Genomic DNA, 56,076 nt, shown 5'->3' with positions numbered 1-56,076 from the left:
CTTTACGAAGTCCAGGGCAGTGGCCTTGTTCTTTGAGTACACACTGACTGCTGCACTGTGTCCGCCCAGCGACGATGCACCGGGTCCGTCCTTGCCCGGAAGTGCCGTCATACCCAGCTTGTCCTTGACGACGGACGAGCCTTCAGTGGTGGCAAGGTTGTAAACGTAGGGCCAGTTGCGCAGGAAGAGCAGGTTACCGCTCTGGAAGGCCCGGCGGCTTTCCTCTTCCTGGTAAGTGATGGCTTCCTGCGGGATGTTCCCGTCGGCGTAGGCCTTGACCAGGTTTTCCAGGCCCGCCTTTGCCGCGGCGGTGTTCAGGCTGGGCTTGCCATCCTTATCCAGGACCGAGCCACCGAAGGAGTTGATGGCTTCGGACGCGTTGACCGTAAGGCCTTCATACTGCTTGAACTGGCCCGAGTAGCAGCCGATGTTGTTCGCCTTGGCAATCGAGCACATCTCCATCATTTCTGCCCATGTCTTCGGGGCAGTGGGTACCAGGTCCTTGCGGTAGTAGAGGATGCCGCCGTCGGACGATACCGGTGCAGCGTAGAGCGTTCCCTTGTACGAACCCGCTTCCACGGTGGGCTTAAGCATGCCCGCGGTGTCAACGGCCATCTTGTCCTTGAGCGGCTGCAGCCAGCCCTTGGCCGCGAATTCAGCGGTCCACACCACGTCAACGCTGGCGACGTCGTAGTTGGCATCCTTGGCCTGGTAGTGCTGGACGAGGTCATCGTGCTGCTGGTCGGCCTGATCGGTCTGTTCCTTGAACGTGACCTTCTCGTTGGGGTGAGCGGCATTCCACTTTTCAACCAAGGGACGGACAACGTTGCTGTTGTCCTTGCCCTGTACGTAGGTGATGGGGCCGCGGCCGTCCAGGTTGGCCTCGGCATCAGTGCCGCCGCCACCTGTGGTGCCCCCGCCCCCGCCGCCACAGGCGGAGAGCGTTAGGGCCAAGATGCCGGCAGTTGCTGCCGGGAGTAAGAATTTACGGGTTTTCATTGCTTGAGGCTCCTCGCTGAGTGACAAGTAAGTCGACAGTGCGGTTGATGTGGTGACCATCACACTAGTAACGTTGCGGGAAGAAATGCAAGCGTTTACATCAAAAAGTTACCTGAGAGGAACCAAATGCGCCATCCGCTCGTTCCCACCCCCGGATCCACGATAAAGTCCTGGTGGGCCAGTGCCGCCGTCTACCAGATTTATCCCCGGTCATTCGCAGACGCCAACGGCGACGGAATGGGGGATCTGCCCGGGATTACGGCCCGTTTGCCGTATTTGCAGCGACTGGGAGTCGACGCGGTCTGGCTGTCGCCCTTCTATAAGTCCCCCCAGGCGGACGGCGGTTATGACGTGGCGGACTACCGCCAGGTTGACCCGCTTTTCGGAACGCTGGCCGATTTCGACGCAATGTTACAAACTGCTCACGGACTGGGCCTGAAGGTCATCGTTGACCTGGTTCCAAACCACACTTCAGACGAGCACACCTGGTTCCAGGAGGCCCTGGCCGCTCCTCCGGGATCCCCTGAGCGGGACCGTTACATGTTCCGGACGGGCAAGGACGAGGCGCCGGGTTCGGGCGACGGCAACCTGGCTCCGAACAACTGGCGGTCCATCTTCGGCGGGCCCGCGTGGAGCAGGGTAACGGAAGCTGACGGCAGGCCCGGCGACTGGTACCTTCACCTTTTCGATACCAAACAGCCTGACCTGAACTGGGACAACGACCATGTCAAGGAGGAAATGCGCTCCGTCATGCGCTTCTGGCTGGACCGCGGCGTGGACGGCTTCCGCGTGGATGTTGCCCACGGCATGGTCAAGGAAGCCGGCCTGCCGGACTGGGACGGCGTCGCGGCCATGGTGGAAGGCACCGCCGAGCAGGCTCCGGACAACCGGCACACCCCGCCGGGCGATGCCCACGGCGCCCATACGGAGGCGCAGGAGCCGCACCGTGCGGTATCGCCGCAGTATCCGCCGTCGCCGTTTTTTGACCAGGACGGCGTCCATGACATTTACCGCGACTGGAACCGCGTGCTGGCCGCTTACGACGGCGACCGGATGATGGTCGCCGAGGCCTGGGTGGAACCGGCAGAACGGCTGGCCCGGTATGTCCGCAAGGATGAAATGCAGCAGGCCTTCAACTTCGATTTCCTCCTCGCCGGCTGGGATGCGGAGCGCATGGCCGAAGCTATCGATGACTCCCTCCGGGCCGCGGCCTCCGTGGAGGCGCCGTCCACGTGGGTGTTGAGCAACCACGACACCGTGCGGCACTCCACGCGGTTCGGATTGCAGGATCCCACCACGTTCCCCAAGGGCATCGGGGCGGCGGACGAGCAGCCGGACGCCCCCTTGGGACTTCAGCGGGCGCGGGCCGCCACCATGATTTCCTTCGCGCTGCCGGGTTCCGTCTACATTTACCAGGGCGAGGAACTGGGGCTTCCCGAGCACACCAGCCTCCCGGACGAAGCCCGGCAGGATCCGACGTTCTTCCGCACCAGCGGCGCGGAGATCGGCCGCGACGGCTGCCGGGTGCCGCTGCCATGGAAGGCAGACGAGCCTGGTTACGGTTTTGCAACGGCGTTCCCCGCCGGCGGAACGTCCGACGCCGGTACCGGCGCCATCGCGCCCGCGTCACCGTGGCTGCCCCAGCCGGAGTCGTTCCGGGACCTGGCTGCCGACCGGCAGGACGGCGTCGCGGGTTCCACGCTGGAGCTCTACCGCTCGGCGCTGGCGTTCCGCTCTGCCCACGGGCTGGGATCCGGGACCTTCCAGTGGGCGGACGCCCACCGGCCGGAGGAGGGGATACTGGCGTTCCACAATGGCGAGGTGCTGGTGCTGAGCAACCTGGGTTCGGCCGCGGTTCCCGTACCTGACGGGTTCACAGTGTCGCTGGCCAGCACGCCGCCGTCGAAGGGTGCTGCGGCCGGAATTCCGCCGAACTGCACGGTTTACCTGACCCGCTGATGTACGTGCTCAGCGGACGCGTTCAGCCCGGCTGAACCGCGTCCGGGCACCGGCGCCAATGTGGATCAGCACCGGGGTGCGTTTGCCAACCACCGCATCCAGGGCGTCCACCAGGGTAGCCACCTCCGCCGCCAGGAGGTGCGGGGCGACGCCCTGGCGCGGGAGGAGCCGGACCTTCAAGGCCGGGCTGCCGTTGACCTCGTAGGTTGCAACGGTGGCACCGGCCAGGTCCGGACGTTCCGCGAGGGCCTGCTTGAGTGCCTGTTCGGCCACCCCTCCCCCGATCCGGACGTCGCCGGCGACTTCCCCGGCGTCGTCGTCTGAAACGAGCTGGTTGGTGCGGCCTTTGCCCTGCTGCGCCACCCACGCAACCATCAGCCCCATCAGCAGCAGCGTCACGAGGACAACCACGATCCAGAGCCAGCTCTCGGGCCTGCCGGGGAACCTCGTGTTGTTGAAAGCCTGGTTCATCCCCTGCCAGGCATCCTCCGACCAGGAATGCCACCACGTGGCGACTGCCGGAACGGTGGCCAGCAGGACCAGGAGCACTCCAATGGCGAGAAGCTTGATGCCCAGGATCGCCACAAGGATCCGATTTAGCAGGGCGGGTGTGCTGGTCACGCGCCAATCACCCCCGCCGATGCCAGGTTGATGCGGACCTCAGGAACCGGGAGCAGGGCCATCTCGCCAAGTTCGCTTTCCACTGCTGCGCGGATGGCTTCCCCATCCACAGGGACGCCGGACGTGGGACGGACGTTCACAATGACCTGGCGCCGGGAAACCACAACCATAACCTGCTCAGGCGTGACGTTGGCAGCGAGCCGGGCACGTCGTGCCAGGGCGGAAGCGATCACCTCGTCGTCCACCACCACTGCCGGACTGTTCCAGCCGTCCCCTTGGCCGCTGAGCACGTGCCGTGCGCGGCGCCCGGGAAGCACAGCGTTCAGAAGGAAGAACAGCCCGATCATTGCCAGCACGGCGCCCAGGGCGCCCAGCAGCAAGGGCGATATTCCCGATGGCAGCGCAACGAGCCGTTCCGCCGCAGTCTGCGGTTCGATCAGCCAAGCGGGCTGGCCGATGGCATGGACCGCTGCCTCCAGGAGTCCGTAGGCGCAGGCCACCACAACGAGGACTGCGGCGAACGATGCCACCACCGCGCGGGACGAGTGGGTCTCCCGGTAGAGGATTCTTTGCTTGTCCGGTGCGCTCATTTCACACGCCCTCCTTCGCTGATCCGGGCCCCGCTGATCCGGATGTCCACGCGGCTGAGCCGTGCCCCGCTGAGCGCGGTGACGGTGGCGAGGATCCGTGCTTTCGCAGTGACGGTGCGGTCCCAGATGGACCCGCCGAACGCAGCCACCCTGCCGGCGTCGGCTGCTACTGCCTTCAGCGGCGGGATGTGGATGGGCGCCACGAGGGACAGCGCCAGCAGGCCGTCGTCGTCGGACCAGTCTGCACGGATGTCCTGGGCAGGCACGCCCAGCGCCTCAGCTGCCGCGGCCCTGGCCAGGCTGGTCAGGGCCTGGGTGCTGATGCGGTTATGGCCGGCAAGGACCTGGCCCTGGAGCGTCGGTGCAGGCGAGCTCATGACGAGGAGCGCCGGCCGATGATGGCATCCAGGACGCCGCGCAGGTCCAGTTTCCCTTCCGCCGCGCGGCCCAGCAGGGCTCCGATTGCCATAAACAGCAGCGAGACCAGGAAGCCCCAGAGCCCGAACTGGAAGGACATGAACGCCACAAACGCCCCCACGGCGATTCCCACAACTGTCAGGTTCACAGGAGGGCCTCCCTTTCTGCGGTGGCCGGACCGGCCGGTTTAACAGGCGGGGCCACATAGACATCGGTGATTTCGACGTTCACTTCAATGACCTGCAGCCCGACGAGCTCTTCAACGGCGCGGTACACGGAAGACCGCACCTGGTCAGCCACCGAGTGGAGCGGCGCGCCGTAGGTGGCCACCAGGCTGATGTCCACCGCCACCTGGGTTTCGCCCACCTCGGCGTGCACACCTGCTGCGTGGTCGGAACTGCCGACGGCGTCCCGGATGGCGCCGAGGGCACGGGACGGCCCGGAGCCCAGCGAATAGACTCCCGGGACAGCACGTGCGGCGATGCCGGCAACCTTTGCCACGGCAGTTTCAGAGATGACGGTACGGCCGTGGCCAGGCACCAGGCTTCCGGCGCTATGTTTTTGGACGCCCGCATCGGGTTGTGGGTTCTGGTATTCCATCAGGCACTCCCCCTTCTGTTGAACCCAACCCTATCCCCTGCCTGCGGCTTAACGGCAGGAGGCGGGGACGCCCGGTCATGCCGGACATCCCCGCCTCCACCTGCGGAAGGTCTTGGATCAGCTTCCGCTAGGTGATGGTCACTTGTAGTGGCCTTCGCCGCCAACGCGGACGTTAGTGGGCAGGTAGCCGAACGGGCCGAGGCCGTTCTTGCCGAAGCTGCGGTCCACCTGGGAAATACCGTTCTGGAAGTTGATCTTCACCGTGGGCGAGAGGGATCCGCCGCGGACGCCGTTGACGTTGTCGATGAAGGACTGCACCAGGCCACCGGGCTGCACGTAGTGCGAGTAGGCCTGGAACTGGCGGCCGTTCTGGAGCGGGTTGGGGCCTTCCGGAGCGTTGGCCGGCATGTTCAGGTCCGTCGGGGAACCCAGGGCCAGACCGCTGTTGTTCATCGGCTGGTAGTCGGAACGGACACCGTCGCCGACGAAGCCGTAGACACCGTCGGGGCCGCGCATGCCCGCAGCGTACGTGAACTGGTGGCTAATGGTGAACAGGTAGTACTTGTTCTTGCCGTTTTCGTTCTGGATGAAGATCTGCGGACGCTCAGTCTGGTCGTTGACGCAGTTGGCGGAAAGGACCGGCGGCAGGAACGACCACTTGGTCAGGTCCTTGTTGTCCGCCACAGCCAGGCCCACGTTGGCGGTCTGGTAGTAGGCTCCCGAGCTGTTGACTTCGTTCACGTTCTCGGCGTTGGGGTCACCCGGCTGGTAGCCGAGGTCCTCGGGCTTGCACTCGTACTCTCCGCGGGTGCCGCCGGTATTGCCTTCGAAGACCATAAAGGTCTTGCCGGGGTGTGCCGGGTCAGCGAAGGTGTACGGATCGCGGAAGGCGAAGCCGGGGTTCTGGGCCTTGTTCTGGTACATCTTGCCGTCCGGCTCAAGCAGCTTGGTGTGCTCGAAGCCATCGAACGTGACGCCGTTCTCGTCCGCGTGGATCTTGCCCAGGGCCTTGGCGATAGCCGCGTCGGGGGCGATGCCGCCGCCGCCCGCGTTCCGCTCGGCCACATCGTAGAACGTGGTGGCCGTGTAGAACACGTTGACCTGGTTGCCCTGCATCAGGCGGGTGGAGCCGGACCACTCGGTGTTGCCGATCGAGGTGTTGTCCAGGAACAGGTGTCCGCCGTAGTTCCACTTGTCCTTCGCCGGGTCGGCGTTGGTCTTGCGGAAGAAGTAGCCGATCCGGGCGTTCCAGTGGCGCTGGTCGAAACCGTAGCCGGCATGCCGGTCGGCCACCAGGGAGAAGATGACGTCGTAGCCCTTGTAGCTGATCTGGTTGGCGTTCTCGTCTGTGAGGGACCAGGTGTCCCAGACCCAGACGTCGTCATTCATGGCGGGGAAATCCTCGGGGATCTCGGGCATGGTGACGTCCGGGCTCATGGAGTTCGCACCGGGAGTAACGGTGGAATCGCTCTGCGCCATGATCTGCTTGGCGTCCGCGCGGGTCCACTTGGAAGTGAAGTCCGACGCCGGGTCGTGGGCCTCCTGCGTGTGCTTGGTCGGCAGGGGGAAGCCCGGGGTCGGGGCCGGCATCTGCTCGGCCGCCGGCGGATCCGCCGGCTCGTTGGCCTGTGCTGACGGGATGGCCAGGAAGGCCGAGGCCGCTACAGCTGCCGCCAGTGCTGCGGCGGCGGGGCGCCACCGCAGCATCCGGGGGGTTTGGGGGTGCTTGTGCATTTTTGCTCTTCTCGCGGAGGTGAAACTATTCGTGGAAGACGGGCGTATGCCCTAGGGCCTCGAATGCACCGGCGAGCCCGACGACACCTCAGGCGTCATCGAGGACGCCGTTGTATCGAGGGGAACGGGGCTTGGGTGAGGCCCCGTACATGGCTCAGGAAGATCGTTATTTCCTGGCCCGCTTCTACGCTAGGCAGGCAGCGGAAAGCTTTTCAAGCCGTGTTTCGCGGCCAAAATCCAGCCTGTCAGACATTTGATGCAAGCGCTTACATTGCCCAAGGCGCGCGCGTGCCATAACGGTTTGGCCGAGTCAAATGTTTCATCGGAAAGTTTCAATCGTGGGAAACGTCACCCTGAGTCCACGCCGAATTCACCGAATGCTAAGGCGAGAGGGGCCGGTGGGGACCAATCGACGGCGAGTCAGGGAAAAGCGGGCGCGGGCCGGCGTAGATCCCTTCCATCCGCCAGCCATCGAGCTGCCGCAGGCGCACGTTCCCCGCGCCGGACAGCCGCACAGCCGTCCCGCCGAGGGTGGGGTAGACCCGGGCGGTCAGGGGCTTGCCGTTCGCGAAGATCTCCAACGCCGAGCGGTCCACGAGGACTCGAAGGTGGAGTTTGCCGCCATCCAGGTTCACAGGTCCGGACCGGTCCTCCGCGTCCACGGAATGGTCCAGACTGCTCCCCGAGCGGTCCAGCCGAAGCCAGGACTCCCCGCTACTTCCGGCGGCGCGGCCCACCTCGATGACCGTCTCCTCGGCGGGGCTTTGGGAAGTTCCGGCCGCGCCAACGCCTGAAACCAGGATCCCCAGCCGGAACACACTCCCGGGCTCCAGTTCAACGTCCAGTTCCAGGTCCAGTTGATTTCCGGCAACCCCGGCAAGGACGCCGCTGCCGGCCACCTCCCGCGGCCCGATCCTGATGTGGTCCCGGCGGAGCGCCTCAACCTCCGGGACGGGCGCAAAGGCGAGCTCCCCTCCGGAGTCGAGGGTCGCCACGCGCGGCAGGCTCATCACGCCAGACCAGCCGGCCTCCACCATGGCCTCATCCGTCCGGCCCTCCTGCAGCCACCCGAACATCACGCGGCGGCCGGCGTCGTCGGTGAACGACTGGGGCGCGTAGAAGTACCGTCCTCCGTAATCCAGCCGGCGCAGCTGCCGCGGGGTGTACGAATCTCCCGCGTACCGCCCGGTCCAGTACAGCGGGTGCCGGGTGTCGCCGTCGTCCCATGCGGAGAAGACGAGCACGTCGTCGGCCTCACCGCCGTCGGAACCGAGCACCCCGGGGCCGGCGCGGAACAGGTCCACACACTCCCACATGGTGCCTTCCCAGTCCGTCGCCGCAGGATCGCCGGCGGACGCGTCGCCGATGAACAGCGGCCCGATGTAGTCCCACGTCCGAAGGTCGGCTGACTCGTAGAGGAATGCCGTGCCGCCCCGGCCGCGGATGCCCGAGCCCACCAGCTGGCGCCAGCGGGAGCCCTCGCGCCACACGCAATGGTCCCGGTAGGCGGTGACGTCCACCCCGGCCGGCGGGGCGGCGATCACCGGGTTTTCCGGTGCTTTGGTCCAGGTGAGCAGGTCCGGCGAACCGACGGCCACACAGGGCAGTTCGCGTTCGCCGCGCCGGCCCGAATACACCAGGGTGGGCGCGCCTCCGTCGTTCACCAGCACCCCGGACCAGCAGCCGTCAGCGTCCGGAGAGTCCGGCCCGTCCGTGGGTTCCAGCGCGACTGGCTGATCCGTCCAGGTGACCAGGTCCGTGCTGGTGGCGTGGCCCCACAGGATGCGGTGGTGGAAGGCGCCCTCCGGGTTGTACTGGTAGAAGAGGTGGTAGGTGCCGTTCCACTGGCTGACCCCGTTGGGATCGTTGAGCCAGCCCGCGGGCGAGACGAAGTGGAAGCGCGGGCGGTGCGGGTCCGCCTCGGCGCGGATCACGAGTTCGTCCTGCGGCACGGTGGCCAGCGGGTGGGTCAGGCCGGTCATGCAGAAACCACTTCTTCCAGGGGGTCGGTTGCCAACGCGTGGCCGGCTGCAGCGGCCGGCGGCCGGTACAGATGGCAGCGCACCCAATGCCGGTGTGCAGGATCGCCCACCAGGTGCCGCACGGGTTCGGCGGAGGAGCACCGCTGCTGCGGGTCGCCGTCGTAAGCGCACGACGTCGGTTCCATCACTGCCGCCCGCAGCTCGGCCCGCTCGGCCGGATCGTAGGATCCGGTGCGGGCAGGGTCCGGAACGGCCGATACCAGCAGCCGGGTGTAGGGGTGCGCCGGATTCGCCAGGAGATCAAGCGATTCACCCTCCTCCACGAGTTCGCCGGCAAACATCACGGCGATGCGGTCCGCGAGGTAGCGCGCCGAGGCAAGGTCGTGGGTGATGTAGAGCATGGAGATGCCCTTGTCGTCCCGGAGCCCGCGCAGCAGGTTGAGGATGCCGATCCGGACCGAAACATCCAGCATGGAAGTGGGCTCATCGGCCAGGATCACCTCGGGTTCCACGGCCAGCGCCCGGGCGATGGCCACGCGCTGGCGCTGGCCGCCGGAGAGCTCATGCGGGTAGGAATTGAGCATGTCCGGGGTGAGTCCCACGGTGGTCATCAGTTCATCCAGCCTGGTCTGCAGCCGGTCCGGGGTCCCGGCTTTTCCGTGCAGGGTGAGGGAACGAGTCAGGAAGTGTTCGATCCGGTGGACCGGGTTCAGGGAGCCGAAGGGATCCTGGAACACCATTTGCACCTGTGCCCGGTACTCCTTGGATGCCTGGAACCGGTCCCGTTTCAGGACGTCCGTGCCGTCCAACAGGATCTGGCCGGCGGTGGGCCGTTCCAGCCGCGCAATGCAGCGGGCGAGGGTGCTCTTCCCGGAGCCCGACTCCCCCACGAGGGCAACGATTTCGCCCCTGCCGATACTCAGGTCCACCCCGCCGAGGGCTCGCACGGCCGCGCGGGAGAACAGGCCGCCGCTGTGGAAATCCTTGACCAGGCCCAGTACTTCAAGGGCCGGGGCTTCAAGGGCCGGTGTTTCGCTGTGTTTGCTCATGAGTGAGCTCCTTCCAGGGCAGGCTGGTTTTGGGCAGTCTGAGGCTGTGAAACCGGTGCCACGAAATGCCCGGGAGCAGCTTCCCGGAGGTCGGCGATGTTGCTGAACTTCACGCCGTCGGCCAGGCCGGTGAGCGGCACGCGCGGTCCCGTCAACGGTGGGAACGCTCCCATCAGCGCCTGCGTGTACGGGTGGCGCGGGGCGGTGTGGATGTCCCTGGACTTGGCCGTTTCCACGATCCTGCCGCCGTACATCACCGCCATCCGGTGCGAGAGTTCCACCATGAGGGACATGTCATGCGTGATGAAGAGGACGGAAAAACCCAGCTGGTGCTGCAGGTCCTTGATCTGCGCCATGATTTCCTGCTGCACCACCACATCCAGGGCAGTGGTGGGCTCGTCGAGGATCAGGAGCGAGGGCTTCAGCGCTACTGCCATGGCGATGACCGCGCGCTGGCGCATGCCGCCGGACAGCTGGTGCGGGTACGACTTAAGCCGGGCGGGATCGATCCGGACCAGTTCCAGCAGTTCGGCGGCCCTCCGAAGGGACTCCTTGCGGGAATAGCCGGCATGCGTGGTGAAGATATCGACGATCTGGTCGCCGATGGTCATCACCGGGTTGAGGGAGTTCATGGCCGATTGGAAAACCATGGCCACATCCTGCCAGCGGAACCGGCGGAGCTCCTCCTTGTCCAGCGCCAGGACGTCCCTGCCGCCGAAACGGATGCTGCCGCCGGCGATTTCCGCGGGGTCACGCAGCAAACGCATGATGGCGTTCGCGATGGTTGATTTGCCGCAGCCGGATTCGCCGGCCAAGCCGAAGATCTCGCCGGCACCGATGCTGAAGGAGACGCGGTCTACGGCGGTAGTGGACCGCGTGTCGCCGCGGTACTTCACGGTGAGGTCCTTGATCTCCAGGACGGGCTGGTGCGAGCCGAGGGAGGTCTGTGAGACGGTCATGCCGCTGCTCGCTTTCCGGTGGGGACGGACTTGGATTTCTTGATTTTCCGCAGGCGCGGGTTTGTAACCTCGTCCACCGCGTAGTTGATCAGCGCCAGCGAGAAGGCCACCAGCGCGATGCACACGCCGGACGGGACAAAGACCCACCAGCTGCCGGTGAGCAGAGCGCCTTCGTTGCCAGCCCAGTAGAGGTTGTTGCCCCAGGAGACCGTGCTGACATCGCCCAGGCCCAGGAACTCCAGGCCGGCCTGGGCACCGATGCCGTAGATGATGCAGGCCAGGAGCGTGCCCATCACAATGGACGCCATGTTGGGCAGGATTTCGCCGAACATGATCCTGAGCGGCCGTTCGCCGGTGACCACGGCAGCGGCCACAAAGTCCTTGGAGCGGATGGACAGCGCCTGCGACCGCAGCACCCGGGCGGAGCCGGCCCAGCCGGTGACCACCAGGACCAGGATGACAGTGCCAAGGCCCGGCGGCAGGAACGCTGCCAGGATCACCAGCAGTGGCAGGCCCGGCAGCAGCAGGAACACATTGGTGGTGAGGGACAGTGCCTCGTCGATGAACTTGCCGAAATAGGCCGAGGCGAGGCCCACCAGGATGCCGATGAACGTGGAGGCGAATCCCACGGTCAGGCCCACAAACAGGGAGCTGCGGGAACCGTGGATGGTCAGGGCAAGGACGTCCTGGCCCTTGGCCGTGGTGCCCAGCCAGTATTCGGCGTCGGGCTCCTGCGACGCCATGCCGGTGATCTTGGACGGGTTGTCCGGGAACAGAACCGGGGCCAGAAGCGCCAGGGCGATGAAAACCAAAAGGATGGCCGCGCCGGTCATGGCCTTCTTGTTGGTCAGCAGCCCATGCAGGAGGCTCCGGTTGGACTGCCGGACGGAAACTGCGGGCGGAAGCCCGGTGCCGCCGTCGGGCGTTTTGCCGGTGAACGGACCTGCGAGGGTCTCGCCGGGAAGGCTGGAAGCGGTCTTTGCGTTGGAAGTGGTCATGATCAGTCCTAGTTGCTGCGCACGCGCGGGTCGAGGCGGACGTAGAGGATGTCCACCAGGAAGTTGGCCAGCAGCACGGCGGCCGTGATGGTGAGGAACAGGCCCTGCATAAGCGGATAATCGAGTCCTTGCACGGCGGCCAGCAGCTGGTAGCCGACGCCCGGGTAGGCGAACACCACCTCGGTCAGCAGCGCACCGCCCACCACAAAGCCCAGGCTCATGCCGAAAGCGGTGACGGATGGCAGCATCGCGTTGCGGGCGGCGTAGCGGAACATGATCCGGCCCGGGCGCAGGCCCTTCGCCTCGGCCATGGTGATGTAGTCCTCGGCATTGGTGGCGATCATCGTGTTGCGCATGCCCAGCATCCAGCCGCCGATCGAGACGAGCACGATGGTGAGGGCAGGAAGGACCAGGTGCATGCCGACGTCGGAAATGAATTCCCAGCTGAAGCCGGGGGTGATGGTGTCGCTGAAGGCATGCCGGATGGGGAACCAGCCCAGCGTGACGCCGAACAGGTAGAGGGCGCCCATCGCGAGCCAGAAGTAGGGAAAGGAACCGATGAAAATCAGCAGCGGCGGGAGTGCCGAGTCAACGGCTCCGCCGCGGCGCCACGCCGCCAGGATTCCCAGCAGGTTGCCCACGACGGCGGCAATCACCAGTGCGGTTCCGCCCAGCAGGAGCGTCCAGCCCACCTGTGAGCCGATCACCTCGGTGACAGGGGCCGGGAAGCGGGAGATGGAAACTCCCATCTGCCCGGTCAGCATGTTGTGCAGGTAGCCGATGTACTGTTCCCAGAGCGGCCGGTCGTCCACGCCGAGCAGTTTTCGGAGCTGCTCGATCTGCTCGGGCTGCATCCGGTCCTGGGTCCGGGCGAACATCCGGGAGACGGGGTCGCCGGGCATAAAGCGCGGGAGCAGGAAATTCAGGGTGATGGACACCCAGAAGGCAATCAGGTAGAAACCCAGGCGGCGCAGGATAAAGCGCACGGTTTCCCTCCATTCGGGAATTACGGAAAGTGGGGCCCCGTTACCGAGGGGCCCCAAGCGAGCTTGCGAGTTTGGGGAGGTAATGGGGAGGGAGCACGCCCGGCGCCGGAATCAGCGCCGGGCGTGCAGATCAAAGTGGCGATGGGTGGGCCCACGCCCGGAGAACAGTCGTTAGGTAGCGACTCGCTATTTGCGCGGTTCCAGTGACGTCAGGACCAGGACCGTGGTGGGCGACTTCACCGAGAGGGTCGCGTACGGGTTCTTCTCCGTGGGCCAGCCGATGAAGCGGGTGTCGTTGAAGGCTCCCCATTCCGGGCCGGAGAACAGCGGCACTAAAGGCGCGACGTCGTTATATTCTTCCTGGAGTTTGTCGGCGACGTCCTGCTGCTTTGACTCGTCGGACTCTGCTGCGAACTCTGCAAGCAGCGCGTCCGCCGTGGCGTCCCCAAAGCGGTGGTAGTTATCGAAGGTTTTGGTTCCCACCGGTTTGACCGTTGCGGTGCCCATGGACGAGTTGAAGTACTTGTACGGGCTGGGGTCGTTGGCGCTCCAGACGATGCCGGAGTCGAAGTCGCCTGTTTCATACCCTGCTACCACAGCGGCCCAGTCCGGGGAGTCAACCTTGGCCGTCACGCCGACCTCGGCGAGGTTCTGGGAAATCACGTTGGCCACGGAAAGCCAGTCGGATGAAGAAGCACCCACGGAGATCTTGAACTCGAAAGGTGCGCCGTCCTTCAGCGTGCGCTTGCCGTCGGCTCCCTTGGCGTAGCCGGCCTTGTCCAACAGCCGGTTCGCAGCGTCCACGTCCAGTTTGGTCCACGTGCAGTTGTCCTTGACGCCGGCGTTCTTCCACTGTTCATAGTTGCCGGAAAGACCCGTGCAGTCGGCCGGCTTCGCGTAGCCGCTCATGCCGATCTTGGTCACCTGGTCGCGGTCCACAGCCATGCTCAGTGCCTTGCGGACGTCAACGTCATTGAACGGGGCCTTGGTGGTGTTGAGCTGCCAGTTGATCATCGCGCCCGTGGCGGGGAACCAGTACTGGCGGTGTTCCTTGTCCTTCGAGACGAAGGTCTTTTCAATGTTCGGAATGTACTGCGGCGCCCAGTCGACGTCGCCGTTCGCGGCGGCGAGGTTGGCGCCGTCGTTCCCTGCGAAAGCAAGCATCTTGATGCCGGCGATCTTCTGCTTTTCCGGCTGCCAGTAGTTGGGGTTCTTCTTCAGCACGAAGGACTGGGCCTGGAAGCTGTCCACCTCGGTGTACGGGCCGGTACCCACAGGCGTGGCGTTGGCGTCCTTGCCCGGGTCAGCAAGCGCGGACCAGATGTGCTTGGGCAGGATGGTGAGCTGGCCCAGGTCGTAGAGGGCCGGCGACCACGGCTTGTTGAAGCTGAAGGTGACCTTGTTGGCGCCCTCGGCGGTCACCGTTTCGAGGTATTCATAGCCGCCTTTGATCTTCTTCTGCAGTTCGAACGTGTAGGCCACGTCCTCGGCGACGAACGGCTTTCCGTCGGACCACTTCACGCCGTCGCGAAGGGTGAAGGTGATGGACTTGCCGTCGCCGGCCGCCTGCCACTCCGTGGCGAGCCACGGCACGGTGTCTCCCTTGGCTGGGTTGAAGATCAGCAGGGATTCATAGATCGACTGCTGGACCATCGGGTTCACGGTGGGCGCAAATGGGTTGAAGTTCTGCACGAACGTACCCATGTCCTCACGCGGAATGGTCAGGAATGCGCTCTCGGCCGAGGCGCCAGTGGCGCCCGTTGTGCCCTGGTTGGCTGAGCAGCCGGTGAGCAAAAGGGCCCCTACGGCCAGGCTCGCCGCTGTGATCCGGGCAGCCCTGAAGAATCGCTGTTGTGTCATGATGGGTATCTCTTTCCTCTCTTCATCGCTGAAGGTGAAGGTGTGGTTGGGGTTTTGCTTTTCAGGTAATGATTTGCCGTCAGACTGAAAAGCGTTCTAGCAGCGGACAGTCGACCATTTGCTGATGGGCGGTGATCGGCTGTCCTGCTGTAAGTCTTGCGAGTGTCTGGACTCCCAGAGCGCCCATTTTTTCGAATGGCAACGCAACCGTGGTCAGCTTTGGCCTGAGGTAGGCCGCAATCAGTTCCTGGTTGTCGAAGCCGATCACGGCGATGTCTCCGGGGATGGTCAGTCCCCTTTCCTTGATGGCGTCGTAAGCGCCCATCGCCATGCGGTCATTGAGACAGAACAGGGCAGTTGGCCTTTGACCTTTCGGATAGCGGTCCAGTATTTGGCAGGCTGCCTCGTAGCCCCCATCCGCCGTCGCATAACCGGACACCACCAAATCCGGATCCAGTTCCAGCCCGGCGCCCGCGAGTGCTTCGCGTGCACCCTCCAAACGCCCGACAGCGGCGGGGATGCGCGGGTCCAGATTGATGACTCCGATCCTGCTGTGGCCGGCATGGAGCAAACGATCGACGGCGACCCGGCCGCCTGCGCGCTCGTCCGGGACGATCGAGGGCAGCTTCCCATCCGCGTCAAAGCAGTTGATCAGGACAGTGGGCACCTCGTGGGCGCTTTCCGGAACATGCACGCCGCGGTGGAATGTTGCCGCGTACAAAAGCCCTTCCACTCGTTGTTCCAGCAGCTTTTCAACGGCTGCATCTTCCAGGCCTTGGTTGGGTCCTACGGCATCGGCCTGGTCGGAAGGCGCGATGAGCAGGAACCGGTGGTCAAGCCAGGCCTGGTCCTGGGCGCCCTTGATGATGTCAACTGCAAACGGGGCCGTCACGATCTCGGTGACGAGTCCGTACCAGTCGCTGCGCTGGGAAGCCAGTGCGCGTGCTCCGGCGTTGGGACGGTAGCCGAGTTTTTGGACGGCTTCAAGGATGCGGTGCTTGGTGTCCTGCGAGACGTTGGCGTGCTCCCGATCGCTGAGGACGAAGGACACGGCGGTGCGGGACACTCCGGCGTGCTTGGCCACGTCCGCCATGGTGACGCCACGCTGCGAAGAGGCTGCCGTCGTCGTACCTGCTGCGTTTGTCTTCGCTGCACGTGCGGGTGGGGTGCTGTTCGCCATTGAATGCTCCGGGACTTCTGCGTGGGGCCCGTCTAGTGACCGGCCGAATTTCATCTGGTTACGCGCGTTACATGCGACGTGTGATTTAGATTACGCGCGTTACATGGAACCTGTCAACGGCTCATTTTGGCGGGTCTCCTGCGGATGGACTTATCCCCGTGGGACTCCGGGGGGAATTGACCAGGCGGCGGGGAAAAGTCTGCCGGGGAGTGCTGGACCGCTGGTGGCCTGCAGTGGGGTTCGCGGCGTGGCAAAGGCAAGCAGCGTTAAAGAAGAAAAGCACCAGTTCCGAAGAACTGATGCTTCCCAGTGGTGGCTCCGACCGGCGTCGATCCGGTGACCTTTCGATTTTCAGTCGAACGCTCTACCAACTGAGCTACAGAGCCTAGGTGACACGTCACCTTGACCACCGGAATTGCTTCCGGCAATCAGAGCGACCCTGACGGGACTTGAACCCGCGACCTCCGCCGTGACAGGGCGGCGCGCTAACCAACTGCGCTACAGGGCCTTGCTTTTCTTGCTTCCGCAGTATCACTACCGCGTTTTTTCAAGGCTTCCAGCCTACCAGACTTTCTTAGCCTGCTTGACCAGTTCCTTGCGTACCCCCAACGGGATTCGAACCCGTGCCGCCGCCGTGAAAGGGCGGTGTCCTAGGCCGCTAGACGATGGGGGCCAGAACCCGTTCGGAGCAAAAAGAAAAGGCTTCGAGCCGGGGCTGTCAGTCTTTGTCCTTCGCAGTTCCTCCGAACTGGACTCTAAAACTATAGGGCCTACCCCGGGATAATCCAAAATCGGCCCACAGGCACCTGACCAAAGCGCCCCGAAGCGGCGAAGATGGACCCATGGATGCCGTCGCCGCGCTCAACGAAATTGCTTTCTGGCTGGAGCGGGAACGCGCCGCCACGTTCAAGGTCCAGGCCTTCCGGAAAGCGGCGGACATCATCGCCGGTTTGGAGCCCGCCGAGCTGAAGGCCCGGGCGGAGGACGGCCGGCTCAAACGCATGAAGGGGATCGGGGACCGCACCTACCAGGTGATCCGCCAGGCGGTCGACGGCGCGGTCCCGGACTATCTGGAAGACCTGCGCCAGCGCAGCACAGGGTCACTGGCCGAGGGCGGCAACGAACTCCTCGGCTCACTCCGCGGCGATCTCCACAGCCACAGCGACTGGTCCGACGGCGGCTCCCCCATCACCTTGATGGCTGAGGCCGCGAGGCTGCTGCGGCGCGAGTACCTGGCGCTGACCGACCACTCCCCCAACCTGAAGATCGCCAATGGGCTCACCGCTGAGCGCCTGGCTGAACAGCTCGACGTCGTGGCCGGGATCAACGACGGCACCAGCGGAAACGGCTTCACGCTCCTGGCCGGGATCGAGGTGGACATCCTGGAGAACGGCGAACTGGACCAGACGCCGGAGATGCTGGACCGCCTGGATATTGTGGTGGCAAGCGTCCATTCAAAACTGCGGTCGGACCGGAGCACCATGACGCGGCGGATGCTGGCGGGCATCCGGGATCCGCACACCAACGTGCTGGGCCACTGCACGGGACGCCTGGTGGAAGGCTCGCGCGGTACCCGCCCGCAGTCGGAATTCGACGCCAAAAAAGTGTTTGCCGCCTGCGCCGAAAACAATGTGGCGGTAGAGATCAACTCCCGTCCCGAGCGGCAGGACCCGCCGGACGACCTGATCCAACTCGCCCTCGACGCCGGGTGCCTGTTCTCCATCGACAGCGACGCACACGCTCCCGGGCAGCTGGACTTCCTGCAGTACGGCGCAGCACGGGCGGCCAGCAATAAGGTGCCCGCCGAACGCATCATCACCACGTGGCCGCTGGACCGCCTCCTGGAGTGGTCCAGAACGGCCTGATCAGGGGCTACTTCACGGCGTCGGCAAGTGTCTGCCGGAACTCCTGCTTGGTGCTGAGGGTGAGCTTTTCACCGTTGAGGAAAAACGTCGGGGTGCCGGTCACGCCCAGGGCAGTTCCGTCCGTGATGTCAGCCCGGATGCGTTCCTTGGTTTTGTCGTCCGCGACGGCGGCATCGAACGCCGCGAGATCCAGCCCTAGTTCCCCGGCGAAAGTCCGAAACAGGGGCGCTTGCGATTCGGCCTTGCCGTGCCACTGGTCCTGGGTTTCAAACAGCCTGGCCTGCATCGCTTCGAACTTTCCCTGCTGTGCCGCGGCTTCAACAGCCAGGGCTGCCTGTCCGGAGTTCGGGTGCGACGACAGCGGGAAGTAGCGGTTGACGAAGGTGATCCGGTCGCCGAACTCCTGCTTGAGCTCTTCGACGAAGGGGTGGATGGAGCGGCACGCCTCGCATTCGAAGTCGAGGAACTCCACGAGCTGCGCCTTTTCCACAGAGGGTGCGGTGAGCCTGTGGCTGTCTGTCCGGACAAGCTGTTCGCTGCCTGCCACCGGCGGGTCCTGCGCAGGTTTGTTGGACGTGAGCACCGCGTACCAGGCCGCTCCGCCCACCACGATGACGGCCAGCAGGATCCAGATGACCAGGCGGATTCGTTTGGCAGTGTCAGGCGATGAAATTGTGGCTGAGACCATGGCACGCATCCTAACCGAGGCTGTGCATTTCCCTTCACTGTCCACGCCCGGACTATTGGCAGGAACTCGACTAGACGTGGCCGATTTCCGCCAGCCGCCAGTGCCCGAGCGGGGCTAGATTAGCAGCATGGCAACCACCTCCCCCACGAACTCCGCTACATCGACGGCACCGCCCGCGCTCCCGAACCGCGTGAAGGCGCTCGGCGTCGCGGCCGTGGTGGTGACCGTGGTGCTCTGGGCGTCGGCGTTTGTGGGCATCCGGGCGATCGGACCTACTTTTTCCCCCGGCTCCCTGACGCTGGGCCGGCTGGCCGTTGCCGCCGTCGTGCTCGGCGCACTGGTGGTGCCGCAACTGGCTAAAAGCAAAGTGCTTCCGCGGGGCAGGGAATGGTGGCCCATCCTGGGGTACGGCGTGATGTGGTTCGGCGGCTACAACGTGGCCCTCAATGCGGCGGAACACCTGCTGGATGCCGGGACCGCCGCCCTGCTGATCAACGTCAATCCCATCCTGGTTGCCATCATGGCCGGATTCTTCCTGAAGGAGGGCTTCCCCCGGTGGCTGATCATCGGCAGCCTCGTGGCGTTCGGCGGGGTGGCTATGATCGCGCTCGGCTCCGGCTCAGGTTCCGGGGAACGTTCGACGGCGGATGTGGCGGGCGTGCTGCTCTGCCTCCTTGCCGCTGTGCTCGCCGCCGTCAGCGTCATCATCCAGAAGCCGGTACTGCGGAAATTCCCCGCGGGCCAGGCCACCTGGTTCGGCATCATGGTGGGGGCAGTGTGCTGCCTTCCGTTCAGCGGCCAACTGGTGTCCGAGCTGCAGTCAGCACCGCTGCCGGCCACATTGGGCCTGGTGTACCTGGGCATCTTCCCCACCGCCATCGCCTTCACCACCTGGGCATACGCTCTGTCCCTGATTGATGCCGGCAAGCTGGCCGCCACCACCTACCTGGTGCCAGGCACCACCATCCTGATCTCGTGGCTGCTGCTCAGCGAGATCCCCACCGTCTGGGGCTTGGTGGGAGGCGCGGTCTGCCTGGTGGGAGTGGGCCTCACAAGGCGCCGGTCCCGCCCCCTGCGCAACGCCGCCTGACGGGGTTTCCCGCTAGAGTCAGGGTATGCCCGCACACCTACCGCCCGGACTTCCCATCATCCCGGACGGTCCGCAGGAGACCCCTCCGTTCTCGATGTCCGACGACGAGTTCGAATCCGCCGTCAGCGACGCCCTGAACCGGATCCCGGCCAAGATCGCCCGGGCCATGGACAATGTGGCGGTGTTCATCGACGACGACTACATTCCCGGGCCCGGCGACGATCCGGACACGGTCCTGCTGGGGCTGTATGAGGGAGTCCCCCTGACGGAGCGGGACTCGTGGTGGGACGCGGGGTCCCTGCCGGACAGGATCACCATCTTCCGCCAACCCATCCTGGACATCTGCGAGACCCGCGAGGACGTCGTCGAGGAGGTGGCGGTGACCGTCATCCACGAGATTGCCCACCACTTCGGCATCGACGACGAGCGCCTGCACGAGCTCGGCTGGGATTAGCGCTCCCTGGTTTCGGCTTCCCCTGGGACTAGCCTTGTAGGCATGGGACACGACCACCACCATTCGCACGGGATGACGGCTACCGGCCGGCACCGCAAGAGGCTTCTCGCTGTCCTGGCCATCACGTTGGCTGTTGTCGTGGTCCAGGTGGTGGGCGCCGCTCTGTCCGGATCGCTGGCATTGCTCGCCGACGCTGGCCACATGCTCTCTGATGCGGCAGGCGTGATCATCGCCCTGCTGGCAGCCTGGATCGCCGGACGGCCCGCCAGCGACCAACGGACCTATGGCTACCAGCGCGCCGAAGTCCTGGCGGCGCTGGCAAACGCGCTGATCCTGATTGTGATTTCCGTGGTCATCTTCTCGGAAGCCATCCGGCGCATCGGCTCCACCCCCGAGGTCCAGACCGGCATCATGCTCTTCGCTGCCATCCTGGGCTTGGTGGCCAACGTGGTGTCCTTGCTGATCCTTCGGGGGGCGCATGAGGAAAGCCTGAACGTCCGCGGGGCCTACCTCGAGGTGCTTGGGGACCTGCTGGGGTCCGTCGCGGTCATCGCTGCTGCCGTGGTCATCCTGATCACCGGCTACCAGGCCGCGGACACCATCGCCTCAGTGGTGATCGCCCTGATGATCCTGCCGAGGGCGTGGAGCCTGCTGCGGGACGTGGTGGATGTCCTGCTCGAGGCAACCCCTAAGGGCGTCGAGGTGAAGATGATCCGCGAACACATCCTCTCGGTCGAAGGCGTCACCGACGTCCACGACATCCACATCTGGACCATCACCTCGGGAGTGCCCGTCTTTTCCGCACATGTGGTGGTGGAGGACGGGGTCCTCAACGCCCGGGGCGCGGACCAGCTCCTGGACAAACTGACGGCCTGCCTCGGGTCCCACTTCGATACGGACCATTGCACGTTCCAGCTTGAACCTGCCAGCCACTCAGAGCACGAGTCACAGCAGCACGCGTAGCCCCCGAACGTCAGCGACACACCCCGCGGAAATACACTCCATCGGCCCTCTTGTTGTTTATGTTATTGATGTGACCAGTGTTGCCAAAGTGCATGGGGTCCCGTAGCCTCTGAATGCTGGGTGATCGGCAGAGGGGCACTAAGTGCCGACCAATCAGACCTCGCTCCCCAGCCCAAAGATGCTGCGAGGTTCTACGAATGGCTTTGACCGGACCCTGCCGTTGGGCCGCCCAACTGGGACTCGCCGTCATACTTCTTGGCAGCATCCCGCTGCAGGCCCAGGCTGCGCCGACGCCATTGGCCCCGGCTGCTGCGGTGCCTGCAATCACCATTCCGGCTGCCCCGGAGATCCCGTCCCCCGAAGACATTGCCGCGGCCAAGGCAAGTGAAAGCGCGACGGCGGACCAGGTCACCGCCATCGAACGGCTCCTTGCGGACGCAGCGCGCGCCCAGGAGGCCACGTTCGCGCTGGCAATGCAGGCAAACAACACGTACAGCGAGGCGCTCGTTGAGCTTCAGGCACGGCAGGCGGCCGCTACAGTTGCCACGGCGCGGGCAGAAGTTGCCGGGCTGGAGCAGGACAGGACGCGCCGGCAGGTGGGGCAGCTGGCCGGAGACCTCTACCGCAATGGCGGCATGAACCCTGCCCTGACCACTTTCGTCACGGGCGGCGGGGACGTGCTGGGACAGGCGGCCACGCTTGAAGCCATCTCGGCAAGCCGGAGCCGCGCCTTCGAATCCGCTGCGAACGCCGCAACGGCGGCAACGTCCCTGACAGAAGCGGCCCAGGACGCCAACCGGGCAGCAGACGATGCAGCCAGGAACGCCGAAGCCCGCAAGACCGAGGCCGAACAGGCCAATGCCGCACAGGCCAAGGCAGTGGCTGAGGCTGCGGGGCAGCGGACGGTCCTGGTTGAACAGCTCGCACAGCTGCGGAACACCACGGTCGCCCTCGAAACGGCGCGCGTTGACGCCTTGGACCGGCAGCGCGAGGAGGCACGGCTTGCTGCCATGACCGCCGCCGCAGACCGGGCGGCAGCCGACCAGGCTGTGGCGGACCAGGCTGCCGGAGGCAACACACCGCTTGCACCGGCGGCACCAGCACCTGCCCCAGCTCCTGCGCCCGCACCGGCACCGGCACCCGCGCCCGCCCCCGCACCGGCACCAGCACCCGCGCCCGCTCCAGCACCAGCGCCCGCACCCGCACCCGCGCCCGCACCGGCTCCAGCACCAGCTCCGGCCCCCGCACCGTCACCGGCACCGGGCGGCTCCAACGAGACGGCCATCTCGGTGGCAATGACCAAAGTCGGCGCACCGTACTACTACCAGTGGGGCGGCACCGGCCCGAATGGCTTTGACTGCTCGGGGCTGGTCCAGACTTCCTTCGCCGCCGCCGGCAAATATCTCCCGCGCACCGCCTCGCAGCAGTACGCGTCGGCACCGGTCCATGTCCCCATCTCGCAGGCCCGGCGGGGCGACCTGCTCGTGTGGGGCTCGGCGCCGAACTTCTACCACGTTGCCATCTACCTCGGGAACGGCCAGGTGGTACAGGCGCTTAACCCGGACGAAGGCATCGGCGTCACGTCGCTGAGCAGCATGGCCGGCATGCAGCTCCATCCGTACGCTGCCCGGTACTGACGCCACCGCCGGGGCACAGCGTCAGGACAGGACGTCCTTGGTGACGAACCTGCCGTAGGCGAGCGCCCCGAACACGGCCATGTAGCCCGTCTGGAGCAGTGCGTTGCTGGCGAAGGAATCCCACAACACCGGCTGGCGGAGGAGATCCCCGAATCCCAGCCAGTAATGGCTGAACAGCCACGGATGCAGCCATTCCAGCTGGGGCAGCTGGTCCAGGACCTGCGAGACCACGGACAGCACCACCGTGGCGGCCATGGCGCCCACCGGAACAACCGTCAGGGTGGACAGGAAAAGCCCGATCGCCGAAAGCCCGGCCAGCGACACCGCCAGATACGCCGCGATCAGCACCAGCCGCACGGCAGCCTCCGGCGGCTGGACCACGTCCCCGGACAGCAGGGTGACCGGCCCGACGGGAAACAGCGACGCACCGATGGCCGCCCCTGCCAGTGCAACCATAACGGGCGCCGCCACACAAAAAGCCAATGCGCCGGCGTATTTGACCAGCAGCAGCCGGACACGGCCGGCCGGTGCCACCAGCAGGTACCGCAGGGTGCCCAGGCTGGCCTCCCCTGCGATGGTGTCGCCGGCAACAACCCCGATGGTCAGGGGAAGGAACAGCGGAACAGACACCAGCATCGCGGTAACCGCCACAAAGAGCCCGTTCTGTGAGATCCGGTCCAGGAAGGCCGGTCCGCGGCCCGCCGGGACGCTGGACGAGAGCCGGACCGCGACGGCGATCAGCACCGGTATAGCGGCCAGCGCCAGGAGCATGGCCCAGGTCCGCCGGCGCCTGAACAGGACGCTCAGTTCAGAACCCAGGAGCGGGATGCTGGACGCCGCGCGGTCCCTCGCACGGACGTTCGTGGAGACGTCCCTGGACTGGGCACCGGACCCGCCCTGCGGAAACCTGTTGGGCAGTTCGCCCGGCACGCTACTGGGCAACGTCGAACCCCTCCCCCGTGAGCGCCACGAAGCGGTCCTCGAGGCTTTCGCGTTCAACCGTAAATCCGCGGACGCGCACTCCGGCTTCCACCAGCCGGGCAACGATCTCCTCCGGCGCAACGGACCCATCCACTGCCCCAGCACCGTGCCCTGCCACAGCGCCCGGGTCCCCGCCGGTCCCCAAGGTGGCGGTGACCACCCCGTCGGTTTCGGGGCTGCCGGCCACGGGAGTCATCCCCAGCCGCGCCAGGACGGCAAAGGCGGTGCCGGCGTCGGGCGTTAACAGGCGGATCCGGGCCTCACCGGCCTGCCGGAGTTCCGGGAGCGGGCCCTGGGCCACGAGCCGGCCGGTGCTCATGATGGCAGCATGCGTGCATATCTGTTCCACCTCAGCCAGCAGGTGGCTGGAGACGAACACCGTGGCGCCGTCGGCGGCCAGCGAACGCACCAGGTTCCGCACTTCCCGGGTCCCCTGCGGATCCAGCCCGTTGGTGGGCTCGTCCAGAACCAGGAGTTCGCGGGGGGACAGCAGGGCATTTGCGATCCCCAGCCGCTGCTTCATGCCCAGCGAATAAGCATGGACCCGCTTGCCGGCAGCATGCGAAAGCCCCACCCGCTCCAGCGCCTCACCCACCCGGGTCCGTCGCGTGGCCGGGCGCGCATTCCGGCTCGCGGCGTCCAGCCGGTGCAGGTTGGCAGCGCCGGACAGAAAAGGGTAAAAGGCCGGCCCCTCCACGAGGGCACCCACACGGGGAAGGACCTCATGGAGCCGGTTCGGCATGTCCAGCCCGAGGACGCTGACGGTGCCCGACGACGCCGCGGCCAGGCCCAGCATCATGCGGATCGTGGTGGTTTTTCCTGACCCGTTGGGGCCCAGGAATCCGAACACGGAGCCGTGCGGCACTGCCAGGTTGACGCCGTCTACGGCGACCTGATGGCCGAACCGCTTGGTCAGGCCCTGCGTTTCGATGGTCAGCCCGGTGGCCCCTGTCCCTGATGCGTTTTTGCCCACAGCGGCGGTCACTTGGCCACGGCGCCCGCTGCGGCCTGCAGCCGCTCCGCCGGAACCATGCCGACGAAGATCCGTCCGTCGTCGGTGATCAGCACGTTGAGCAGTGTGGTGGACAGGAGCCGTCCACCGGGAACGACGACGGCGGCCTGGGCAAGGAACGGATCCTTCAGGAGGGATTCACTCAGCATGGATCCTTGTCCGGCCGGTGCCGCGGGGAACCCGATCACGGTTTCCCAGCCGGTTCCCGTCACGGTGGGCCGGGCCATCGAACGCATCTGCGAGCGGCCGGTCCCCGAGTGGACCTCCGCGGCGGCTGCATCCGGAGTGACGATCATGCCGGGGGATCCCGGGAAGCCCGACGTGATCGGCCAGGGCCGGGCACCGGGCAACGGCAGCTGCAGTTCCTTGACGGTGGCACCGGGCGGCGGGGCGAAGGTGAACAGCGAATCGTCGGGCTTCGCAAGGGAGAGGCTGGTGAATCCGACCTGGAAGGCAGGCTCCGCCTGGTCACGGGCCGTCACCGTGACGCGCAACGGCAGTCCCGTTTCGCCGTCGACGGCGATAGCCACCCGTCCCACGAGGGTCCCCTGCGTGCGGGGCTCCAGCAGCAGGTTGTAGGCCGCCCTGCCCGCGACTTCCACGTCGGGGCCCACGGTGACCTGGGTTGAGCTGTCCACGGCGGCCAGCAGCCTGGCTGCGATGTCCTCCGGCGTCGGAATGGAATATTCCGGCATTGGCACCGGCACTGGTAGCGGCATATCCGGTGCCGGGACCGGCGGTAATGGCAGGTCAGGCGCAGGGCGTTCCGGCTTTGGTAGCCCTGGCGTCGGGGCTGGTGCCGGGACCGGCGGCATGGGGGCTTTCGGCGGTTCAGCCAGCGGCAGGTCCCGGGCGAACGACGGAAGGGTCAGGTGCGCGGCCGAATTGTCCCTGGAGCTGTAGAACCAGATCTCGCTGCCCCGGCGGATGACGTCGCGTTCAGCGAGACGGTCCACCACTTGAACCCGGACATTCGACGGACCGTCAATAAATACCCGTGCCGTGTGCTGGCCGGTCAGGAGATCGGCGATCGAGGCCGCTCCACCGGCCGACGCAGGACCGGAGGACGGGGCAGTGGAAGGTAGTTCCGGCAAGCCCAGCTCGGAGGTTTGCTCCACGGTTCCGGAGAGAGTGGTAATGGTGTGTCCACCAAGCAGGACGAGCACCTGCGCCGGCGTCTTTACGGGCAGCGGGTCGCCGGCGCGCGCCGGGATGGATCCCGCCAGCACCCCGGCGGCGATCACGGCTGGTACTGCAGCCGCCGGCATCCACCGCAACCATGCGCGGCTCATGCCACCCACACTCCATCCTTGGAGCCCATACGTTCAGGTTACGCCTGGGACGAGCCCCGGACACTACCCGTTTTTGGGTTCAGCCACTACCCGGGCACCACGGTTCCGGCGGCGCCGTCCACCGTGATCCGTTGCCCGCTGGACAGCAAGACCGTGGCGTCCGGGACGCCCACCACGGCCGGGATACCGTACTCCCGCGCCACCACGGCACCGTGCGAATTGGGGCCGCCCATCTCCATGACCAGGCCGCCCGCCGTCAGGAACAGCGGTGTCCAGCCGGGGTCCGTGGACGGCGCCACCAGGATCTCCCCCGGTTCCAGGTGCGCTCCCACCGGGTCCAGGATGACCCGCGCGTTGGCGCTGACAATACCGGCCGACGCCGGGCTGCCGCTGAGCGTGCCGGGCACCAGGGGTGCCGCGCCGGCGACGCCGGATGGCACCGCTTCGGGTTCAGTTCCGTCCGAGAGAAGGAGCCGCGGCACGTGGCGTCGTTCGAGTTCACGGGCGTACGCTTCCCTCCGCCGGTCAACGAGGCTGCAAAGGTCCGCGGACGTGCTTCCGGTGAGGCCCTGCCGTGCTTCGCTGAAGTCGAGGAAGAAGACGTCGTCCGGATCCGCGATGGTTCCGGCCTCGGCCAGCGCGGCTCCGACCTGCTGCAGCTGCCGGCGCACCTCGGCGAGACCCACCACGATCTGGTACTTGGGCATTTCACGCAGCCCGGCGAAAAGCCTGGCCCGCCGCAGCGCCGCCCGCACCAGGGCACCTCGGATCCGGCCGCGGCGCCGGGCTTCCGCCACAAGGCGCACCACGGTTTCCTCGGCCTGCTCGGTGGCAGTGTTGAACTGCACGTCCGGAGCAAGCCTGGAGTCCTCCAGCCGGAGGTAGTTGGCCAGCACGCCCAGGATATGGGTGGGATCATCGGACCAGCGCGGCATGCCGACGTCGATTTCAGCAACGGCCCGCTGGCCGTACCTGTCCATAAAGCGGGCCAGGCCGGCCTGCAGCACAGCAGGCAGTTCCCCGGCATTGAATTGCCGGGCCAGCGCGGCCGGTGCCTGGTTCCTGACCGCACTGGACGATCCGCCGTCGTCCCTGATCACCGTGGCGAGCCGCCACAGTTCCAGGTCCATCTCGGTGGTCACGTTGTTTGGCAGCCCCCGCAGCACGTGCTGAAGATCGTCCCAGCGGTTCTTGCCGCCGAGCAGTTTCCCTGCGAGCGCCAGCATGCCGAATCCCAGCGCCGGGAGGGGAAGGACGGCGGGCACGATCGAGAAGAGGCGGTTGCCCAGGAGAAATTCGGCGTGGTCGAGGCGCTCGGCCGGCGTGGCGCCGGGCCCGAGTTCCAGGGACTTCCCGAAGTCCCGCGCAAACCGGTTCACCCGCCGAAGCGCCGCTTGCGGCCTGAACAGGGCGCGGAGAAGGGTCTCAGGGGCCCTGGCATGTACCGCCGCCGGAACCACGTGCCGCAGCAGGCCGATGGGGGTCTTGTTCGTCACCGAAAACCTGGGATCTTCGAAGACGCGCCTCAGGACCGTGGCGGAGCGGGCCTCCATCACGTCAAACACGCGGGGAACGATCCGGCGGCCGACCTCGCTGCGGGCAACGGTGGTCAGGTCGAAGTAGATGCGCTGGCCGATTTCCGCAAACGGTGACGGGCCGTTCCGGGGCTCCGGCACGTCAAAGCGGGCAGCCCGCGCCACGGAGGAGCCTATGAGTTTGAAAGAGGCCAGCCCCATTGGCGTGATGGGGCGGGTGAGGCCCTGGGCGAGGCTGAAGCACAGGTAGACCCGGGTGCCTTCCCGGGCCGGTTTCCCCTCCGGCAGTGGATACAGGGTGGTGATGGGACGGGACTGTGTCAGCCATAGCCGGCCATCAGCATCGATGGCCCATTCGGTGTCCTGGGGCGAGCCGAAATGCCGCTCGACACGCAGGCCCAGCCGGGCAAGCTCGGCTGCCTGGCCGTCCGTCAGGCAGGCGTCGGTTCCGGCGTCGGGCATATCCAGGGTTTCGGTTCCGCCGCCCTGCAGCGGCCGCACCACCAGGCGTTTGTCCCCGAGCCGAGTCTCAATGACCCGCCCGGTGTCGGGGTCCACCACAAAGTGGTCCGGGTTGACTGAGCCGGAGACCACGGCTTCGCCGAGCCCGGGGCTGGCATCGATGACGGCCTGCCGCCGCCGGCCGGTTAATGGATTGGCGGTGAACATCACTCCGGCCGTTTCGGCGTCCACCATCCGCTGGACCACAACGGCCAGCGCCACGGTGGAGGCGTCGATCCCCAGCTCCGCGCGGTAGCTGACGGCACGGTCGGTCCAGAGCGAGGCCCAGCAGTTCCGGACGGCTTCCACGACGGCGACGGTCCCCACCACGTTCAGGTAGGTGTCCTGCTGGCCGGCGAAGCTGGCGGAGGGAAGGTCCTCGGCCGTGGCCGAGGACCTGACCGCTACCGGCACATCAGTGCCCAGGGCGGAATAGGCCTGCCCGATGGCGGCGGCTATGCCGGAGGGAACCGGTGTGCCGCGGACCAGGTCCCGCGCCTGTCCCGCCAACGCGGCGAGGGCAGGCAGGTCGCCCGCGGCCGTGGCAGTCAGCGCCTGATGGATTTCGGCGAGGCTGCCCTCCCCATCGGTTGCCTGGAGGTAGGCGTCGGTGGTGAGGCAGAAGCCCTCCGGTACGGGCAGCCCGGCGGAGAGCAGCTCACCCAGGTTCGCAGCCTTGCCGCCCACGAGCTGCAGCATGCCGGCGCGGACGTGCTCCAGTCCCAGGACCGGGCCAACGGTGTCTGGCATTTCCATGCCTCCTGATCATGAGGCCTGCGGCTGAAACTGGGACTTGGGAGGGCGACTTCGGAGGGTGACTCAGACCGGACGTGCCAGGAGCCTCAGGCTGCCCCGAGGATGGGGCCGAAGCTTGCCCGGTCCGCCAGCCGCGGATCCTCCCGGTCCGGGACAACAAGGACAGGTCCCTTCGCGTGGTGCAGAACGCCGTCGGACGTTGAGCCGAGCAGCATCCCGGTGAACCCGCCGCGTCCGCGGGTGCCCACCACGATCAGTTCCACGTGCCGGCTGGCCTCCACGAGCACGTCCACCGGTGAGCCGTCCTTCAGCTCGGATTCCACCGGCAGATGCGGGAAGTGGCTCTTGAGCCAGGCCATCCCGGCGTCGAGTTGGACCCGGATGTCGGCAAAGAGGGCTTTGCGGTCCATCGGCGCCGGAACCCAGGCGAGGGAGCCGCTGTACTGCGGCACAGCGCAGACCACACGCAATGTTGCCCCGAGGCGTTCGGCCTGGGAGGCGGCCTCCAGGACCGCGACCCGTGCCTGCTCGGAACCGTCCACGCCCACCACCACAACGTTCTCCACGGGCTGGTGGCCGGACCTGGCCTGTTCGGCCTTGATCCGTTTGTCCTCTGTGGTCTCGCCCAGCCGGTCGGAGCAGATCAGCGGGACCGTAACGGTGGGGCACTTGGCGTGGGCCGGAAGGGCGCTGCTCACAGACCCGAGGAGGCGGCCCACAAAGCCGCCACGCCCGCGGGTGCCGAACACCAGCAGCTCGGCCGACTCGGACATCTCCAGGAGCACACCGGAGGCGTCACCGTTCTCAACTGAGGCATCCACGTCGATGGTGTAGCCGGACACCTTGTCCAATGCCTGCTTGACGATGGCCTCGGCCCCCTCGCGGATTACCGAGTCATCCACGGTGGCGTAGCCGCCGTCGAGCCCCGAGGCGGCAAAGATCGGCACGGAGTATGCGGTGACGATGTGCAGCGGACGGCGGCGGCGCTCAGCCTCGCGGGCCGCCCAGACAAGGGCACACTGGCCGTGATCCGATCCGTCGACGCCCACCACGATCCCCAGCGGGGCGGTGGAACTGTCGCCGCCATCCCGCTTTGGGTCCGGATGCATCTCATGTGCGCCCATTGGGCCGCCTCCTCGCGATACTGCCTGATGTTGCGGCTATTCTGCCAGAAGCAGGCCATTCCCAGTGCACTCGCCGGACAGGCCACGCACCGGATCATCAAAGCCCGCGTCCACTTCTCACTATTCTCGTTCCACAGGTTCTTAGCAAGCATGCGCAGGGGCGCAACCCGAGGTTATCCACACCCGGTTTCGCTGCCGGCGGAAAGCGCATTCAACGCGGGAAGAATGTTTGCGGTTGGGCTATCCATGGACGTTTTTGTTCTGTAGTCTTCGAGGCACTGCTGGTCCGCCGATGCTCTGTGTCAGAACATCCCGGGCCAGCTATTGCGACCGGACTTTGGGGGTAACGGAGCGAGAGCACGGCGAGGATGCCTGCGTTTGCCCACACCTTCGAAGGAGGAAACTGTAGTGTCAAGCATGCCTATGACTGGCGGGACCGAACAGACCACCACGGTGATTATCGGCACTGGCCTCTCGGGCCTGGCCGTGGCCGCCGAGCTGCGGCGCAGGGGCGTGCACTCCATCGTGGTGGACGGACTCGACATCCTGGGCGCCGGCCAGCCGGCAAATACCGCTTCACTGCAGCGCTGCGATGCCGCTGACTCCGTTTCGCTGCGGGAGCGCAATGAAATCCTCCGCCACCTGCGCAACTATGCGGCCAGCCACCAGGTGGACGTCCGCAACACCACCCGCGCCGTCCAGTTGACCATGGTCCGCCCTGTACCCGGGCCTCCGGCCGACGGGTCCAGCGCTGAGGGGGCTTCCTCCCATCAGTGGGAGGTGCACACGCCCACCGGCATCCTGCTGGCCGACCACATTGTCCTCACCCGCTGCGCGCACAGCCAGCTGCGCCGCATGCTGAGCGATTTCGGCATCACCGTGGGCCGCAACCTGGTGGCCGCGATGCGGGCCATCGGCATCTACCTGGTGGGAGTGGGCGACCTGATCACGCCATCGCCGAAGGAAGTGCTGCGCCAGGCCAAAACCGTAGGGCAGGCGATCTCGGCGAAAGTCCACCCGGAGAACGCCCCGACCAGCATGACCGGCAGTTTCGCCGCCGTCTTGCCCGCCTAACCGGCCCCACAGGCAACCAATCCGCGGGCGGCTACCCGCCTATGCGGCGCCCTCGTCGTCGCCGCCCGCACCAAGGCGCCGCCTGGCGAGGACACCGATGGCCACCAGGAGCCCCACAGCCACTGCTGCGAAGACCACCAGGCTCCACGGGAACGGCTGGGACGCGTCCGGGACCGGCGCGGGGGTCGCGGTGCTGCCCGGCTGGGCGGTGCCCATCCCCGGGACGGCAGGGGACGACGTCGAACCCGTAGCCGGTGCCGCACCGGCAGCCGCCGCTGTTGCTGTGAACCCGAACGTCCCCTCAATGGGGTGGGAATCCGAGCTGACCACGCGCCAGCTGACCGTGTACGCGCTGGCCGGCGCGCCGGCCTTGAGTTTCTGGGATGCCACGTTGTCCACGATTTCGACGGCGCCGTCCGCCCATTCAGTGCCCGATGCGTCCTTCACCGAGAACTGCGAGCCGATACCCAGGGGCTTGTTGCTGAAGGTGACCGAAACTTTTTCCGGCGGTGCGGCGACCGTGGCACCCTGGGCGGGGCTGCTGGATTCGGCGGCGTCGTGCGCGGACGCCGGACCGGCCAGGCCCAGCATGGCGGCGGCGAGAACGAACGAACCGAGCACAGCGCTCAGCAACTGGCGGCGGATGGAACGCATGCGTGGACTGCTCCCTTGTGTTGGCTTCCTTACAGACTAGGCGAATTTGCCGGACCGCCGCCCGGAGGGCCCATAGGATTCAACTATCCCCACAGACTCCCCCGGAGGACTAATGCTTAAGCAAGGCTCTGCACTGGACCGGTACTTCAAGCTCACCGAGCGGGGGTCCAACCTGTCGCGCGAGATCCGCGGCGGGTTCGCCACCTTCTTCGCCATGAGCTACATCGTGGTGCTGAACCCCCTGATCCTGTCCGGCCCCGACTCCAGCGGCAACTCCTTGGGGTTCCCCGCTGTTGCTGCGGTGACCGCGTTTGTGGCCGGCATCCTCACCATCCTGATGGGGGCGTGGGCCAGGCACCCGTTCGCACTGGCCACGGGCCTGGGCGTCAACGCCTTCGTGGCCGTTACCGTGGCCACCAATCCGGGCCTGACCTGGCCGGACATGATGGGCCTGGTGGTGCTTTCCGGCGTCACGATGCTGATCCTGGTCCTTACCGGGTTCCGGACCGCCGTGTTCAAGGCCGTTCCGGAGGACCTGAAAACCGCCATCGTGGTGGGCATCGGGCTGTTCATCGCGCTGATCGGCCTGGTGAATGCCGGCTTCGTCCGCCGCATACCCGATGCCGCGGGAACCACCGTGCCCGTGGGCCTGGGCTTCGACGGCAAGCTCCTGGGCTGGCCCACGGCAGTGTTTGTGTTTGGCCTGATCCTGACCATCGCGCTGGTGGTGCGGAAGGTGAAGGGTGCCATCCTGATTGGCATCGTCACGTCCACCGTCATCGCCGTGATCCTGGAAGTGACGCTGCACATCGGCCCGAGCGTCGCCCCGGACAAGCCGTTCAATCCGCAGGGCTGGTCCCTGGTTGCCCCCGCCTTCTCCGGCTGGGCCGCACCGGACCTTTCCCTGATCGGCAAGGCCAACCCCTTCGGCGCGTTTGAGCACCTGGGTTTCGTGGCCGCCACCTTGCTGGCTTTTGTGATCCTGCTCAGCATCTTCTTCGACGCGATGGGCACCATGGTTGGCCTGGCCAACGAGGCAGGAACCGTGGACGAGCACGGCAACATTCCCGACGTCGACCGCGTGCTGCAGGTGGACGCCCTGGGCGCCATCGTGGGCGGCGGCGCCTCGGTGTCCTCGAACCAGATCTTTGTCGAGGCCGGCGCCGGCATCGGCGAAGGCGCCCGGACCGGCATCGCGTCGATCGTCACCGGCCTGCTGTTCCTGGTGGCGATGTTCTTCACGCCGCTCATCAACCTGGTGCCCTTCGAAGCTGTGGCTCCCGCGCTGGTGGTTGTCGGCTTCATGATGGTGTCCCAGGTGGGAAAGATCGACTGGCAGGACTGGGGCATCGCGATCCCGGCCTTCCTGACGTTCACGCTGATGCCGTTTACGTACTCGATCGCCAACGGCCTGGGTGCCGGCTTCATCGGCTATGTCCTCATCCGCACAGTCCAGGGCCGGGTGAAGGAGGTCCATCCCCTGATGTGGGCCGTGGCCGGCGCGTTCCTGCTGTTCTTCGCAGTGGGTCCGATCGAGGCCGCGCTGGGAATGTAACGTCCTTGGCGCGGCCGGGCGGTCCGGTCCGAGTGAATTCCGGAATTACAGACATCACGACGGCGGTCCGGCTCGCTTTCGGTGCAGGCATGCGGTGAGCTTGAATCATGGTCCTCCCCGCACTCACCGTTGATGTCCCCCCGCAGCCCTGGACGGGACGGTTCGACGGCGACGGCGGCGAACACCGGCGCTGGTGGCAGGCCGTGTCGCCCTACACCCCGGGCGCGCCGTCCGGTTCCGGGACTGACGCCCCGGCCCGCCCCGCCGTCGTTATGGGGTTCGCCAGCGACGAAGGGGTCCGCCGCAACAAGGGACGGACCGGCGCTGCCCTTGCGCCCGCGGCGATCCGGGCCGCCCTGGGTCCGCTGGCCTTCCACCTGGACCGCTCCGTGTCAGATGCCGGGGACATCGTCGTTCAGGACAGCGCCATGGAGGCCGGACAGGCCCGTGCCGGACACGCCATTGCCGCCATGATCGACGCCGGCAGGCTCACCGTGGTGCTCGGCGGCGGACACGAGACCGCCTACGCAAGCTACCTGGGGGCGGCCGGCTCCGAGGCCGTGCGCGGCGGCCTGCGGCTGGGCATCCTGAACCTGGATGCGCACTTCGACCTCCGCGACGAACCTCGCCCCAGCTCCGGCACTCCGTTTCTCCAGATGGCCCACTCGGAAGCCGCCGCGGGGCGCGACTTCCGGTACGCCGTCGTCGGGATTTCCGAGCCAAACAACACCCGGGCACTCTTCAACACGGCAGAACGGCTGGGTGTCCAGTACCTGCTGGACGAGGACTGCACCACCGAGCGTGCCCAGGCCTTCGTCGCGCAGTTCCTGGACAGCGTGGATGTGCTGTACCTGACCATCGACCTGGACGTGCTGCCGGCGTCGGCAGCTCCCGGCGTGAGCGCGCCCGCCGCCTACGGAGTGCCCCTGCCGGTGATCAGTGCGGTGTGCCGGCAGGCGGCGGACAGCGGGAAGCTCCTGCATCTGGACGTGGCCGAACTGAACCCCGGATTCGACATTGACGGCCGGACCGCCAAGGTTGCCGCCCGGCTGGTGAACACCCTGCTCCGATAATCGCGCACGTCGGTGCACGGCAGTGGCCCAAAAAGGTAAGTAGGCTGTCTAATGGAGTTCACGACAGCTACCTGAGGAGCCCGAATGCGAAGTCCTGGAAGTCCGGTGGCATTGGCGCTGGCCGCCGTCCTTGCGCTGGCCGGCTGCGGAACGTACCCCGCTGATCCTGCCGGCACTCTGGAGCGCGTGGCGGACGGCACCCTGCGCGTGGGTGCGAGCGAAAACGGCGAGTGGGTGCAGTTTGCCGGCGAGGACGTCCAGGGCACCGAAGCGGACCTGGTCCGCGACTTCGCCGCCAGGATCGGCGCGGAGGTGGAATGGGTGCCGGGCACCGAACACGTCCTGGCCGAGGAGCTCAAGCACTCTGAACTCGACCTGGTCATCGGCGGCCTGGACGACAAGACACCGTGGGCCCAACATGGCGGGCTGACCCGGGTCTACGCGGAATCCCGCGACAGCCGCGGCTCCCTCCACAAACACGTGATGCTGGTGCCCCTGGGCGAGAACGCCTTCCTCCTGGAGCTCGACAGGTTCCTGATGGAAGCGAAGGAGCAGCGATGACCATCATCAAGGGTGACGCCCCCGTGCGCTTCGGGCACACGGAACTGCCCGACGAGCAGAAGGAAGCCCTGCGCAAGGCGGTGAAGTTCGAGTGGATCACCATCGGCTTCCTGGCCGCCTCCAGTGCCCTGGTCTTTGCCGTCCTGGGCAACTCGCAGGCCATGAAGGCGGCGTGGGTGGAAGACGTCCTGTCCTTCCTGCCGCCCATATCCTTCCTGGTGGCAGCGCATGTGATCCGCAAGAAGCCCAGCGAGGAGCACCCTTACGGATTCCACCGTGCGGTGGGTATCGCCCACGTGGTGGCTGCCGTGGCGCTAACAGTCATGGGCGCCTATCTGATCGTGGATTCCGGGATCGGGCTGCTGAGTGCCGAGCATCCGACCATCGGTGGTTTCGACTTCTTCGGCCAGACCATCTGGCTGGGGTGGATGATGATCGGCGCCATGATCCTCACAGCGGTCCCGCCGGTTTTCCTCGGCCGGGTCAAGATGAAGCTCGCCGAAAAGCTCCATGACAAGGTCCTCTACGCCGATGCTGACATGAACAAGGCCGACTGGATGACTGCGGCCGCCGCCGCCGTGGGCGTTGCCGGCATCGGCCTTGGCCTGTGGTGGGCCGACTACGCCGCAGCCCTGGTCATCTCGTTCAGCATCCTGCATGACGGCGTCCGCAACACGCGGGCCGCCATCTCGGCCCTGATGGACAAGCGGGCCAGGACGTACGACGACGCCGAACCGCACCCGCTCGGGCACCGGCTGGACGAGTACCTCCGCAGCCTGGACTGGACGGGGACGGCGCAGTCGCGGATCCGCGACGAAGGCCACGTGTTCCACGTGGAATCGTTTGTGGTCCCGGCCGCAGGCCGGATGCCCACGATGGAGCAGTTGGAGTCCGCCCGCGAGGCGTGCATCGGCATGGACTGGAAGGTCCAGGACATGGTGATCATCCCGGTGGCGCAGCTCCCCTCGGAGTTCCTGCCGGGCGTGACCACCGGCGGCGAAGGTTAGCGGAACGCTCAGCCCTTCAGCACATACCGCCGCTCGGGACGCCCGACGCCGTACTTGAGCCGCACGTCCAGCACGCCTTCATCGTGGAGGTACTCGAGATAGCGGCGGGCACTGACCCGGGACGTGCCCAGCTGGACGGCGACTTCATTGGCGGACAGGTCGCCGTCGGCCTCCTTCAGCGCGGCCTCCACGAGCTTGAGTGTTTCGACGCTGCAGCCCTTGGGCAGCGGCCGGTCGGTCCGGTCCAGGCCGAAGACCTTGTTGACGTCCGACTGCTCCGCCACGTCCTTGGATGAGTCCAGGCCGTGATAGGCGCTGCGGTAGTGCTCCAGGCGTTCCTGCAGGTCCGTCTGCGAAAAAGGCTTGATGAGGTAGTGGACAATTCCGCCGCGGAGGGCCTTGCGAACGGTATCCACCTCACGGGCAGCGCTGATCACCAGCACGTCCAGCTCCGGGGCCACCTCGCGCAGCTGGTGCATCAGGTCCAGTCCGTTGATGTCCGGCAGGTGGATGTCCAGCAGGACCAGGTCCGGCATCAGGCGGGCCGTTTCGGTGACCGCCTGCGCACCGGTGTGGGCAACCCCGACGACGGCGAACCCGGGTGTGCGCTGGATGAACCCCGCGTGGACCTTGGCCACCATGAAGTCGTCGTCGACGATCAGGACGTTGATCATGGCTGTGTTCCTCTCGGGCGCGCCCGGTTCAGGTGCGCGGTGAAAACTGCCCCATTGTCGTTGGCCACCGTGAGGTCGCCGCCGCTGCGCCGGCATACCACCCGGGAGAGCGCCAGGCCGAAGCCGCGGCTGCCGCCCGGGCCGGGAGCCTTGGTGGTGAAGCCTTGCCGGAAGATCTGCCCCATGTCCCCGCCGGGGACGCCGGGGCCGGTATCACGGACGGTGAGCGTGACGCCGTCGTCCGTGTCCTCCACCAGCACGCTGACGGTTGCCTCCGGAAGCCCGGTGACGGCGTCGAACGCGTTGTCCACCAGGTTCCCGACGACGGTGGTGAGGTCGCGTGAGAGCTCATCGTCGACGCGGGCCAGCCCGGATGCGGGGTCAAGCTGCAGCGCCACGCCGCGTTCGGTGGCCAGGCTGGACTTGGCAATCAGGAGGGCGGCGAGCGCCGGGTCCTGGATGCGGCTGGTAACTTCGTCGTTGAGCCGGGTCCGGTCCAGGGTGGCGCCGTTGACAAACTGCACCACCGAATCGTATTCACCGATCTGGATCAGGCCGGAGATCACGTGCAGCTGGTTGGCGAACTCGTGGGCCTGGGCGCGGAGGGTGTCCGTGGCCGTGCGGGTTGCGCCGAGTTCCTGCTCGAGCGAGGACAGTTCAGTGCGGTCGCGCAGCGTGGTGACGGATCCGATGTCCCGGCCGCGCGACTGGATGGGCACACGGTTCAGCACCACGAGCCTGTCACCGACGAGCACCAGCCGGTCCGGTCCCGGCTGCTCGCGGGTGAGGACTTCCTTCAGGGCGGGCTCCACGGGGAGGCTGTGCAGCTTCTTGCCCACGCAGTCGGCGGGAAGGCCGAGCAGCGCGCGGGCACTGTCGTTGGCGACGGTGATGCGCTCGTGCGGGTCCAGCCCCACCACGCCTTCCTTCAGGCCGTGGAGCATGGCTTCGCGGTTTTCCACCAACCCGGTGATTTCGCTCGGTTCCATGCCCAGGGTCTGCCGTTTCACCCTGCGGGAAAGGAGCAGCGACCCGGCCACACCCAGCACGCTGGCCACCCCCAGGTAGGTGAGGAGGTTGGGCACGGCGTCCCCCAGCCGCTCAAGCGTGGACGGATAGTCGCGGCTGATGGACGCGATGCCGATTATTTTTCCGGCATCGTCAAGAACCGGGACGTGGGCGGAAAGCGCCTGAGTACCGGAGCCGCCCAACACGCCGGTCCATGACCTGCCTTCGAGCACCCGGCTGGGGCCGAGTTCCAACCGCTGGCCCAGCAGGCCTGGATCGGACGAAGCAATGACCGTGCGGTCCAGCTTCGCGAGCGCTACGTTCGAGGACCCGGAGACCGTACGCACTGATTCGGCAACGGCGGGGAGGGCTGACCCGGCCCGCGGTTCCGCGGCGGGGAGCAGTTCGCGGACGGTGGGGTTGGCAGCGAGCGCTTCGGCGGCGGACAGGGCCCGGCGGCCTTCGGTCCGTTCGAAGGCAGCGGCCGACTGCGCCAGCGAGATGGCCACCACGGCAACGAGGACCGCGAGGACGATCAGCAACTGCAGAACCAGGTACTGCCCCGCGAGGGACATTCCTCTTCGTCGAGTCACTGTGGTTCTTTCTGCAAAATGGCGGGTCTCTGCAGGTCAGGCTACCTGAACAATGCACTCCGCAGAGTGCCTGCGGCAGTCCGGAATCGTGAACGCAATGAACTTAACGTTCTCTGCGTACACAAGAGTGACCCCCGTCACGCACGGGCCTAGCATCGGGATTACAAGTCAGCCATGCTGATCAGTTTTGATGAGAAGAGGAACACCATGCGCCAGATCCGCGCATTGCGAATCGCCGCCGTCGCCGCCGGCATCGCCCTGATGGCCACCGGCTGCGGTGCCACCGGTAAAAGCTCCACCGACAGCACCGCGTCCGGCGCCGCCGCGGGCCCCGTGACCGGGCTTCAGATCATGGTGCCCAACACCCCCGGCGGCGGTTACGACACCACCGCCCGCGTTGCCGCGAAAGTTCTCGACGACGAGAAAGTCGCCACCAACACCGAGGTCTTCAACCTGGCAGGGGCAGGCGGAACCGTCGGCCTGGCCCGCATCGTCAACGAAAAGGGCAACGGCGACCTCACCATGCTCATGGGCCTGGGCGTGGTGGGCGCGAGCTACACCAACAAGTCCGAGTCCAAGCTGACAGACACCACCCCACTCGCCAAGCTCATCGAAGAGCCCGGCGCCATCATGGTCAACAAGGATTCGCCGTACAAAACCATCAATGATCTGGTGACCGCATGGAAGGCAGACCCCGGCTCCATCAGCGTGGGCGGCGGTTCCTCCCCCGGCGGCCCGGACCACCTGCTGCCCATGCAGCTCGCCGGAGCCGTCGGAATCGATGCCACCAAGGTGAACTTCGTGTCCTACGACGGCGGCGGGGACCTCCTCCCGGCCATCCTCGGGAACAAGGTGGGCTTCGCAGCCTCCGGCGCCGGCGAGTACCTCCAGCAGATCCAGTCCGGCGAAGTCCGCGTCCTGGCCACCAGTGGCGAAAAGCGGCTCGACGGGGTGGACGCCCCGACGCTGAAGGAATCCGGCATCGACCTGGTGTTCACCAACTGGCGGGGCATCGTGGCCCCTCCGGGCATCAGCGACGCCGACAAGGCCAAGCTGATCGCCGCCCTCGAAAAGATGCACGGCACTGACGCCTGGAAGGAAGCACTGAAGACCCACAGCTGGTCCGACGCCTTCATCACCGGCGACAAGTTCAAAACCTTCCTGAGCGAGCAGGACAAGCGGGTGGCGGACGTCCTCACGAAGCTTGGCCTGACGTGAGCTCTTCACCAACTTTGGCCTCACGGCTCAAAGGCCGCTCCGAGCTGGGGGTAGCCCTCCTGCTCGGAGCGGTGGGCGTCCTGGTCCTCGTGGACGCCATTGCCCTGGTCACCCCGTACTCCAAGTCGGATCCGGTGGGACCGAAGACCCTGCCGTATCTCGTGGCCGGCCTGCTCATCGTCTGCGCTGTGCTGCTCGCCATCAACGTCCTGCGCGGCGGACAGGGCGAAGCCGAAGGCGGCGAGGACGTGGACCTCACGCACCCCGCCGACTGGAAGACCGTTCTGCCGCTGGTGGGAGCCTTCGTCGCCAATATCCTGCTCATCGACTGGGCAGGATGGGTGATCTCCGGGACTGTCCTTTTCTGGGGCAGCGCATGGGCCTTGGGAAGCCGGCACTACATCCGTGACGGCATCATCTCCGTGGCCCTGTCCGTGCTCACCTTCTACGGCTTCTACCTGGGCCTCGGCATTCCCCTGCCTGCCGGCCTCCTGGAAGGGGTTCTCTGATGGATGTCTTCTCCTCCCTCATGGACGGCTTCGCCACCGCCCTGACTCCCATGAATTTCCTCTACGCCGTGATCGGCGTGCTCCTGGGCACCGCCGTCGGCGTCCTCCCGGGCCTGGGTCCGGCCATGACCGTTGCCTTGCTGCTCCCGGTCACCTACGTCCTGGAACCCACCAGCGCCTTCATTATGTTCGCCGGCATCTACTACGGCGGCATGTACGGCGGCTCCACCACCTCCATCCTGCTTAATACGCCCGGTGAATCGTCGTCGGTGGTCACAGCCATCGAAGGCAACAAGATGGCGAAAGCCGGCAGGGCCGCCCAGGCCCTGGCGACGGCGGCCATCGGCTCGTTCGTGGCCGGCACCATCGGCACCGCCCTGCTCGCAGTCTTTGCTCCGATTGTGGTGAAGTTTGCGGTCAGCCTGGGCTCGCCCAGCTACTTCGCCATCATGGTGCTAGCCCTCCTGGCAGTCACCGCGGTCCTTGGATCATCCCGGCTGAGGGGCTTTGCATCACTGGGCCTCGGCCTGGCGATTGGCCTGGTGGGCATCGACTCCGTGACGGGCCAGCGACGGCTCACGTTCGGCCAGCCCCTGCTGGCTGACGGCTTGGACATTGTGGTGGTCGCCGTGGCCATCTTCGCCGTTGGCGAAGCACTGTGGGTTGCCGCGCACCTGCGCCGCAACCCGTTGCAGGTCATTCCGGTGGGCCGTCCGTGGATGGGCAAGCAGGACTGGAAGCGGTCCTGGAAACCCTGGCTTCGTGGAACCGCTTTCGGATTCCCGTTTGGCGCACTTCCGGCCGGCGGGGCCGAGATTCCCACGTTCCTCTCCTACGTGACTGAGAAACGCCTCAGCAAGCACCCCGAGGAGTTCGGCCACGGCGCCATTGAGGGTGTGGCCGGCCCGGAAGCAGCAAACAACGCTGCCGCCGCCGGCACCATGACACCCCTCCTTGCCCTGGGCCTGCCCACTAACGCCACGGCCGCCGTGATGCTGGCAGCGTTCACCTCGTACGGCATCCAGCCGGGGCCGCAGCTGTTCGCCAGCCAGGGGCCGCTGGTATGGGCCCTGATCGCGAGCCTCTTCATCGGCAACTTCCTGCTCCTGATCATCAACCTGCCGCTGGCACCGCTGTGGGCCAAGCTCCTTCAACTGCCCAGGCCCTACCTCTACGCGGGAATTCTGTTCTTCGCCACGCTCGGCGCCTACTCGGTGAACCTGCAGGCATTCGACCTGGTCCTCCTGCTGGTACTGGGTGCGCTTGGGTTCATGATGCGCCGCTTCGGGCTTCCGGTGCTTCCGCTCATCCTTGGCGTGATCCTCGGGCCGAGGATCGAAGGCCAGCTTCGCAAGACGCTGCAGCTCAGCGCCGGCGACCCCGCCGGCCTGTGGAGCGAGCCGATCGCCGTCGGAGTCTACGTCCTCATAGCGCTCATCCTGCTCTGGCCGTTCCTGTTCAAGCTGATCCGGCGGAACCGGCCGGCTGCAGTGCCGGCCGGGATACCCCCGACTGGACCCGGCACGTCCGCACCACGGGAGGCCGGCGGCAGCGTCAGCCACGGCAGCCAACGGGGCGATGCCACCGCTGATGGCGACGGGGACGGGGACGGCTAGCCAGTCCAGCGCCTCCGCACCCGCAGCAAAAAGACCAAAATACAGAAAAAGAGGAACAGCCATGACGATCGTTGTGGGATACGTCCCCACCCCCGAGGGCGAAGCGGCCCTGACCCAGGCCATCGCCGAGGCCAGGAAAACCGACACCACCCTGCTGGTCATCAACTCGTCCAAGGGCGATGCGCTGGTGGACAACCGGTACGCGCAGGAACCTGAGATCCAAGGCATCGAGGAACGCCTCGCCACCCAGGGCATCAAGCACGTCATCAAACAGCCGGTCCGCGGCCATGACGCGGCAGCGGAGGTCCTGGATGCCGCCGAGGAGCACAACGCCGAACTGATCGTGATCGGGCTGCGCCGCCGGACCCCGGTGGGCAAGCTGATCATGGGCAGCGTGTCCCAGCGCATCCTGCTGGAGGCGGACTGTCCGGTGTTGGCCGTAAAGGCCAACTAAAGGCTCTGCTCCGACTGGTCCGGGGCCTGTCCGCGGTTCCCCACCTTTGTGGTGCGGTCCTGCGGACGGGCCCCGGATTTTTTCTTGAACATTCAAGGGATGCTGTGGCACAATGACCTGCGGGGGAAAGCGCTATCCCGGTGTGATAAACACCAGTCATCTGACATTCGGAGGGCTCGCCGGTACGATGTACCGTGCCCTCCGGCACGAATCACAGAAAGAACAGCACATGACTACAGCCACCCTCGAACGCCTCCCAGCCGTTTCTCCGGCCGACGAAGCCGCGGAATTCCCCTCCATCGACCTGGAGTTCTCCAGCGCGGAAGAGGTCCACGAAGGACTGGACAACGCTGTTGCCACCCTGATCGAGACCGCCGCAAAAGATGCAGCCTGCGGCATCCTCGTTACCCGCCTGCACCCGGGCCGCTACACCGTCGCCCTCGACGAGTCGGTGCCGTTCGGCGAGACCTACGAGAACATCGCAGCGTAGTTCGCACCGCATTCCTTAAAGACAGAAAGTCCCCGCCTTTTGGCCTGGCCCTGTTTTCAGGGGCGGTCAAACGGCGGGGACTTTCTGGTGCAGGACCTGGTGGGGTTAGCTCCGGCGCACTTGCACTCCGTCGGACTTCAGGAAGAGCTGCTTTTCGGTCGGACCGGCCGGCACCAGCCACAGGACGTTCCCGCTCTGCGACACTTCCTCAACTTCGCCCGTCGCAATGACATGCGCATGCTTGAGAATTTCCACCCGGACCCCTGGCCGGAGTGTTCCCCAGTCGGAGATGGTGGCCGAATGGGCATTTCGCCTCGTTAGGACTGCCCCACGTGCTTTCATGTGAACTACTACCCCTTTGTATGCGTTCTGCTGTCACAGCCTCTTTGATGTGACTTTCACTACATCTTCAGTTCTACTACACTTCCCGCACCTGAAATGTACGTGTCGCCACATATTTCGACATCGTCCCGAAAAGCTAAGCCGGACTGAACAATATTCCCTGTCAGGCGAGATTCCCGACGGCGGATTCGGCGGCTGAAATCACCTCGCCGGAGGCGACCAGGAGGTCCGCCGCTTCGAGTTCCGGGGACAGGAACCGGTCGGTGCCCGGCCCCTCGACCACCGTGCGCAGGACTCCCAGGACGGCGGTCCCGGCAGGTCCGGGAACCAGTTCACCGCCGGAGAGTTCTGTCCGGATATCCAGCGCCCGGGCCGAGGTCACGAGTTCGATGGCCAGGACCCGGCGGAGGTTCTCCACAGCCTTGCGGAGCTTCCGGGCGGCGTGCCATCCCATGGACACGTGGTCTTCCTGCATGGCGGAGCTGGGAATCGAATCCACTGACGCCGGGACGGCCAGCCGCTTGTTGTCCGAGACCAGCCCTGCCTGTGTGTACTGGGCGATCATCAGGCCGGAATCGACACCCGGATCCGAGGCGAGGAAGGCCGGGAGTCCGTGGGACCGCGCAGGGTCAAGCATCCGGTCCGTGCGGCGCTCGGCGATGGAACTCAGGTCGGCGACGGCGATGGCCAGGAAATCCAGCACGTAGGCCACGGGCGCGCCGTGGAAGTTGCCGTTGGAGCTGACCCGTCCGTCCGGCAGGACCACGGGGTTGTCGATCGCGGCGGCGAGCTCGCGGGATGCCACCAGGGCGGCGTAGTCCACGGTGTCGCGGGCAGCGCCTGCAACCTGGGGGGCGCAGCGCAGCGAGTAGGCGTCCTGGACCTTGGAATCGCCGACGCGGTGGGACGCCACGATCGGGGAGTTGGACAGCACGCGCAGCATGTTGTCAGCTGACGCGGCCTGGCCGGGGTGCGGGCGGAGCGCGGCGTGCAGCTCCGGCAGGAACACCTGGTCCGTGCCAAGCAGTGCCTCGACGCTGAGCGCAGCGGTGATGTCCGCCGTCGTCAGCAGTTTGCGGAGGTCCGCGATGGCCATCAGGAGCATGCCCAGCATGCCTTCAGTGCCGTTGACCAGAGCGAGCCCTTCCTTCTCGGCGAGGGTGACCGGCTCGATGCCGTGCTCGGCGAGCAGTACGGCGACAGGCTGTTCTCCGCGCCCGCCGTACGTCACGCCGTCGGGCCCGGCCGCTTCACCCTCGCCCATCAGCACCAGGGCGCAGTGGGACAGCGGGGCGAGGTCGCCGGAGCAGCCGAGCGAACCGAATTCGCGGACCACCGGCGTGATGCCGGCGTTCAGCACGTCCACCATGGTCTGCAGGACCACGGGGCGGACGCCGGTGCGGCCGGAGGCGAGGGTCTTGGCACGCAGGAACATGATGCCGCGGACCACTTCGCGTTCCACGGCCGGGCCCATGCCGGCCGCGTGGCTGCGGATAAGGGACTTCTGCAGCTGGGTGCGCAGCTCGGTGGGGATGTGCCGGTTGGCCAGCGCGCCGAAGCCGGTGGAGATTCCGTAGGCGGGGGTCTCACTGTGGGCGAGCTCGTCGATGTGGGCGCGGACCCTGGCCACCGTGTCCAAGGCATCCTGGGAGATGGTCACTTTGGCGTTGTGGCGCGCGACGGCGACGACGTCCTCGGGTCTGACGCCGCTGGAGCCGAGGGTGACGGTGAGCGGTTCGTGGGTGGTGATGGTCATTGGATGTTCCTTGCTCAGTGCCGGTGATCGAGCTTGTCGAAATCCAGGTCTCGACAAGCTCGACCACCGAGGGTGGCCAGTTAGCGGGTTTCGTTCATGGGGATGCGGACGCCGCGTTCGTTGGCGACCTCGAGGGCGCGGTCGTAGCCGGCGTCGGCGTGGCGGATGACGCCCATGCCGGGGTCGTTGGTGAGGAGGCGTTCGAGTTTTTGCGCGGCGAGGTCGGTGCCGTCTGCGACGGAGACCTGGCCGGCGTGGATGGAGCGGCCGATGCCGACGCCGCCGCCGTGGTGGATCGAGACCCAGGTGGCGCCGGAGGCGGTGTTGAGCAGGGCGTTGAGCAACGGCCAGTCCGCGATCGCGTCGGAGCCGTCGGCCATGGCCTCGGTTTCGCGGTACGGGGAGGCCACGGAGCCGGAGTCGAGGTGGTCGCGGCCGATCACGATGGGCGCCTTGACTTTGCCTTCTGCCACGAGTTGGTTGAACAGCAGTCCGGCTTTGGCGCGTTCGCCGTAGCCCAGCCAGCAGATCCGGGCCGGCAGGCCTTCGAATTCCACGCGGTCCGCGGCGGCGTCAAGCCACTTATGCAGGTGCGTGTTCTCCGGGAAGAGCTCCTTGATGGCCTTATCCGTGACGGCGATGTCTTCCGGGTCACCGGACAGGGCCACCCAGCGGAACGGGCCAAGGCCCTCGCAGAACAGCGGCCGGATGTAGGCCGGGACGAAGCCGGGGAACTCGAAGGCGCGGTTATAGCCGCCCTTGCGGGCCTCGTCGCGGATGGAGTTGCCGTAATCGAACACCTCGGCCCCGGCGTCCTGGAATTCCACCATGGCCTGGACGTGGCGGGCCATGGAGGCCTGGGCTTTCTTGGTGAAGCCTTCCGGATCCGCGGCGGCCTCGGTGTGCCACTCGTCCACGGTGATGCCTTCGGGCAGGTAGGACAGGGGATCGTGCGCGGAGGTCTGGTCCGTGACGACGTCGATGGCCAGCTCGCCGGACTGGTGGCGGCGCAGGAGTTCGGGGAAGACCTCGGCGGCGTTGCCCACGTAGCCCACGGACCAGCCGCGGCGCTCGGCCTTGGCCTTCAGGACCTTCGCAATCGCGGCATCAAGGTCGGTTTCGACCTCGTCCAGGTAGCGCTTGCCGACGCGGCGGCGCAGGCGGGACTCGTCGACGTCGACGATCAGGCAGGCGCCGTCGTTCAGGGTGACGGCCAGCGGCTGCGCGCCGCCCATGCCGCCGCAGCCGCCGGTGAGGGTCAGGGTCCCGGCGAGGGGTCCGCCGACTGTTCCTTCGCCGGCAGCGGCCGGGATGCGGCCTTCAGCCTGGAGCTTGCGCCCGACGGCGGCAAACGTCTCGAAAGTGCCCTGCAGGATGCCCTGGGTGCCGATGTAGATCCAGGACCCGGCGGTCATCTGGCCGTACATCATCAGGCCCTCGGCCTCGAGCCGGCGGAACTCGGGCCAGTTGGCCCAGTCGCCCACCAGGTTGGAGTTGGCCAGCAGGACGCGCGGGGCCCATTCGTTGGTGCGGAAGACGCCCACCGGCTTGCCGGACTGGACCAGGAGGGTCTCGTCCTTTTCCATCGTTTCCAGCGTGCGGGTGATGGCGTCGAACGCGGCCCAGCTGCGGACGGCGCGGCCGGTGCCGCCGTAGACCACGAGGTCGTCCGGGCGTTCGGCCACCTCGGGGTCCAGGTTGTTCATGAGCATGCGCAGCGGGGCTTCTGTCTGCCAGCTCTTGGCGGTGAGCTCGGTGCCGCGGGCTGCTTTGACCGGGCGGGCACCGGTAGTGAAATCGGCGGGTGCCATGAGGGGCTCCTTCGTGTTTTGGGCGAGTGCGGTTTCGCAGTGTTGGGAAGAGGTTCTGTATCTACTAAAGCCCCTGCGGGCGGGACCGGACAGGGCTTTCGGGCGGGTGCTGTCCGGGATTCCAGACCGCTCCAGGTCCGGCGGGCCGGCGCTACTTGGCGGGGCGGCCGTGGATGCGGACCGAGAGCTCGTCCGCGACCTTCTGCACCCGGGCGGCGAGCGCCGGCCATTGGTCCGCCGGCAGTTTGTCTTCGAGGAATGTCACGGCGACTGCCGCCGTCGGCCATCCCACGTGGTCCGTGACGGCGGCGGCGATCGAGCCGAAGCCGGGCGTCACCTCGCCGTGCTCCGTGGCGTAGCCGCGCTGCCTGACCTGGTCCAGGTGCGAGGACAGTGCTGAGTACTTCATGATGGCGCCCGCCACCTCGTGCCGGGCGGTGAAAGCGGCGGCGTTCGGGTACAGCGCGCGGACCTGCGATTTGGGCAGCGCGGCGAGGATGGCGCGGCCGCTGGCGGTGAGGTGGCTGGGGAGGCGGACGCCGACGTCGGTCACCAGGGACGGGCGGTTCTTGGCCCGCTCCTCGACGATGTACAGCACGTCGCGGCCGTGGAGCACCGCCAGGTGTGCACTTTCGCCGATGACGTCCACCAGGGATGCCAGCAGCGGCCGGCCCAGGCGCGACAGCGGTTCCTGCCGCGAGTAGGCGGAACTGAGCTCAAAGGCGCTGATGCCCAGCCCGTAGCGCTGCTCCTCGTGCAGGTGGAGGACAAAGCCGCTTGCCTCCATCACAGCGAGCAGGTGGTAGACGCTGGAGCGGGGCAGGCCAAGGGATGTGGCAATGCTCGACGCCGCCATGGGCCCGCGCTTGGAGGCCAGCAGCTTGAGGATGCGAAGGGTGTTCTCGGCGGCCGGGACCTTGGAGGTCGCCTTTGACCCCGCATGGGCCGGGGTCTGGGTGGTGGTTGCGGCGGCTGTAGTGGCTGGCATGCGTCCTCTTCGGTCTCGGCGGTGTCCGGTATCCCGTACTTAAGGATGCGCCCCGTAGCAGACTGCGGAGGACCCGCTTACCGCTTGCGTGTCTCTAATCCCGGACACATGCCCGAGGAGGGCGCCGAGATCCCGGCCCCGGTCCGCAACCCTGGTGCAGCGGCGGCGGTCCGTCGACTGCTCCCTGTCAGGCCGGGCTTCTCCGGCGGTGCAGGACAAGGGCGCCGATGCCGCCTAGCACGATCACTCCAAGGACAAGCAGGACCATCCACACGGACCCGCCGCCCTGGCCAGTCCGGGTCTCGGCGGCCTGCGGGCCTTCCGCCAGACCGGCCGGATTTCCGGCGTCCATTGTTCCGGACGCCGGTTTACCCCCCACAGCTGCCGGTGCGGCGTGTGCGGCATCGGTCATCCCGGCGAATTCGCCGGGTTCAGCCGGTGCAACCTGCTGAAGGGCCCCTGCCTCGACTACCCCGGCGTTCAAAACGGTTCCTCCCGCAAAGCCAAGCCAGCTGGCAGCCGGGGCTTGATTCCTGACCGCTTCGGGCTGGCTGGCTGGCGGAGTGGCGGCTCCGGACGCCGCCCGGGCGGCCGCGGCCACTGCAGCAGCTTCTGCGGCTATGGCATCGGACTCCGCCTGGGCGGCCTGGCCATTCGATATGGAGATTCTTGCCTGAACTCCTGAGACCAGGGCCGACTTTTCGCGGTCGCGATCGGCGAATCGGAACTGGTCCGTCGTGGCCAGGGCGCGGAGCATTTCCCGTGTTCCATCAATGGCTGCGTCTGCTCCGACCCTGGTCTCGGGACCGCCTGTTTCGAGCAACCAGTAGGCAGAGATCCTATTGTCCAGTTCCTCGGCTGCGAAGACACCCTCCACCAGGAATTCGCGCACACGGAGTGGATCGTCAGCGAGGAGAATGCTTTCCGCGGATGAACGGACGTGCGCTCCACCCGTTGCCTGGTACTGATACGTGCGTTGCCTGTCAGCAATGATCTGCTGCTCGGTGGGATAGGGTGCCGGGTTGTCCAACCTGGCTTGGGCCTCTGCCGCCAGCTGGGCGTCTTCAGCCGTATGGGCGGCCTTGGCTTCCGCCGTGCGGAACGCCCATTCAACCCCAAGGCGCGCGTGTTCCTCCATTCGGGCAGCCTTTTCTGCTGCTACCGCGCCGCCTACGGCCTCGGTAGCCTTCTGCGCTGCCGTCCGCGCAGCATCAGCTGCGGCCCGGGAGGACGCCGCAGCGGCTGGGGCGTTCTGAGGATCACCCGCCTGGGCCAGGGCGCTTTCGGCAGCAAGCCTCTGCGACCGCGCTTCCAGGCTGGCAGAATCAGCATTGGCCGTCAGACGGAGGACGACCTGTTCCTCAATGTCCATGGCTGCCGCGAGGTACTGCTCGTAACGGAGGAACTCCCGGATGACCGCAGGTGAATAGGTGTCCAAGGCCCGTTGAGCAGCCAGCCTGACGCGCACCCATTCGCTCTCAATGAGATATGTGGCGTTGACCCGGTCCTCATCTGCCGGTGCAGCTTGTGCCGGCGTCGAGGGAATCAGCAGGGCAGCCATGGCGACTCCCAAGACGAGGCCGGCAGCCATCGCCGCAGAAAGCCATTGGCGCAGGGCGCATTGCAGAGCGGTGATCAAGTTTCCCCCAACAGGTGTGATGTCAACCCGTTGAAGTGGCTAACAGCAGGCTTCCTGGGAGGCCACGACGTTTGATACCGGGGTTGCGTACCCGAATTCTATACGCACATGAACTGCGCCCGACGCCACCCCTCTTCGACCACGCAGGCCAGGGAATCTTCTTCGGACGTTGACCGGTCGAATCGGTGCAGGAAGCCACGCAGGACCTCCAGGTAGCGCGCCCGCTCCTCCGCCGCGAAGGAATAATGGCTGGATGCAACCCGAATGGAGTCCGCGCATCAGCTGGACTGACCTGCCCGGCCATGTTCGGGAAGGAATAGAACAGATTCTCGGCTCCCCAGTGATTGAGGCGAGGGGCCAGCAGGGAGGCTTTTCTCCGGGTACCGCGGACAGGGTGCGCACCGCCACCGGCCGCACAGCGTTCGTCAAGGCCGTCGGCCGTCAACTGAACGAGCATTCGCCGGAAATTCACCGGAAAGAAGCGGCGATTGCAGCTGCCCTGCCGAAGAGCGTGCCGGCGCCGTCGCTGATCGGGACATTCGACGACGGCGAATGGGTCGCGCTTGTGCTCAGGGATGTGGAAGGCAGACATCCCCATGTTCCATGGCACGACATCGAGATTCAGCTTGTCCTGGATGCCCTTTTGAAGATTGCCAGGACGCCGCTCCCCACAGGCCTCAAGCGACTGCCCAGTTTAGAAGCGGAGCTTGCCGATCCATTTCGCGGTTGGACCCGTATACGGCGCGATACACCGAAGGACTGCGATCCCTGGGTCCTCCGGAACCTCGATACGCTCGAGCGGCTGGCAGAGCGAGGACTGAGGGATGTGGCAGGTGGATCGCTGGCCCATACGGACGTGCGCGCAGACAACATCCTCATCACTGCTGCGAACGGGGCCGTTCTAGTGGACTGGCCGTGGGCTGCCATCGGAGCACCGTGGGTGGATGCCCTCACGGTCCTGGTCAACGTCCGCGTCTTCGATGCTTCCTTCGAAGCGGATGCGATCCTGGCTTCCCACGGCGTCTTCACGGGTGCCAGCGCGGATCACGTCAACGGATTCCTGTCCGGCATTGCCGCCTACCTCATCGACGCCGCACGGCAACCGCCACCGTCTGGCCTCCCCACCCTCCGGGCTTTCCAGCAGCGGCAGGGCGAAACGGTCATTCATTGGCTGAGGGAGAGACTCCCCGCTGCAGATTCCACCCCTGGGGACTGACGCTCCGGCCGTTCAGTAGAGTGCCCGCTATGGACGAAAAGAGACACTGCACCACTATCTGCGCGTCAGGCGGGACAGCCTTCTCGGCAAACTGGATGGCCTGAGCGAGTACGACGTCCGCAGGCCGCTCACACCCACCGGCACCAACCTGTTGGGTCTGGTCAAGCATGTGGCGAGCATGGAGCTCGGCTACCTTGGTGACGTTTTTGGCCGCCCCAGCGGCCGGCATCTCCCTTGGTTCGACGCCGACGCGAGCCCCGACGCCGATCTGTGGGTCGCCCCCGACGAAAGCCGTGAGGACATCATTGAGTTGCATTTATTTGCCGGGGAGCACAGTGACGCAACCATCGAGGCCCTGCCGCCGGACGCGGTCGGGGTGGTTCCGTGGTGGCCGGAAGTGCGGCGCCACGTCACCCTGCACCAGATCCTCGTTCACATGGTTGCCGAAAGGGCCCACCACCTGGGCCATGCCGACATCCTGCGCGAACTGATCGACGGCACGGCGGGGCAGCGTCCCGGCGATCCCAACCTGACTCCGCGCAGTCCGGAGGAATGGGCCGCCCACCGCGCCATCATCGAGGCTGCAGCCCGGGCCGCTGCCACTCCGGCAGAGGAGGACACGGCTCAGTCCGCCACCCCGCAGGGGCCTCTCCGCGGGGACGTCTGACTCCGCGGTCCAGGCTAGCTAGCTCGCAGAAGGCGCTTTGCCCGCATCCGCCAGCGCTGGGGCGAGACGCGCTGTGAGCCGTCGTTTCAGCGCAGCGAGCCGTACATCCACGCGGGCAATTTCTTCGGCCGACAAAATAAACATACGGGCCATAAGCGGACGGTGGTCGATGAAACTCGTACGCGGAGATTATCCGCTCAAGCTGTGGATAACCTGCGAACATGGGGCCTCAAGTGAACGTTCGCGCCAGGGCCGGGAGCAGGTGGGGGCGCGTCAGACACTCACCACAACCTTGCCGCGCACCCGGCCCTCATGCAGATGGGCGACGGCGGCCGGGGCTTCCGCGAGTGGGTAGACGTTGTCGATGGCGGGTCTCACGCGCCCGGCTTCAATAAGTGCTGTCAGGGCCTCAAGGTCCTGGTAATTCTCGGTTGAGACAAGCCCCTTGAATTTCTGCCCGGAGAACAGCGAGACCAGGGGCGCACCGATGGACCGCTCAAACCCGCCGGTCAGTTTCCCGCCACCTTCACCGCCTACGATCACCAGCGTTCCCTGCGGCGTGAGGGCCTTACGAGAGACAGACAGCGGCCGGTTTCCGGCGGTGTCCAGAATGACGTCGTAAAGCACACCGGCGGTGGCAAAATCATCCCGGGTGTAGTCGATGACGTGGTCGGCGCCGAGCGACCGGACCAGGTCCATCTTGGCGGTGCTGCACACGCCGGTGACCTCTGCCCCGAACGCCTTGGCGAGCTGAACGGCGAAGGACCCCACTCCCCCGCCCGCACCGATGACCAGCACCTTCTGGCCCGCAGTGACCTGTCCGGCGTCGCGGACGGCCTGCAGGGCAGTCACGGCGGAAATCGGGGCGGCGGCCGTTTCCTCGAAGGTGAGGTTGGCAGGCTTCCGCGCCACCAACTTTTCCTTGGCGCAGACGAATTCCGCGAAGGACCCCTCGCAGGTGCCGAACACCTCATCGCCGGGCTGGAGCCGGGTCACGCCCGCTCCAAGGGCCTCCACGACGCCGGCAACTTCCCTGCCGCGGACCGGCACCTTGGGCTTCTTCAGCCCGAAGCCGAAGAGCCGGACCAGGTACGGCATGCCGGTCATGAGGTGCCACACGCCCTGGTCGACGCCGGCGGCGCGGACCCGGATGAGGACCTCGCCGTCGCCGGGCACCGGCTTCGGGATGTCCCGCAATTGGAGCATCTCCGGGTTCCCATAAACGTCCTGCACGATGGCTTTCATGATGCGTCTCCTTCAAGCTGCGGGTACTGGAATACGTCCTCGAGCGGCACGCTGAGCACGTGGGCGATCTGGAAGGCCATCTCCAAGGACGGCGAATACCGGCCCTGCTCGATGGCGATGACGGTCTGCCGGGTGACGCCCACACGCTCGGCAAGTTCTGCCTGGGTCATCTCGCCGCGTGCAAACCGGAGGCGCCGGATCGAGTTCGTCACCCGTGTTGGTTTCACCACGGCTGGAACCCCCTGCGGTAGGCAACTATCTTGGCCACGGAGCCGAGGATTGCAGAAAGGAAAAACGCCAGGTAGATGACATTTGCGATCCAGAAGTGGTCCGCCTCCAGCATCGCCATCAGCAGCACCGCGACTCCCCCGATCACCAGAAACGACTGCCCGATGTACTCGCCGAAGCGGTAGATCTCCCGGTCCCGCTGGTCCTTCTTCCCGGCCTCCTTGGGCGAGAAAATGCCCATCAGGATGTGCAGGGCGATGGACAAAGCAATGGAAGCCCCGACCGTCCACAGGAGCGGCGCAACGTACGGGACGTCGACCAAAGGCATGGTTCCGGCCAGGCCGAGGACGATGGCCAGGTAGACGCCGTAGGAGCCCACGGCCACCACGCCCATGATCCACGCGCTCTTCTCTTCGAAGGACATTTCTGCTCCCTGCCGACACTAGGCATGTAAAAGAAACTTGACACTTCCAATGTAAAAGAAAGCAAACATGGAGTCAAGGATGATTTACATAAGCGGACGCGGCTTGGTGTCGTCCGTTCAGGCGCCCGGAAGGCGGGCGAACCCGGCGTGGAAGTCGCGGACAATGACCGACCCACTGCCCAGGAGCTTCGCCTTCGTCTGAAGCCGGGCCACGAGTTCCTCCGTTGGGCGGCCGAATATTTCGATCGTCTGCATCCTGATGAATGGAGCAATCGGCGGGAACTTGGGTCCTGCCACCTCCAGGTGGAACTCCAGGGAGGCCAGATCGGGATGGAAATGCAGGACGCTCATGGTGGTTCCGTCCGCCGAGAAATAGACGCGGTAGGCGATGATCCTGGGCTCGTTCAGGTCCACGAATGCAGCCAAATCCGCCATGGCCGCCTTGAGTTCCTCCAGCATGCCTGGCCGGACCTGGGACGTATCGAGATACGCAATGAAGTCATCCACTTCATCCTCCGCTTCAGGGCCCGGCTCAACACCCGGGATAGCCTTCCGGGAACTATTTTCCTCCGGATCCAACTCACCGCCTAGCCCTCGGAAGGCAGGCGCAGCGCGCTGCACCGACCCGTTCCCTGGACCCCGGGCGGCCGCGTTGAGTCTGGAATGAAAGACACCAAGCGTCCGTGAGGCTCATCACGCCGGGCGCCAAAATGGTCTGCTGGTTAACGATCCCCCTCCCAATGACGAGAAGGTATTTGTATGCAGCACGCCGCCACCAGGCAAGACACAGAAGCCAGCCCGGACGCCCGCCCCACCGAAAGGCCCGGCCCAGGCGCCGCCGTCGCAAGCGCCCTCAACCGGGGACTGAACGTCCGGCACATCCGCTTCATGGCGCTCGGCTCGGCCATCGGCACCGGCCTGTTCTACGGCTCCGCCTCCGCCATCCAGAAGGCCGGCCCGGCGGTCCTGCTCGCGTACGTCATCGGCGGCGCAGCGGTTTTTATGGTAATGCGGGCGCTCGGCGAGATGGCCGTCCGCCACCCCGTCTCGGGCTCGTTCGGCCAGTACGCCAGCCGCTACCTCGGACCGCTCGCGGGGTTTGTGACCGGCTGGACCTACGTCTTTGAGATGGCGATTGTGGCCATCGCCGATGTCACGGCGTTCAGCATCTACATGGGCTTCTGGTTTCCCCAGGTGGACCGCTGGATCTGGATCCTGGCCATCATCTGCTTCCTGGCCGCCCTGAACCTGCTCAGCGTGAAGGTCTTCGGCGAGTTGGAGTTCTGGTTCTCGCTGATCAAGGTTGTGGCCATCATCGCCATGATCGCCAGCGGCGCAGCCATCATCGCCTTCGGCTTCCAGGCCGGCGGCTCCACCGTGGCGCCGGGCCTGGGCAACCTAGTGGAACACGGCGGCCTGTTCCCCCACGGCTTCGAGGGGCTTCTGGCCTCCTTCGCCGTCGTGATGTTCGCCTTCGGCGGGATCGAGACCCTCGGCATTACCGCCGGCGAGGCCGCGGACCCCAAAAAGGTCATCCCGAAGGCCGTGAACACCGTACCGGTGCGCGTCCTGCTGTTCTACGTCCTGACCCTCGGGGTCCTGATGAGCCTCTTCCCGTGGAACGAAATCGGCACCAACGGCAGCCCGTTCGTCCAGATCTTCAGCGGCCTCGGCATCCCGGCCGCCCCCCACATCCTGAACGCCGTGGTCATCACCGCCGCCCTGTCCGCCATTAACAGCGACATCTTCGGCGCAGGCCGCATCCTGTTCGGCCTGTCCAACCAGGGCCACGCGCCCGCAGTGTTCGGCAAGGTATCGCGCCACGGCGTCCCGTGGATGACCGTGGTGATGATGGCGGGCATCCTCCTGGTGGGCGTCGTCCTCAACGCTGTCATTCCCGAGGACGTCTTCATCCTGATCGCCTCGATCGCCACATTCGCCACCGTCTGGGTGTGGGTCATGATCCTGGCGTCCCACGTGGCCATGAAACGTGAGATCGCCCGGAAGGGCCTGCCGGCGTCGGAATTCCCCTCCCCATGGTGGCCGGCCGCATCCGTCCTGACCATCGCATTCATGGCGCTGGTCATCGGCGTCCTGGGCGCCTTCGAGGACACCCGCGTGGCGCTGTACGTGGGAGCCGTGTGGCTGGGACTGCTGGTCCTCGCCTACCGGCTCTGGGTGAAGGGGAACGGACGACGCCGGGCCGACCTGGTGGACGAGACCTCACCGCTGCCCGTGGTCACCACCGCCGTCACCACCGGAGTTTCCGCCGGCAGCTAAGCATCGACCGCCGGCCGAGGCCAGGACTATCATCAGGCATGGTTCCGTTCACCAATCTCCTGGCGTTTGCCCTGGCCTCGCTGGTCCTCATCGCCATCCCCGGCCCCAGCGTGCTGTTTGTCATCGGCCGTTCGCTTGCCCTCGGACGCAAGGGCGGGCTCCTCAGCGTGCTGGGCAACGCCCTGGGGATGGTGCCGCAGGTCATCGCCGTGGCACTGGGAGTCGGCGCTGTGCTGGCCCAGTCGATCGTGCTGTTCACGATCATCAAATTCGCCGGCGCGGCCTACCTGGTGTATCTCGGCATTCAGGCGATCCGGCACCGCGGCGGAGGTACGACGGCGGCGGGCCGGGTGCCGCCGTCGTCCACCTGGCGCCTGCTGCGGGAGGGCTTCGTGGTGGGTGCCACGAACCCGAAGTCGATCGTGTTCTTCGTGGCAGTGCTGCCGCAGTTCATTGACTACCAGGCAGGCAGCATTCCGCTGCAGCTTGCGTCCCTGGGCGCGGTTTTCCTGGTGCTGGCGCTTGCCTTGGACAGCATCTGGGCGCTGGCCGCCGGCACCGCGCGGCACTGGTTCGCCCGTTCGCCGAAGCGCATCTCCACCCTCGGAGCTGCCGGCGGGGTCATGATGATCGGCCTCGGCGGAACCCTGGCGCTGACGGGCAGCAAGTCCTAGCCCGCCCCCAACGCTCTCCCACCGAATGAAAGTGAGAGAGCGTTGGCTCAAAACGTGCAGGAAATGAGAGAGCGTTGGCTCAAAACGTGCAGGAAATGAGAGAGCGTCAGGCGGCGGCGACCGCCGAGCGGACGGCAGCAGGCATCGGCGTCGTGGGCCGGCCGATCAGGGTCCGGAGGTCGGAGCCGCTGACCAGGAGGTCGCCGCGGGCGATGCCGAGGTCGGAATCGGCCAGGATCTCGGCGAACGCCTGCGGAACACCGAATCCTGCCAGCAGCCCGGCATATTCCTCAACCGGAAGGTCCTGGTACGCCACGGGCTGGCTGGCTGCGGTGCTGATTTCCTGGGCCAGTTCGGCCAGCGTGAAGGCGTGGTCCCCGCCGAGTTCATAGATCCTGCCGGCCTGGTTGTCGGCAACCATGACAGCCGCGGCGGCCTCGGCGTAGTCCGCGCGGGAAGCGGCACTGACCTTGCCCTCGCCGGCACTT

53 protein-coding genes and 3 tRNA genes (2 of these 56 only partly in view) are annotated in these 56,076 nt (G+C 66.2%); 20 read left to right on the top strand and 36 right to left on the bottom strand.

The window, feature by feature from the left end; translation table 11 throughout:
- Window positions 1–999: the 5' portion of an ABC transporter substrate-binding protein gene (locus ABV518_RS11370; RefSeq protein WP_367767190.1), read on the bottom strand. The gene continues 288 nt to the left of window position 1, outside the view; 999 of the gene's 1,287 nt are visible here — the first part of the coding sequence; it begins with the start codon at window positions 997–999; its stop codon lies beyond the left edge, outside the window.
- A 126-nt stretch (window positions 1,000–1,125) separates the two neighbouring features.
- On the opposite strand from ABV518_RS11370, the gene ABV518_RS11365 reads away from it, so the two are divergent.
- Complete coding sequence (locus tag ABV518_RS11365) at window positions 1,126–2,958, top strand: glycoside hydrolase family 13 protein (protein ID WP_367767189.1); 1,833 nt, start codon at window positions 1,126–1,128, stop codon at window positions 2,956–2,958.
- A 9-nt stretch (window positions 2,959–2,967) separates the two neighbouring features.
- On the opposite strand, the gene ABV518_RS11360 is transcribed toward ABV518_RS11365, so the two are convergent.
- From ABV518_RS11360 to ABV518_RS11285, 16 genes are all read right to left on the bottom strand, one after another.
- Window positions 2,968–3,579, bottom strand: a complete 612-nt coding sequence (locus tag ABV518_RS11360) for a hypothetical protein (RefSeq protein ID WP_367767188.1) — start codon at window positions 3,577–3,579, stop codon at window positions 2,968–2,970.
- Complete coding sequence (locus ABV518_RS11355) at window positions 3,576–4,169, bottom strand: DUF6286 domain-containing protein (protein ID WP_367767187.1); 594 nt, start codon at window positions 4,167–4,169, stop codon at window positions 3,576–3,578. The genes ABV518_RS11360 and ABV518_RS11355 overlap by 4 nt, the downstream gene beginning before the upstream one ends.
- Window positions 4,166–4,546, bottom strand: coding sequence for a hypothetical protein (locus tag ABV518_RS11350; RefSeq protein ID WP_367767186.1), 381 nt, complete (start codon window positions 4,544–4,546; stop codon window positions 4,166–4,168). The genes ABV518_RS11355 and ABV518_RS11350 overlap by 4 nt, the downstream gene beginning before the upstream one ends.
- Entirely contained in the window at window positions 4,543–4,734 is a 192-nt protein-coding gene (locus tag ABV518_RS11345; RefSeq protein ID WP_131133405.1) for a hypothetical protein, read from the bottom strand. The genes ABV518_RS11350 and ABV518_RS11345 overlap by 4 nt, the downstream gene beginning before the upstream one ends.
- The gene (locus tag ABV518_RS11340) at window positions 4,731–5,186 is read right to left on the bottom strand and encodes an Asp23/Gls24 family envelope stress response protein (RefSeq protein ID WP_131133404.1); all 456 of its coding nucleotides are present in this window, start codon (window positions 5,184–5,186) and stop codon (window positions 4,731–4,733) included. The genes ABV518_RS11345 and ABV518_RS11340 overlap by 4 nt, the downstream gene beginning before the upstream one ends.
- 138 nt (window positions 5,187–5,324) lie before the next feature.
- Window positions 5,325–6,920: a glycoside hydrolase family 68 protein gene (locus ABV518_RS11335; RefSeq protein ID WP_367767185.1), complete on the bottom strand. Its 1,596-nt coding sequence runs from the start codon at window positions 6,918–6,920 to the stop codon at window positions 5,325–5,327.
- A 380-nt stretch (window positions 6,921–7,300) separates the two neighbouring features.
- The gene (locus ABV518_RS11330; RefSeq protein ID WP_367767184.1) at window positions 7,301–8,902 is read right to left on the bottom strand and encodes a glycoside hydrolase family 32 protein; all 1,602 of its coding nucleotides are present in this window, start codon (window positions 8,900–8,902) and stop codon (window positions 7,301–7,303) included.
- Window positions 8,899–9,951, bottom strand: coding sequence for an ATP-binding cassette domain-containing protein (locus ABV518_RS11325; protein ID WP_367767183.1), 1,053 nt, complete (start codon window positions 9,949–9,951; stop codon window positions 8,899–8,901). The genes ABV518_RS11330 and ABV518_RS11325 overlap by 4 nt, the downstream gene beginning before the upstream one ends.
- Complete coding sequence (locus ABV518_RS11320; protein WP_367767181.1) at window positions 9,948–10,910, bottom strand: ABC transporter ATP-binding protein; 963 nt, start codon at window positions 10,908–10,910, stop codon at window positions 9,948–9,950. The genes ABV518_RS11325 and ABV518_RS11320 overlap by 4 nt, the downstream gene beginning before the upstream one ends.
- Window positions 10,907–11,908, bottom strand: coding sequence for an ABC transporter permease (locus tag ABV518_RS11315; protein WP_367767179.1), 1,002 nt, complete (start codon window positions 11,906–11,908; stop codon window positions 10,907–10,909). Before ABV518_RS11315 ends, ABV518_RS11320 begins: the two co-directional genes overlap by 4 nt.
- Window positions 11,909–11,916: 8 nt before the next feature.
- Window positions 11,917–12,894 (bottom strand): ABC transporter permease, encoded by a 978-nt coding sequence (locus tag ABV518_RS11310; protein WP_131133399.1) that lies wholly within the window; start codon window positions 12,892–12,894, stop codon window positions 11,917–11,919.
- 186 nt (window positions 12,895–13,080) lie between these two features.
- Window positions 13,081–14,754 (bottom strand): ABC transporter substrate-binding protein, encoded by a 1,674-nt coding sequence (locus ABV518_RS11305; RefSeq protein ID WP_367767178.1) that lies wholly within the window; start codon window positions 14,752–14,754, stop codon window positions 13,081–13,083.
- 79 nt (window positions 14,755–14,833) lie between these two features.
- Complete coding sequence (locus tag ABV518_RS11300) at window positions 14,834–15,847, bottom strand: LacI family DNA-binding transcriptional regulator (RefSeq protein WP_367767414.1); 1,014 nt, start codon at window positions 15,845–15,847, stop codon at window positions 14,834–14,836.
- Window positions 15,848–16,244: 397 nt separating this feature from the next.
- A tRNA-Phe gene (locus ABV518_RS11295) sits at window positions 16,245–16,320 on the bottom strand.
- 48 nt (window positions 16,321–16,368) lie between these two features.
- A tRNA-Asp gene (locus ABV518_RS11290) sits at window positions 16,369–16,442 on the bottom strand.
- A gap of 92 nt (window positions 16,443–16,534) precedes the next feature.
- A tRNA-Glu gene (locus ABV518_RS11285) sits at window positions 16,535–16,607 on the bottom strand.
- Window positions 16,608–16,776: 169 nt separating this feature from the next.
- Between ABV518_RS11285 and ABV518_RS11280 the strand changes: the two genes are divergently transcribed.
- Window positions 16,777–17,799: a PHP domain-containing protein gene (locus tag ABV518_RS11280; RefSeq protein WP_367767177.1), complete on the top strand. Its 1,023-nt coding sequence runs from the start codon at window positions 16,777–16,779 to the stop codon at window positions 17,797–17,799.
- A gap of 7 nt (window positions 17,800–17,806) precedes the next feature.
- Here ABV518_RS11280 and ABV518_RS11275 read toward each other — a convergent pair whose 3' ends face one another.
- A complete protein-coding gene (locus ABV518_RS11275) occupies window positions 17,807–18,487 on the bottom strand; it encodes a DsbA family protein (RefSeq protein ID WP_367767176.1) in 681 nt (226 codons plus the stop codon).
- A 127-nt stretch (window positions 18,488–18,614) separates the two neighbouring features.
- On the opposite strand from ABV518_RS11275, the gene ABV518_RS11270 reads away from it, so the two are divergent.
- The 4 genes from ABV518_RS11270 (at window position 18,615) to ABV518_RS11255 (ending at window position 22,631) form a co-directional block, all read left to right on the top strand.
- Window positions 18,615–19,577, top strand: coding sequence for a DMT family transporter (locus ABV518_RS11270; protein WP_367767174.1), 963 nt, complete (start codon window positions 18,615–18,617; stop codon window positions 19,575–19,577).
- Window positions 19,578–19,602: 25 nt separating this feature from the next.
- Window positions 19,603–20,031, top strand: a complete 429-nt coding sequence (locus ABV518_RS11265) for a metallopeptidase family protein (RefSeq protein ID WP_131133393.1) — start codon at window positions 19,603–19,605, stop codon at window positions 20,029–20,031.
- A 42-nt stretch (window positions 20,032–20,073) separates the two neighbouring features.
- A complete protein-coding gene (locus ABV518_RS11260; protein ID WP_367767172.1) occupies window positions 20,074–20,994 on the top strand; it encodes a cation diffusion facilitator family transporter in 921 nt (306 codons plus the stop codon).
- A 197-nt stretch (window positions 20,995–21,191) separates the two neighbouring features.
- The gene (locus ABV518_RS11255) at window positions 21,192–22,631 is read left to right on the top strand and encodes a C40 family peptidase (protein WP_367767171.1); all 1,440 of its coding nucleotides are present in this window, start codon (window positions 21,192–21,194) and stop codon (window positions 22,629–22,631) included.
- 21 nt (window positions 22,632–22,652) lie between these two features.
- On the opposite strand, the gene ABV518_RS11250 is transcribed toward ABV518_RS11255, so the two are convergent.
- The 5 genes from ABV518_RS11250 to ABV518_RS11230 all read right to left on the bottom strand — a co-directional run bounded on the left by ABV518_RS11250 (window position 22,653) and on the right by ABV518_RS11230 (window position 29,832).
- Entirely contained in the window at window positions 22,653–23,459 is an 807-nt protein-coding gene (locus tag ABV518_RS11250; RefSeq protein WP_367767413.1) for an ABC transporter permease, read from the bottom strand.
- Between the two features lie 103 nt (window positions 23,460–23,562).
- Window positions 23,563–24,597, bottom strand: coding sequence for an ABC transporter ATP-binding protein (locus tag ABV518_RS11245; RefSeq protein WP_367767169.1), 1,035 nt, complete (start codon window positions 24,595–24,597; stop codon window positions 23,563–23,565).
- Window positions 24,594–25,916: an outer membrane lipoprotein carrier protein LolA gene (locus tag ABV518_RS11240; RefSeq protein WP_367767168.1), complete on the bottom strand. Its 1,323-nt coding sequence runs from the start codon at window positions 25,914–25,916 to the stop codon at window positions 24,594–24,596. Before ABV518_RS11240 ends, ABV518_RS11245 begins: the two co-directional genes overlap by 4 nt.
- An 86-nt stretch (window positions 25,917–26,002) precedes the next feature.
- A complete protein-coding gene (locus ABV518_RS11235) occupies window positions 26,003–28,702 on the bottom strand; it encodes a PEP/pyruvate-binding domain-containing protein (protein ID WP_367767167.1) in 2,700 nt (899 codons plus the stop codon).
- Window positions 28,703–28,794: 92 nt separating this feature from the next.
- Window positions 28,795–29,832, bottom strand: a complete 1,038-nt coding sequence (locus tag ABV518_RS11230) for a universal stress protein (protein WP_367767166.1) — start codon at window positions 29,830–29,832, stop codon at window positions 28,795–28,797.
- A 417-nt stretch (window positions 29,833–30,249) separates the two neighbouring features.
- Here ABV518_RS11230 and ABV518_RS11225 point away from each other — a divergent pair, with 417 nt between their 5' ends.
- On the top strand, window positions 30,250–30,906 hold the full coding sequence (locus ABV518_RS11225) for an NAD(P)-binding protein (protein WP_367767412.1): 657 nt from the start codon (window positions 30,250–30,252) through the stop codon (window positions 30,904–30,906).
- A 39-nt stretch (window positions 30,907–30,945) separates the two neighbouring features.
- Here ABV518_RS11225 and ABV518_RS11220 read toward each other — a convergent pair whose 3' ends face one another.
- Window positions 30,946–31,560, bottom strand: a complete 615-nt coding sequence (locus ABV518_RS11220; protein ID WP_367767165.1) for a copper resistance protein CopC — start codon at window positions 31,558–31,560, stop codon at window positions 30,946–30,948.
- Between the two features lie 112 nt (window positions 31,561–31,672).
- On the opposite strand from ABV518_RS11220, the gene ABV518_RS11215 reads away from it, so the two are divergent.
- The 4 genes from ABV518_RS11215 (at window position 31,673) to ABV518_RS11200 (ending at window position 35,756) form a co-directional block, all read left to right on the top strand.
- Window positions 31,673–33,115 (top strand): NCS2 family permease, encoded by a 1,443-nt coding sequence (locus tag ABV518_RS11215; RefSeq protein WP_367767164.1) that lies wholly within the window; start codon window positions 31,673–31,675, stop codon window positions 33,113–33,115.
- A 107-nt stretch (window positions 33,116–33,222) separates the two neighbouring features.
- Window positions 33,223–34,188, top strand: coding sequence for a formimidoylglutamase (hutG, locus tag ABV518_RS11210; protein WP_367767163.1), 966 nt, complete (start codon window positions 33,223–33,225; stop codon window positions 34,186–34,188).
- Window positions 34,189–34,272: 84 nt separating this feature from the next.
- Entirely contained in the window at window positions 34,273–34,749 is a 477-nt protein-coding gene (locus ABV518_RS11205) for an ABC transporter substrate-binding protein (RefSeq protein ID WP_367767162.1), read from the top strand.
- On the top strand, window positions 34,746–35,756 hold the full coding sequence (locus ABV518_RS11200) for a cation transporter (RefSeq protein WP_367767161.1): 1,011 nt from the start codon (window positions 34,746–34,748) through the stop codon (window positions 35,754–35,756). The genes ABV518_RS11205 and ABV518_RS11200 overlap by 4 nt, the downstream gene beginning before the upstream one ends.
- 8 nt (window positions 35,757–35,764) lie before the next feature.
- On the opposite strand, the gene ABV518_RS11195 is transcribed toward ABV518_RS11200, so the two are convergent.
- Together ABV518_RS11195 and ABV518_RS11190 are read right to left on the bottom strand one after the other, a co-directional pair.
- Window positions 35,765–36,430: a response regulator gene (locus ABV518_RS11195; RefSeq protein ID WP_367767160.1), complete on the bottom strand. Its 666-nt coding sequence runs from the start codon at window positions 36,428–36,430 to the stop codon at window positions 35,765–35,767.
- Window positions 36,427–38,013 carry an ATP-binding protein gene (locus tag ABV518_RS11190; protein WP_367767411.1) on the bottom strand — a complete coding sequence of 529 codons (1,587 nt, stop codon included), beginning with the start codon at window positions 38,011–38,013 and terminating at the stop codon, window positions 36,427–36,429. Before ABV518_RS11190 ends, ABV518_RS11195 begins: the two co-directional genes overlap by 4 nt.
- A 225-nt stretch (window positions 38,014–38,238) precedes the next feature.
- Between ABV518_RS11190 and ABV518_RS11185 the strand changes: the two genes are divergently transcribed.
- The 5 genes from ABV518_RS11185 to ABV518_RS11165 all read left to right on the top strand — a co-directional run bounded on the left by ABV518_RS11185 (window position 38,239) and on the right by ABV518_RS11165 (window position 42,318).
- Window positions 38,239–39,249: a Bug family tripartite tricarboxylate transporter substrate binding protein gene (locus ABV518_RS11185; protein ID WP_367767158.1), complete on the top strand. Its 1,011-nt coding sequence runs from the start codon at window positions 38,239–38,241 to the stop codon at window positions 39,247–39,249.
- Entirely contained in the window at window positions 39,246–39,758 is a 513-nt protein-coding gene (locus ABV518_RS11180; RefSeq protein ID WP_367767157.1) for a tripartite tricarboxylate transporter TctB family protein, read from the top strand. The genes ABV518_RS11185 and ABV518_RS11180 overlap by 4 nt, the downstream gene beginning before the upstream one ends.
- On the top strand, window positions 39,758–41,374 hold the full coding sequence (locus tag ABV518_RS11175; RefSeq protein WP_367767156.1) for a tripartite tricarboxylate transporter permease: 1,617 nt from the start codon (window positions 39,758–39,760) through the stop codon (window positions 41,372–41,374). The genes ABV518_RS11180 and ABV518_RS11175 overlap by 1 nt, the downstream gene beginning before the upstream one ends.
- A gap of 61 nt (window positions 41,375–41,435) precedes the next feature.
- Window positions 41,436–41,828, top strand: a complete 393-nt coding sequence (locus tag ABV518_RS11170; RefSeq protein ID WP_310167797.1) for a universal stress protein — start codon at window positions 41,436–41,438, stop codon at window positions 41,826–41,828.
- Between the two features lie 229 nt (window positions 41,829–42,057).
- Window positions 42,058–42,318, top strand: coding sequence for a hypothetical protein (locus ABV518_RS11165; RefSeq protein ID WP_367767154.1), 261 nt, complete (start codon window positions 42,058–42,060; stop codon window positions 42,316–42,318).
- A gap of 105 nt (window positions 42,319–42,423) precedes the next feature.
- Here the strand turns inward: ABV518_RS11165 and ABV518_RS11160 are convergent, their stop codons facing one another.
- From ABV518_RS11160 to ABV518_RS11140, 5 genes are all read right to left on the bottom strand, one after another.
- Complete coding sequence (locus ABV518_RS11160) at window positions 42,424–42,660, bottom strand: hypothetical protein (protein ID WP_131133620.1); 237 nt, start codon at window positions 42,658–42,660, stop codon at window positions 42,424–42,426.
- Window positions 42,661–42,823: 163 nt separating this feature from the next.
- Window positions 42,824–44,416 (bottom strand): histidine ammonia-lyase, encoded by a 1,593-nt coding sequence (gene hutH / locus ABV518_RS11155; RefSeq protein WP_367767153.1) that lies wholly within the window; start codon window positions 44,414–44,416, stop codon window positions 42,824–42,826.
- An 80-nt stretch (window positions 44,417–44,496) separates the two neighbouring features.
- Window positions 44,497–46,227, bottom strand: coding sequence for a urocanate hydratase (locus ABV518_RS11150; RefSeq protein ID WP_367767152.1), 1,731 nt, complete (start codon window positions 46,225–46,227; stop codon window positions 44,497–44,499).
- A 151-nt stretch (window positions 46,228–46,378) separates the two neighbouring features.
- Window positions 46,379–47,215, bottom strand: a complete 837-nt coding sequence (locus ABV518_RS11145) for an IclR family transcriptional regulator (protein ID WP_367767150.1) — start codon at window positions 47,213–47,215, stop codon at window positions 46,379–46,381.
- 187 nt (window positions 47,216–47,402) lie between these two features.
- Window positions 47,403–48,776, bottom strand: a complete 1,374-nt coding sequence (locus tag ABV518_RS11140) for a hypothetical protein (RefSeq protein WP_367767148.1) — start codon at window positions 48,774–48,776, stop codon at window positions 47,403–47,405.
- A 331-nt stretch (window positions 48,777–49,107) separates the two neighbouring features.
- Between ABV518_RS11140 and ABV518_RS11135 the strand changes: the two genes are divergently transcribed.
- Both ABV518_RS11135 and ABV518_RS11130 read left to right on the top strand, forming a co-directional pair.
- Window positions 49,108–50,070, top strand: coding sequence for a phosphotransferase family protein (locus ABV518_RS11135; RefSeq protein ID WP_367767147.1), 963 nt, complete (start codon window positions 49,108–49,110; stop codon window positions 50,068–50,070).
- Window positions 50,071–50,116: 46 nt separating this feature from the next.
- Window positions 50,117–50,737 carry a DinB family protein gene (locus ABV518_RS11130; RefSeq protein ID WP_367767410.1) on the top strand — a complete coding sequence of 207 codons (621 nt, stop codon included), beginning with the start codon at window positions 50,117–50,119 and terminating at the stop codon, window positions 50,735–50,737.
- 273 nt (window positions 50,738–51,010) lie between these two features.
- On the opposite strand, the gene ABV518_RS11125 is transcribed toward ABV518_RS11130, so the two are convergent.
- From ABV518_RS11125 to ABV518_RS11110, 4 genes are all read right to left on the bottom strand, one after another.
- Complete coding sequence (locus ABV518_RS11125) at window positions 51,011–51,982, bottom strand: NAD(P)-dependent alcohol dehydrogenase (RefSeq protein WP_367767146.1); 972 nt, start codon at window positions 51,980–51,982, stop codon at window positions 51,011–51,013.
- Window positions 51,979–52,212 (bottom strand): helix-turn-helix transcriptional regulator, encoded by a 234-nt coding sequence (locus tag ABV518_RS11120; protein ID WP_367767145.1) that lies wholly within the window; start codon window positions 52,210–52,212, stop codon window positions 51,979–51,981. Before ABV518_RS11120 ends, ABV518_RS11125 begins: the two co-directional genes overlap by 4 nt.
- The gene (locus tag ABV518_RS11115) at window positions 52,206–52,634 is read right to left on the bottom strand and encodes a hypothetical protein (RefSeq protein WP_367767143.1); all 429 of its coding nucleotides are present in this window, start codon (window positions 52,632–52,634) and stop codon (window positions 52,206–52,208) included. Before ABV518_RS11115 ends, ABV518_RS11120 begins: the two co-directional genes overlap by 7 nt.
- A gap of 117 nt (window positions 52,635–52,751) precedes the next feature.
- The gene (locus ABV518_RS11110) at window positions 52,752–53,141 is read right to left on the bottom strand and encodes a hypothetical protein (RefSeq protein ID WP_367767142.1); all 390 of its coding nucleotides are present in this window, start codon (window positions 53,139–53,141) and stop codon (window positions 52,752–52,754) included.
- Window positions 53,142–53,393: 252 nt separating this feature from the next.
- Here ABV518_RS11110 and ABV518_RS11105 point away from each other — a divergent pair, with 252 nt between their 5' ends.
- Both ABV518_RS11105 and ABV518_RS11100 read left to right on the top strand, forming a co-directional pair.
- Window positions 53,394–54,914 carry an amino acid permease gene (locus ABV518_RS11105; RefSeq protein WP_367767140.1) on the top strand — a complete coding sequence of 507 codons (1,521 nt, stop codon included), beginning with the start codon at window positions 53,394–53,396 and terminating at the stop codon, window positions 54,912–54,914.
- A gap of 38 nt (window positions 54,915–54,952) precedes the next feature.
- Window positions 54,953–55,588, top strand: coding sequence for a LysE family translocator (locus ABV518_RS11100; protein WP_367767138.1), 636 nt, complete (start codon window positions 54,953–54,955; stop codon window positions 55,586–55,588).
- A 106-nt stretch (window positions 55,589–55,694) separates the two neighbouring features.
- On the opposite strand, the gene ABV518_RS11095 is transcribed toward ABV518_RS11100, so the two are convergent.
- On the bottom strand, window positions 55,695–56,076 hold the final stretch of the coding sequence (locus ABV518_RS11095; protein WP_367767137.1) for an SDR family oxidoreductase. It continues 482 nt past the right edge of the window; only the last 382 of its 864 coding nucleotides appear in the window; the start codon falls outside the window, past its right edge — the gene reads right to left on this strand; its stop codon occupies window positions 55,695–55,697.

Origin of the sequence: Arthrobacter sp. HS15c (genome assembly GCF_040812005.1) — a bacterium.
GTDB lineage: Bacteria > Actinomycetota > Actinomycetes > Actinomycetales > Micrococcaceae > Arthrobacter.
The sequence above is the reverse complement of the archived record's forward strand: the minus strand, read 5'-3'. Positions and strand labels throughout refer to the sequence as shown.

Bases quoted from the DNA above. Each gene is read 5' to 3' on its own strand.
- ABV518_RS11170 (WP_310167797.1), top strand. From the start codon at position 41,436: ATGACGATCGTTGTGGGATACGTCCCCACCCCCGAGGGCGAAGCGGCC.
- ABV518_RS11125 (WP_367767146.1), bottom strand. From the start codon at position 51,982: ATGAAAGCCATCGTGCAGGACGTTTATGGGAACCCGGAGATGCTCCAA.
- ABV518_RS11190 (WP_367767411.1), bottom strand. From the start codon at position 38,013: ATGTCCCTCGCGGGGCAGTACCTGGTTCTGCAGTTGCTGATCGTCCTC.
- ABV518_RS11175 (WP_367767156.1), top strand. From the start codon at position 39,758: ATGGATGTCTTCTCCTCCCTCATGGACGGCTTCGCCACCGCCCTGACT.
- ABV518_RS11300 (WP_367767414.1), bottom strand. From the start codon at position 15,847: ATGGCGGACGTGGCCAAGCACGCCGGAGTGTCCCGCACCGCCGTGTCC.
- ABV518_RS11105 (WP_367767140.1), top strand. From the start codon at position 53,394: ATGCAGCACGCCGCCACCAGGCAAGACACAGAAGCCAGCCCGGACGCC.
- ABV518_RS11220 (WP_367767165.1), bottom strand. From the start codon at position 31,560: ATGCGTTCCATCCGCCGCCAGTTGCTGAGCGCTGTGCTCGGTTCGTTC.
- ABV518_RS11335 (WP_367767185.1), bottom strand. From the start codon at position 6,920: ATGCACAAGCACCCCCAAACCCCCCGGATGCTGCGGTGGCGCCCCGCC.
- ABV518_RS11270 (WP_367767174.1), top strand. From the start codon at position 18,615: ATGGCAACCACCTCCCCCACGAACTCCGCTACATCGACGGCACCGCCC.
- hutH (WP_367767153.1), bottom strand. From the start codon at position 44,416: ATGACCATCACCACCCACGAACCGCTCACCGTCACCCTCGGCTCCAGC.
- ABV518_RS11150 (WP_367767152.1), bottom strand. From the start codon at position 46,227: ATGGCACCCGCCGATTTCACTACCGGTGCCCGCCCGGTCAAAGCAGCC.
- ABV518_RS11355 (WP_367767187.1), bottom strand. From the start codon at position 4,169: ATGAGCGCACCGGACAAGCAAAGAATCCTCTACCGGGAGACCCACTCG.
- ABV518_RS11265 (WP_131133393.1), top strand. From the start codon at position 19,603: ATGCCCGCACACCTACCGCCCGGACTTCCCATCATCCCGGACGGTCCG.
- ABV518_RS11140 (WP_367767148.1), bottom strand. From the start codon at position 48,776: ATGGCTGCCCTGCTGATTCCCTCGACGCCGGCACAAGCTGCACCGGCA.
- ABV518_RS11255 (WP_367767171.1), top strand. From the start codon at position 21,192: ATGGCTTTGACCGGACCCTGCCGTTGGGCCGCCCAACTGGGACTCGCC.
- hutG (WP_367767163.1), top strand. From the start codon at position 33,223: ATGGTCCTCCCCGCACTCACCGTTGATGTCCCCCCGCAGCCCTGGACG.
- ABV518_RS11145 (WP_367767150.1), bottom strand. From the start codon at position 47,215: ATGCCAGCCACTACAGCCGCCGCAACCACCACCCAGACCCCGGCCCAT.
- ABV518_RS11330 (WP_367767184.1), bottom strand. From the start codon at position 8,902: ATGACCGGCCTGACCCACCCGCTGGCCACCGTGCCGCAGGACGAACTC.
- ABV518_RS11325 (WP_367767183.1), bottom strand. From the start codon at position 9,951: ATGAGCAAACACAGCGAAACACCGGCCCTTGAAGCCCCGGCCCTTGAA.
- ABV518_RS11305 (WP_367767178.1), bottom strand. From the start codon at position 14,754: ATGACACAACAGCGATTCTTCAGGGCTGCCCGGATCACAGCGGCGAGC.
- ABV518_RS11320 (WP_367767181.1), bottom strand. From the start codon at position 10,910: ATGACCGTCTCACAGACCTCCCTCGGCTCGCACCAGCCCGTCCTGGAG.
- ABV518_RS11350 (WP_367767186.1), bottom strand. From the start codon at position 4,546: ATGAGCTCGCCTGCACCGACGCTCCAGGGCCAGGTCCTTGCCGGCCAT.
- ABV518_RS11115 (WP_367767143.1), bottom strand. From the start codon at position 52,634: ATGTCCTTCGAAGAGAAGAGCGCGTGGATCATGGGCGTGGTGGCCGTG.
- ABV518_RS11185 (WP_367767158.1), top strand. From the start codon at position 38,239: ATGCGCCAGATCCGCGCATTGCGAATCGCCGCCGTCGCCGCCGGCATC.
- ABV518_RS11230 (WP_367767166.1), bottom strand. From the start codon at position 29,832: ATGGGCGCACATGAGATGCATCCGGACCCAAAGCGGGATGGCGGCGAC.
- ABV518_RS11240 (WP_367767168.1), bottom strand. From the start codon at position 25,916: ATGAGCCGCGCATGGTTGCGGTGGATGCCGGCGGCTGCAGTACCAGCC.
- ABV518_RS11100 (WP_367767138.1), top strand. From the start codon at position 54,953: ATGGTTCCGTTCACCAATCTCCTGGCGTTTGCCCTGGCCTCGCTGGTC.
- ABV518_RS11260 (WP_367767172.1), top strand. From the start codon at position 20,074: ATGGGACACGACCACCACCATTCGCACGGGATGACGGCTACCGGCCGG.
- ABV518_RS11165 (WP_367767154.1), top strand. From the start codon at position 42,058: ATGACTACAGCCACCCTCGAACGCCTCCCAGCCGTTTCTCCGGCCGAC.
- ABV518_RS11215 (WP_367767164.1), top strand. From the start codon at position 31,673: ATGCTTAAGCAAGGCTCTGCACTGGACCGGTACTTCAAGCTCACCGAG.
- ABV518_RS11135 (WP_367767147.1), top strand. From the start codon at position 49,108: ATGCAACCCGAATGGAGTCCGCGCATCAGCTGGACTGACCTGCCCGGC.
- ABV518_RS11275 (WP_367767176.1), bottom strand. From the start codon at position 18,487: ATGGTCTCAGCCACAATTTCATCGCCTGACACTGCCAAACGAATCCGC.
- ABV518_RS11195 (WP_367767160.1), bottom strand. From the start codon at position 36,430: ATGATCAACGTCCTGATCGTCGACGACGACTTCATGGTGGCCAAGGTC.
- ABV518_RS11205 (WP_367767162.1), top strand. From the start codon at position 34,273: ATGCGAAGTCCTGGAAGTCCGGTGGCATTGGCGCTGGCCGCCGTCCTT.
- ABV518_RS11160 (WP_131133620.1), bottom strand. From the start codon at position 42,660: ATGAAAGCACGTGGGGCAGTCCTAACGAGGCGAAATGCCCATTCGGCC.
- ABV518_RS11315 (WP_367767179.1), bottom strand. From the start codon at position 11,908: ATGACCACTTCCAACGCAAAGACCGCTTCCAGCCTTCCCGGCGAGACC.
- ABV518_RS11280 (WP_367767177.1), top strand. From the start codon at position 16,777: ATGGATGCCGTCGCCGCGCTCAACGAAATTGCTTTCTGGCTGGAGCGG.
- ABV518_RS11235 (WP_367767167.1), bottom strand. From the start codon at position 28,702: ATGCCAGACACCGTTGGCCCGGTCCTGGGACTGGAGCACGTCCGCGCC.
- ABV518_RS11225 (WP_367767412.1), top strand. From the start codon at position 30,250: ATGCCTATGACTGGCGGGACCGAACAGACCACCACGGTGATTATCGGC.
- ABV518_RS11200 (WP_367767161.1), top strand. From the start codon at position 34,746: ATGACCATCATCAAGGGTGACGCCCCCGTGCGCTTCGGGCACACGGAA.
- ABV518_RS11340 (WP_131133404.1), bottom strand. From the start codon at position 5,186: ATGGAATACCAGAACCCACAACCCGATGCGGGCGTCCAAAAACATAGC.
- ABV518_RS11365 (WP_367767189.1), top strand. From the start codon at position 1,126: ATGCGCCATCCGCTCGTTCCCACCCCCGGATCCACGATAAAGTCCTGG.